Origin of the sequence: Methylobacterium sp. J-026 (assembly GCF_022829585.1) — a bacterium.
Lineage (GTDB): Bacteria > Pseudomonadota > Alphaproteobacteria > Rhizobiales > Beijerinckiaceae > Methylobacterium.
In genome coordinates this window covers 1-44,826 of sequence record NZ_JAKSYC010000322.1, presented here as the reverse complement: position 1 = coordinate 44,826, position 44,826 = coordinate 1, and the positions used below count along the sequence as shown (strand labels likewise).

At 71.3% G+C, this 44,826-nt stretch carries 42 protein-coding genes and 1 riboswitch; of the genes, 24 read left to right on the top strand and 18 right to left on the bottom strand.

The features are described 5' to 3' along the window. A partial coding sequence (locus MKK69_RS27890; RefSeq protein WP_243973413.1) for a transglutaminase-like cysteine peptidase occupies positions 1–430 on the bottom strand: 430 nt, incomplete at its 3' end. Positions 431–681: 251 nt separating this feature from the next. On the opposite strand from MKK69_RS27890, the gene MKK69_RS27885 reads away from it, so the two are divergent. The 5 genes from MKK69_RS27885 to MKK69_RS27865 all read left to right on the top strand — a co-directional run bounded on the left by MKK69_RS27885 (position 682) and on the right by MKK69_RS27865 (position 6,695). Next, positions 682–1,263, top strand: a complete 582-nt coding sequence (locus MKK69_RS27885; RefSeq protein ID WP_243973412.1) for a c-type cytochrome, methanol metabolism-related — start codon at positions 682–684, stop codon at positions 1,261–1,263. Positions 1,264–1,396: 133 nt separating this feature from the next. Further along, positions 1,397–2,620 carry an FIST signal transduction protein gene (locus MKK69_RS27880; protein ID WP_243973411.1) on the top strand — a complete coding sequence of 408 codons (1,224 nt, stop codon included), beginning with the start codon at positions 1,397–1,399 and terminating at the stop codon, positions 2,618–2,620. After that, positions 2,617–3,963 carry a hybrid sensor histidine kinase/response regulator gene (locus tag MKK69_RS27875; RefSeq protein ID WP_243973410.1) on the top strand — a complete coding sequence of 449 codons (1,347 nt, stop codon included), beginning with the start codon at positions 2,617–2,619 and terminating at the stop codon, positions 3,961–3,963. The genes MKK69_RS27880 and MKK69_RS27875 overlap by 4 nt, the downstream gene beginning before the upstream one ends. Before the next feature lie 449 nt (positions 3,964–4,412). Then, positions 4,413–5,828 carry an MFS transporter gene (locus MKK69_RS27870; protein WP_243973409.1) on the top strand — a complete coding sequence of 472 codons (1,416 nt, stop codon included), beginning with the start codon at positions 4,413–4,415 and terminating at the stop codon, positions 5,826–5,828. A gap of 69 nt (positions 5,829–5,897) precedes the next feature. Continuing rightward, a complete protein-coding gene (locus MKK69_RS27865) occupies positions 5,898–6,695 on the top strand; it encodes an SDR family NAD(P)-dependent oxidoreductase (protein ID WP_243973408.1) in 798 nt (265 codons plus the stop codon). A gap of 258 nt (positions 6,696–6,953) precedes the next feature. Here the strand turns inward: MKK69_RS27865 and MKK69_RS27860 are convergent, their stop codons facing one another. Next, on the bottom strand, positions 6,954–7,313 hold the full coding sequence (locus MKK69_RS27860; RefSeq protein WP_243973407.1) for an SWIB/MDM2 domain-containing protein: 360 nt from the start codon (positions 7,311–7,313) through the stop codon (positions 6,954–6,956). Between the two features lie 243 nt (positions 7,314–7,556). On the opposite strand from MKK69_RS27860, the gene MKK69_RS31125 reads away from it, so the two are divergent. The 3 genes from MKK69_RS31125 (at position 7,557) to MKK69_RS27850 (ending at position 8,743) form a co-directional block, all read left to right on the top strand. After that, on the top strand, positions 7,557–7,679 hold the full coding sequence (locus tag MKK69_RS31125; protein ID WP_279598656.1) for a hypothetical protein: 123 nt from the start codon (positions 7,557–7,559) through the stop codon (positions 7,677–7,679). 49 nt (positions 7,680–7,728) lie between these two features. Then, a complete protein-coding gene (locus MKK69_RS27855) occupies positions 7,729–8,214 on the top strand; it encodes a DUF2721 domain-containing protein (protein ID WP_243973406.1) in 486 nt (161 codons plus the stop codon). Positions 8,215–8,308: 94 nt separating this feature from the next. Continuing rightward, positions 8,309–8,743, top strand: coding sequence for a PRC-barrel domain-containing protein (locus MKK69_RS27850; RefSeq protein WP_243973405.1), 435 nt, complete (start codon positions 8,309–8,311; stop codon positions 8,741–8,743). A gap of 46 nt (positions 8,744–8,789) precedes the next feature. Here the strand turns inward: MKK69_RS27850 and MKK69_RS27845 are convergent, their stop codons facing one another. After that, positions 8,790–9,197, bottom strand: a complete 408-nt coding sequence (locus MKK69_RS27845; protein WP_243973404.1) for a hypothetical protein — start codon at positions 9,195–9,197, stop codon at positions 8,790–8,792. 332 nt (positions 9,198–9,529) lie between these two features. Here MKK69_RS27845 and MKK69_RS27840 point away from each other — a divergent pair, with 332 nt between their 5' ends. The 7 genes from MKK69_RS27840 (at position 9,530) to MKK69_RS27810 (ending at position 17,558) form a co-directional block, all read left to right on the top strand. After that, entirely contained in the window at positions 9,530–10,195 is a 666-nt protein-coding gene (locus MKK69_RS27840) for a PRC-barrel domain-containing protein (protein ID WP_243973417.1), read from the top strand. Continuing rightward, positions 10,192–11,559 carry an MFS transporter gene (locus MKK69_RS27835; RefSeq protein WP_243973403.1) on the top strand — a complete coding sequence of 456 codons (1,368 nt, stop codon included), beginning with the start codon at positions 10,192–10,194 and terminating at the stop codon, positions 11,557–11,559. The genes MKK69_RS27840 and MKK69_RS27835 overlap by 4 nt, the downstream gene beginning before the upstream one ends. Before the next feature lie 258 nt (positions 11,560–11,817). Next, on the top strand, positions 11,818–13,581 hold the full coding sequence (locus tag MKK69_RS27830) for an ABC transporter ATP-binding protein (RefSeq protein WP_243973402.1): 1,764 nt from the start codon (positions 11,818–11,820) through the stop codon (positions 13,579–13,581). Positions 13,582–13,701: 120 nt separating this feature from the next. Next, positions 13,702–14,631: a glutaminase gene (locus MKK69_RS27825; protein WP_243973401.1), complete on the top strand. Its 930-nt coding sequence runs from the start codon at positions 13,702–13,704 to the stop codon at positions 14,629–14,631. Positions 14,632–14,915: 284 nt separating this feature from the next. Further along, on the top strand, positions 14,916–16,325 hold the full coding sequence (locus tag MKK69_RS27820; RefSeq protein WP_243973400.1) for an MFS transporter: 1,410 nt from the start codon (positions 14,916–14,918) through the stop codon (positions 16,323–16,325). Continuing rightward, entirely contained in the window at positions 16,325–16,492 is a 168-nt protein-coding gene (locus MKK69_RS27815) for a hypothetical protein (RefSeq protein ID WP_243973399.1), read from the top strand. The genes MKK69_RS27820 and MKK69_RS27815 overlap by 1 nt, the downstream gene beginning before the upstream one ends. Positions 16,493–16,544: 52 nt before the next feature. Continuing rightward, on the top strand, positions 16,545–17,558 hold the full coding sequence (locus tag MKK69_RS27810; RefSeq protein WP_243973398.1) for an adenosine kinase: 1,014 nt from the start codon (positions 16,545–16,547) through the stop codon (positions 17,556–17,558). 4 nt (positions 17,559–17,562) lie between these two features. Here MKK69_RS27810 and MKK69_RS27805 read toward each other — a convergent pair whose 3' ends face one another. Together MKK69_RS27805 and MKK69_RS27800 are read right to left on the bottom strand one after the other, a co-directional pair. Beyond that, positions 17,563–18,534 (bottom strand): NADPH:quinone oxidoreductase family protein, encoded by a 972-nt coding sequence (locus MKK69_RS27805; protein ID WP_243973397.1) that lies wholly within the window; start codon positions 18,532–18,534, stop codon positions 17,563–17,565. Positions 18,535–18,589: 55 nt separating this feature from the next. Next, the gene (locus MKK69_RS27800; RefSeq protein ID WP_243973416.1) at positions 18,590–20,677 is read right to left on the bottom strand and encodes a hybrid sensor histidine kinase/response regulator; all 2,088 of its coding nucleotides are present in this window, start codon (positions 20,675–20,677) and stop codon (positions 18,590–18,592) included. Positions 20,678–21,191: 514 nt separating this feature from the next. Then, positions 21,192–21,390: riboswitch (cobalamin riboswitch) on the top strand. A gap of 241 nt (positions 21,391–21,631) precedes the next feature. Between MKK69_RS27800 and MKK69_RS27795 the strand changes: the two genes are divergently transcribed. Further along, positions 21,632–23,662: a TonB-dependent receptor gene (locus MKK69_RS27795; protein ID WP_243973415.1), complete on the top strand. Its 2,031-nt coding sequence runs from the start codon at positions 21,632–21,634 to the stop codon at positions 23,660–23,662. A gap of 156 nt (positions 23,663–23,818) precedes the next feature. On the opposite strand, the gene polA is transcribed toward MKK69_RS27795, so the two are convergent. The 5 genes from polA to MKK69_RS27770 all read right to left on the bottom strand — a co-directional run bounded on the left by polA (position 23,819) and on the right by MKK69_RS27770 (position 30,506). Next, positions 23,819–26,953 carry a DNA polymerase I gene (gene polA / locus MKK69_RS27790; protein ID WP_243973396.1) on the bottom strand — a complete coding sequence of 1,045 codons (3,135 nt, stop codon included), beginning with the start codon at positions 26,951–26,953 and terminating at the stop codon, positions 23,819–23,821. Positions 26,954–26,975: 22 nt separating this feature from the next. After that, the gene (locus MKK69_RS27785) at positions 26,976–27,335 is read right to left on the bottom strand and encodes a DUF86 domain-containing protein (RefSeq protein ID WP_243973395.1); all 360 of its coding nucleotides are present in this window, start codon (positions 27,333–27,335) and stop codon (positions 26,976–26,978) included. Next, a complete protein-coding gene (locus MKK69_RS27780; RefSeq protein ID WP_243973394.1) occupies positions 27,316–27,612 on the bottom strand; it encodes a nucleotidyltransferase family protein in 297 nt (98 codons plus the stop codon). The genes MKK69_RS27785 and MKK69_RS27780 overlap by 20 nt, the downstream gene beginning before the upstream one ends. A 63-nt stretch (positions 27,613–27,675) precedes the next feature. Further along, on the bottom strand, positions 27,676–29,208 hold the full coding sequence (locus tag MKK69_RS27775; protein ID WP_243973393.1) for a UdgX family uracil-DNA binding protein: 1,533 nt from the start codon (positions 29,206–29,208) through the stop codon (positions 27,676–27,678). An 86-nt stretch (positions 29,209–29,294) separates the two neighbouring features. Beyond that, complete coding sequence (locus tag MKK69_RS27770) at positions 29,295–30,506, bottom strand: putative DNA modification/repair radical SAM protein (protein ID WP_243973392.1); 1,212 nt, start codon at positions 30,504–30,506, stop codon at positions 29,295–29,297. A gap of 192 nt (positions 30,507–30,698) precedes the next feature. Between MKK69_RS27770 and MKK69_RS27765 the strand changes: the two genes are divergently transcribed. After that, entirely contained in the window at positions 30,699–30,986 is a 288-nt protein-coding gene (locus MKK69_RS27765; protein WP_243973391.1) for a BrnT family toxin, read from the top strand. Next, the gene (locus MKK69_RS27760) at positions 30,961–31,353 is read left to right on the top strand and encodes a BrnA antitoxin family protein (RefSeq protein WP_243973389.1); all 393 of its coding nucleotides are present in this window, start codon (positions 30,961–30,963) and stop codon (positions 31,351–31,353) included. The genes MKK69_RS27765 and MKK69_RS27760 overlap by 26 nt, the downstream gene beginning before the upstream one ends. A 57-nt stretch (positions 31,354–31,410) precedes the next feature. Here MKK69_RS27760 and MKK69_RS27755 read toward each other — a convergent pair whose 3' ends face one another. After that, positions 31,411–31,938, bottom strand: a complete 528-nt coding sequence (locus MKK69_RS27755; protein WP_243973387.1) for a regulatory protein RecX — start codon at positions 31,936–31,938, stop codon at positions 31,411–31,413. Between the two features lie 224 nt (positions 31,939–32,162). On the opposite strand from MKK69_RS27755, the gene MKK69_RS27750 reads away from it, so the two are divergent. From MKK69_RS27750 to grpE, 3 genes are all read left to right on the top strand, one after another. Further along, positions 32,163–33,584 carry a TAXI family TRAP transporter solute-binding subunit gene (locus MKK69_RS27750; protein WP_243973385.1) on the top strand — a complete coding sequence of 474 codons (1,422 nt, stop codon included), beginning with the start codon at positions 32,163–32,165 and terminating at the stop codon, positions 33,582–33,584. Between the two features lie 87 nt (positions 33,585–33,671). Next, positions 33,672–36,464 (top strand): [protein-PII] uridylyltransferase, encoded by a 2,793-nt coding sequence (locus MKK69_RS27745; protein WP_243973414.1) that lies wholly within the window; start codon positions 33,672–33,674, stop codon positions 36,462–36,464. A gap of 88 nt (positions 36,465–36,552) precedes the next feature. Then, positions 36,553–37,176, top strand: coding sequence for a nucleotide exchange factor GrpE (gene grpE, locus MKK69_RS27740; protein ID WP_243973384.1), 624 nt, complete (start codon positions 36,553–36,555; stop codon positions 37,174–37,176). An 18-nt stretch (positions 37,177–37,194) separates the two neighbouring features. Here the strand turns inward: grpE and MKK69_RS27735 are convergent, their stop codons facing one another. The 3 genes from MKK69_RS27735 to MKK69_RS27730 all read right to left on the bottom strand — a co-directional run bounded on the left by MKK69_RS27735 (position 37,195) and on the right by MKK69_RS27730 (position 38,484). Continuing rightward, positions 37,195–37,584 (bottom strand): hypothetical protein, encoded by a 390-nt coding sequence (locus tag MKK69_RS27735; RefSeq protein ID WP_243973383.1) that lies wholly within the window; start codon positions 37,582–37,584, stop codon positions 37,195–37,197. A gap of 442 nt (positions 37,585–38,026) precedes the next feature. Then, positions 38,027–38,161 carry a hypothetical protein gene (locus MKK69_RS31120; RefSeq protein WP_279598654.1) on the bottom strand — a complete coding sequence of 45 codons (135 nt, stop codon included), beginning with the start codon at positions 38,159–38,161 and terminating at the stop codon, positions 38,027–38,029. Continuing rightward, the gene (locus MKK69_RS27730) at positions 38,158–38,484 is read right to left on the bottom strand and encodes a hypothetical protein (protein WP_243973382.1); all 327 of its coding nucleotides are present in this window, start codon (positions 38,482–38,484) and stop codon (positions 38,158–38,160) included. Before MKK69_RS27730 ends, MKK69_RS31120 begins: the two co-directional genes overlap by 4 nt. A 151-nt stretch (positions 38,485–38,635) precedes the next feature. Between MKK69_RS27730 and MKK69_RS27725 the strand changes: the two genes are divergently transcribed. Further along, positions 38,636–39,481: a DUF6502 family protein gene (locus MKK69_RS27725; RefSeq protein WP_243973381.1), complete on the top strand. Its 846-nt coding sequence runs from the start codon at positions 38,636–38,638 to the stop codon at positions 39,479–39,481. A gap of 11 nt (positions 39,482–39,492) precedes the next feature. Next, entirely contained in the window at positions 39,493–40,821 is a 1,329-nt protein-coding gene (locus MKK69_RS27720; RefSeq protein WP_243973379.1) for a DUF5666 domain-containing protein, read from the top strand. A gap of 209 nt (positions 40,822–41,030) precedes the next feature. On the opposite strand, the gene MKK69_RS27715 is transcribed toward MKK69_RS27720, so the two are convergent. From MKK69_RS27715 to MKK69_RS27700, 4 genes are read right to left on the bottom strand one after another with little or no spacing between them, the layout of a single operon-like run. Continuing rightward, a complete protein-coding gene (locus MKK69_RS27715) occupies positions 41,031–42,194 on the bottom strand; it encodes an MFS transporter (RefSeq protein ID WP_243973377.1) in 1,164 nt (387 codons plus the stop codon). A 6-nt stretch (positions 42,195–42,200) separates the two neighbouring features. After that, positions 42,201–43,496, bottom strand: coding sequence for an arsenic transporter (locus MKK69_RS27710; RefSeq protein ID WP_243973375.1), 1,296 nt, complete (start codon positions 43,494–43,496; stop codon positions 42,201–42,203). 34 nt (positions 43,497–43,530) lie between these two features. Next, on the bottom strand, positions 43,531–43,968 hold the full coding sequence (arsC, locus tag MKK69_RS27705; RefSeq protein WP_243973373.1) for an arsenate reductase (glutaredoxin): 438 nt from the start codon (positions 43,966–43,968) through the stop codon (positions 43,531–43,533). Continuing rightward, positions 43,961–44,320 carry an ArsR/SmtB family transcription factor gene (locus tag MKK69_RS27700; protein ID WP_243973371.1) on the bottom strand — a complete coding sequence of 120 codons (360 nt, stop codon included), beginning with the start codon at positions 44,318–44,320 and terminating at the stop codon, positions 43,961–43,963. The genes arsC and MKK69_RS27700 overlap by 8 nt, the downstream gene beginning before the upstream one ends. Positions 44,321–44,370: 50 nt before the next feature. Here MKK69_RS27700 and MKK69_RS27695 point away from each other — a divergent pair. Then, positions 44,371–44,826, top strand: a 456-nt coding sequence (locus MKK69_RS27695) for an NAD(P)H-dependent oxidoreductase (protein ID WP_243973369.1), incomplete at its 3' end; no start/stop codon positions are given.

Sequence of the window (44,826 nt, the reverse complement as noted above, 5' to 3'; positions counted from 1 at the left end):
GGCGCTTGAGCAGCTGGAAATCCTCGCAGTCGCCGATGCCGTCCTCGGCCAGGTCCCAGCGGTCGGCCACGTGCAGGTGATCCTGGTCGGTCATCGGCTCGACCGCCTTGTTGACCCGCCGGTTCACCGACACGATCGTCGCCCAGGTCGACGCCGTCAGGCTGATCCGCGCCGGCTCGCTCCGGTCCACCGCGCACTCCGCCCCGTAGCTCTGGCAGAACGTCACCCACGCCGCGATCGGCTTCGCCTCCCCCTGGATCCGCGCGCCCACCTCCGCCGGAAGGCTCGCCAGGGTCTGGGCTTCGGCCGCGACGCCGCCCAGGCCGAGAGACGCCAGGACCAGGACGAACGCCGCGCGGCAGCCGCGGGAGAGCCGACGGGATGCAGAGCGGGAAACCAGTCCCTGCACCTTGGAAACCGCGAACCGCATCGCCGGGACTCAACCGTTAAGCTCTCGTTAACGAAAGCTCTCACGCCGGAGGCCCGGCGGCAATCCGCCGATTAACAAAAGGTTAACGCTGTGCGCAACGCGGATAAGACCGCCACAGCGCCGGGCCCGGGGGCGGCCCGGGCGGCAACGCGAAATCGTGAAGGCGGGACCCTGCGCCCGGCGCGGCCGATCGCCGTTGTCCCCCGACCGTGCCACCGCGAGGACGCAAGTGGGCGGCAGGAGGAATGCCCATGGGGTACGCATCGAACGGGGTTGCCGGGACCATCGTGGCCGGGTTTGCGGCCATGGCCCTCTGGACGGTTCCGGCCGCGGCGGCCCCTCCCGCCGCCGCCCCGGATACCCCCGCGGGTTCGTCCGACCTGAAGAGCGACGGGCCGACGCAGCCCGCCAAGGTGCAGGACGGCCAATACACGGACAAGAACGGCGATCCGACCTATCACGTCACCGACAACGGCAAGAAGGTCGATTGGTACACGATGTCGGGCTACCTCCGGTACAGCGCGAACTGCATCGTATGCCACGGGCCGGACGGCATGGGTTCGACCTACGCGCCCTCCCTGGTCGACGCCCTGAAGGGTATGGACTACGCGCATTTCGCCGGCATCATCGTCGGCGGCAAGAGGGACGTGAACGCCGCCCAGGAACTGGTCATGCCGGCCTTCGGGGATAACCGGAACGTCATGTGCTACATGCCCGACATCTACACCTACCTGCGCGCCCGCGCGGATGGTGCGCTGGGCCGCAACCGCCCCTCCGAGCACGAGCCCAAGCCCGCGGCCTTCGAGAAGGCCGAGGATGCGTGCATGAAGTGAGGCCCGGCGCCGGACACCCGGTATTGGCCGGCGGAACACCCCGTTGCGCCGGTCGATTGCGCGCGACATACTCGGCCCGCGACACGGGAGAGCGGACGACAAGTCCGCCAAGGGGGGCCGCAGGGGGTGAGACGTGGCTCTGGGATCGGGTGTGCGCCGCCATCTGTGCGGCATCTGGACGGCCTGGACGGAGGCGGCCACGGCCACCGACGCGGTCGCGGACATAGCCGGGGCGATCCGTGAGGCCCGTCTGTCGCAGATCGTCGTGTTCTTCTCGGCCGATTACGATGCCGCGATCCTGGCCCTGGAACTCGCGGCCCGGTTCCCCGCGGTGCCGGTCTCCGGCTGCTCGATGTCGGGGGGCATCGCGCCGGCCGGCGGCCTCGACCGCGGCCTCGTCGCCATCGCGTTCCCCGCCGAGCGTTTCCGCATCGTCTCGACCGTGCTCGACGCCATCGACCACCTCGACGTGGAGCGCACCGCCTCCGCGGTGCGCGGGCTGCGCCGTACCCTCGATCCGCTGGACCAGGGCCGCGAGGGCGATCCGACCCCGACCGGCCGCCGCTTCGCCCTGTCGCTGATCGACGGGCTGGCCAACGCGGAGGAGACCGTCGTGTCGGCGATCGCCTGGGCCCTCGACGGCATCCCGATCGTCGGGGGCTCGGCCGGCGACGACCTGCGCTTCCGGGACGCGGTGATGCTGCATGGCGGCCGGATCCACCGCAAGGCCGCGATCCTCGTGCTGGTGGAGACCGACTTCGCCGTCGAGATCTTCAAGAGCGACAATTTCGAGCCGACCCGGACCAAGTTCGTGGTCACCGCCTCGGACGGCGAGCGCCGCACAGTGCACGAACTCAACGCCGAGCCGGCGGCGCGGGAATACGCCATGGCGATCGGCCTGGACCCCGAGGGCCTGTCGCCGATGAGCTTCGCGGCCTATCCGCTCGCCGTGAAGGTCGGCGGCGAGTATTTCTGCCGCTCGATCCGGCGGATGAACGAGGACGGCTCGCTCAGCTTCTTCTGCGCGGTCGACGAGGGGGTGGTGCTGACGCTCGCCGAGCCGCGCGACATCGTCGCCTCGACCCGGGCCGAGCTGTCCCGCCTGGACCGGGTGCTGGGCGGCGTCGACCTGATCATCGGCTTCGAATGCGTCCTGCGCCGCCTGGACGCCGAGAGCCGTCAGGTGCGCCACGGCATCACCGACCTCTACCGCCGCTACAACGTCGTCGGCTTCGAGACCTTCGGCGAGCAGTACCGGGCGATGCACCTGAACCAGACCTTCACGGGCATCGCCATCGGCAGAAACCTCAATGACGAGAGCCTGGCGGCCTCCGGCGAGGCGCCAGCCGCGTCGTGACCACGCATCCGAACGGGCTGGAGACCGACGCCGCCCTGCGCCGGCGGATCGCGAAGCTCGAGCGGATCAACGCGGCGCTAATGTCCCATGTCGAGCGCAGCATGGACCAGCGCGGCAGCGCCTACTCGCTGTTCCAGACCGCGATCATGCTGGAGGGCCGCGTCCGCACCCGCACCGAGGAGCTGACCGGGCTGATGCACCGGCTGGAACGCTCCAACGCGGCCCTGGCCGCCGCCAAGGAGGAGGCCGAGACCGCCAACCGCTCCAAGACCCGCTTCCTGGCGGCGGCGAGCCACGACCTGCTGCAGCCGGTGAACGCCGCCCGCCTGTCGATCTCGGCGCTCGCCGACCTCGACGGTCCGCCGGAGGCGCGCACCATCGCCGGTCAGGTCGAGCGCGGGCTGCAGACCATCGAGGACCTGATCAAGACGCTCCTCGACATCTCCAAGCTCGATGCCGGCATCGTCCGGCCGCAGCCGCAAGCGGTCTTCCTGCCCGGCCTGCTGGCCGAGCTGGCGGAGAGCTTCAAGCCCTTCGCCGAGCGCAAGGGCCTGCGCCTGGCGGTGCGCTGCCCGGACCTGACCGTCACCAGCGACGTGGTGCTGCTGCAGCGCATCCTCCAGAACCTCGTCTCGAACGCGGTCCGGTACACACAGACCGGCGGGATCGTCCTGGCGGCCCGCAGGCGGTCCGGCGGCGTCCGAATCGAGGTCACCGATACCGGCTGCGGCATCGCCCCGGAGGAGCGCGACCTCGTGTTCGACGAGTTCTTCCGCGGCGGCGTCCGCTCGGGCGGCGGGGAGGAGCCGGGCCTGGGCCTCGGCCTGTCGATCGTCCGCCGCATGGCCCAGGCGCTGGACCATCCCCTGACCCTGGCCTCGCGGCCCGGCCACGGCACCTGCGTCAGCCTGGTTTTGCCCCTGAGCGCGGTCCCGGCCGCGGCCGCGCCGCCGGCACCGGTGGCGACCCGCCTCTCGGGGGCCCATGTCCTGGTGGTCGAGAACGACGCCTCCACCGCCGAGGCCCTGGGCCGCCTGCTCGAGAACTGGGACGCCCGGGTCTCGACCTTCCGCGACCTCGCCGGGGTGCGGGCGGCCATCGCCGCCGGGGCGGCGCGCCCGGACATCCTCGTCCTCGACTACCACCTGGACGACGGCGCCTGCGGCCTCGACGTCGCCGCCTATCTGCGGGGCCTGCGCGCCGATCCGCTCCCGGCGATCGTGACCACCGCAGACCATTCCGCCGCGGTGGAGGCGCGGGTGACGGCGGCGGGGGCCGAGCTCGTGCGCAAGCCGGTCAAGCCGGCCCAGCTCCGCGCGCTGCTCACCCACATGCTGGCCTGAGCGGCGCGAGGCTGATCACAGGGCGCGGCGTGCCCCCTCTCCCATGCGGGCTTTGATGGTGAGGCATCGACATTGGCAGAGGCCGGATCCGCGCGTCTCCCTTCCCCTCTGGGGGGGAGGGAAGGCGCAGGGGAAGTCGGGAGAGCCCATTGTAACCGGTGAGCCCGAAGCTGTCGGGGAACGGGCGCGGCGCAGGACGAAGCGCAACACCCTTTCCCAGGCGCACGCCGCGCAAGCAGAATGCCAACGGTGACCCGGCGGAAGGCCAAGCCGCGCAGCGGCGCCGCGAACAAACCCGTCCGCGCCGTGACATAGGACACACGACGCCCCTCGACGGCCGGTCCCCCGCGCGCGACAGGGAGCGGCATCCGCGGCGCGTCCCGCGCCCGGACTTCCCCAGCGATCGACGTCACGGGCCCGTCCGGGACGCCGCAGGAGTGCGCGCGATCATGGTGCAGGTCCCGGCCGGTTCAGGCGCCGCCGCCGCTGGGGGCACGCCCGGCAGCTCCCACGACGGCCTGCCGCCGCGTGCGCGGGTCCTCGCCATGGCGGCGATCGGACTGGCCATGACCATGGCGGTCCTCGACGGGGCCATCGTCAACGTGGCGTTGCCGGTCATGGCCAAGGACCTCGCGGTCAAGCCCGCCGAGGCGATCTTCGTGGTCAACGCCTACCAGATCGCCGTGACCGCGAGCCTCCTGCCCTTCGCGGCCCTGGGCGACATCTTCGGCTTCCGCCGGGTCTACCTGCCGGGCCTGGCGGTCTTCGTCGCCGCCTCGCTCGCCTGCGCGGTGGCACCGAGCCTGCCGCTCCTGATCGCGGGGCGCATCGTCCAGGGGCTCGGGGCCGCGGCGATCATGAGCGTCAATATCGGCTTCGTGCGCTTCATCTATCCGCACCGGATGATCGGCCAGGGCGTCGCCAACGTGGCGCTGGTGGTGGCGGTGGCCTCCGCGGCCGGCCCGACCGTGGCGGCCGCGATCCTCTCGGTGGCGACCTGGCCCTGGCTGTTCCTGGTCAACATCCCGGTGGGCCTCCTGGCGCTGGCGGTGGCCTCCCGGACCCTACCGGTGACGCCGGCGAGCGGCCGCCCCTTCGATCTCGTCAGCGCCGTGCTCAACGCGCTGACCTTCGGCCTGCTGATCATCGGCATCGACGGGCTGGGCGACCCCGGGGGCCAGGGGATCGCGGCCGCGGAGCTCGTGGGCGCGCTGGTGATCGGCGCGGTGTTCGTGCGGCGCCAGATCCGGCTGCCGGCGCCGCTGCTGCCGGTGGACCTGCTGCGCATCCCGGCCTTCGCCCTGTCGATGGCGACCTCGGTCGCCTCGTTCTGCGCCCAGATGGTCTCCTACGTGGCGCTGCCCTTCTACTTCCAGGACGTGCTGCACCTGTCGAGCACGCAGACCGGCTTCCTGCTCACCCCCTGGCCGATCGCCGTGGCGGTGATGGCGCCCGTGTCGGGGCGCCTCGCCGACCGCTACCCGCCCGGGATCCTCGGCGGGATCGGGCTGGCCATGCTGGCGACCGGCCTCGTCTGCATGACGCGCCTGCCCGACGCGCCCGCCACCCTCGACATCGTCTGGCGCCTGACCCTGTGCGGCCTCGGCTTCGGCCTGTTCCAGTCGCCCAACAACAAGGTCATCGTCACCTCCGCGCCGCGGGAGCGGGCCGGCGGCGCGAGCGGGATGCAGTCGACGGCCCGGCTCACCGGCCAGTCCCTCGGCGCCGCCCTCGTGGCGGTGATCTTCGGCCTGACCCACGGTCAGGGACCCGGCCGGGCCGTGACCCTCTCGCTGTCCTGCGCGGCGGCCCTGTCGGTGATCGGCGGTTGCGCCAGCGTCCTGCGGCGGAGTCGGAGCGGCTAGACGGACGCCTCATGCCACGCCCGGCCCGGGCACGCGTTGTCCCCGAATATCCTGTGCTGGAGCCCTCTGATGGATCTCGATCTCACCGGCCGGAAGGCCCTGGTCACCGGCTCGACCGGCGGCATCGGCTACGCCATCGCCAAGGAACTCTGCGATCTCGGCGCCGAGGTCGGCATCAACGGGCGCACCCCCGAACGGGTCGAGGCGGCCCTCGCCAAGCTGCGGGGCGAGGCGAAGGCGGGCCGCGCCTTCGCGGCCGCGGGGACCGTCGCCACCGCGGAGGGCGTCGCCGCCCTGGTGCGCGCCGTGCCGGACGTGGACATCCTGGTCAACAACACCGGCATCTTCGAGCCGAAGCCGTTCTTCGAGATCCCGGACGAAGACTGGCAGCGCTTCTTCGAGGTGAACGTGATGAGCGGCGTGCGCCTGTCGCGGGCCTATACGCCCGGCATGGCCGCGCGCGGCTGGGGACGGGTGATCTTCATCTCCAGCGAGTCCGGCCTCAACACGCCGACCGAGATGGTCCATTACGGGATGACCAAGACCGCGCAGCTCGCGATCTCCCGCGGCCTCGCCCAGACGGTCGCGGGGAGCGGCGTCACCGTCAACAGCGTGCTGCCGGGCCCGACCCTGTCGGAGGGCGTGGCGGACTTCATGATCCAGATGGCCGGAGGCAAGGCCGACGCCGATCTCGACGCCATGGGCCGCGCCTTCGTGGCCGAGCACCGCCCCTCCTCGCTGATCAGGCGCCTCGCGCGGGTCGAGGAGGTGGCGAACCTGGTCGCCTATCTCTGTAGCCCGGCGGCCAGCGCCACGACCGGGGCGGCGCTGCGGGTCGATGGCGGCGTCGTGCAGGGCATCGCCTAAGCGGCGCGGCTTCAGGCGCGTGTTCGCGTCCAGGGTCCGGCGCCGGTCAGCGGGAGGCAGGCCGCGATCCGGACCCGTCGAGGGCACCTCGCGGCGCGGCTCGTCCGGTCGGACCTGCGGGTCTGGATCCCTGGCTGGGACCTGGCTGGGATCTGCGGCGCCCTGCGAAAACCGGGTGCCGGCCCGTCCCTGCGCCGACGCGTGTGCTCCTAGAGCCGAAGGTCCGGGCCTTCGACCGGGCAAGGCTCTAGGGAGCGATCAGGCCTTGAGATGCGCAGCGAGATGCTTGTTCATCTCGAACATCGAGCACTTGTCCTTGCCGAAGACCTTCTTCAGCTTGTCGTCGGCCACGATCTCGCGCTTGTTCTCGGGATTCTGAAGGTTGTGCTTCTTGATGTAGTCCCACACCTTGCTAACCACTTCGCCGCGCGGCAGCGGGCTGGTACCGACGATCGCGCCGAGCTCGGCCGAGGGCTTCAGCGGCTGCTGCAGGGCGTTCGGCTTGGCGCCGGCGGCCTTGGCGGCGACGGGCTTGGCAGCCTTGGCCGGAGCGGCCTTCTCTTCAGTCTTGGTGGTCTTGGCCGCCTTGGGCGCAGCCTTCTCGGTCTTTGTGGCCATCTACTTCCTCCGGTTCTCGGGCCGCAGGCCGGGGCAAGATCACCCCACGGCCGAGCCAGCATAGCAGCAACTAAGCGGTGCCGCTGCTGTTCCAAGGGGAAATCGCCTCCGCGGGCCCCTCATCCACAAGGCAGGCGCGGAAAACCGCACCGGAAGCGCCGGGTCGGCACGCTCACGAAGATTATTCACCGGATCGAGCCGCGCGAAACCTGCTCTTAATAAACTTCCGCCTGAAGTACAGTCATGTTCGCCCCAGCTCTCACACTCGCGCTTCTGCTCGCCGCCGCGCTCGTCACTGGTCTCGGACTCGGCATCCGCGCCGAGCCGGCCGCATCGGGCATGGAACCCGGCCGCGGCCTGATCTGAGCGGCCCGGGATTGCGGGAACGGTCGACCCGGTGCATCTGCCCGGCGTCATGACCGATCCGATCACCCCCGCGAACCTCGAAAGCACGGCCCATGTCGTCCAGGTCGCCCTGAGCCCCGTCTTCCTGCTGTCCGGCATCGCGACGCTGCTCAACGTCTTCGGTGCGCGGCTCGCCCGGGTGGCGGATCAGGCCGAGCACGTCTCCGGCCTGCTCGCCGGCGCCGGGGATGCGGAGCGCGTCCGCCTAGGCGCCCGCCTCGACCGCCTGCACCGGCGCTCGCTGGCCCTGGACGCCGCGGTGTTCCTGGCCGCCCTCGGGGGCGTCGCAACCTGCGGCGCGGTGCTGACGCTGTTCGTCGGAGCCCTGCGCGACGCGACCGTGGCGACGCTGCTGTTCGGCCTGTTCGGCGCGGCGATCCTGTGCACCCTGTGTGCCCTCGTCGCCTTCGGCTTCGAGATGCTCCTCGCCAGCCGCACCGTCCGCGACCGGGTCAGCGAGCGGCGCGCCCGTGCCGGCATCCCGGCCGAGTCCTGACCGCCCGCCGCGCGGAACCCGGCGCCCTCGGCCCGCTTGGTTCGCAGGATCAACGGGATGCGGGCCGTACCGCATCCGGCGAGCGGGAGTGATCATGCCGACGGACCTGCCCAACGAACGCGCCGTGAGGAAGCCCGGAACCCTGGAACTCGACCCCGCCGGCGAGGGGCTCGCCATCGACGAGACCGCCCGGCTCATCGCCTCGAACAAGGTCGAGGGAACGGCCGTCTACGACCATACCGGCCGCCATCTCGGGGCCGTCCACAATTTCATGGTCGACAAGGTCTCCGGGCAGGTCGCCTACGCGGTGCTGGCCTTCGGGGGCTTCCTGGGTCTGGGCGAGGCCCATCATCCCCTGCCGTGGAAGGCTTTGACCTACAGCCCCGACCTCGGGGGCTACGTGGTCGATATCGACCCGGGCGCCCTCGCCGGCGCACCGAGCCACGGGGCGGGCGAGGACGGATTCGCGGACCCGGCCTATCGCGGCCGGATCGAGGATTATTACGGCCTGCGCGCGCCGACGGCGTGACCGGCCGCGCGCCGGTGCCGGAGCGGATTGCTCCGGCGCCGGGGGCTCAGAACTTCCCGCCGAGGCCGACGGAGCCGCCGGGCGCCATCATCGGCCCCATCGAGCCGCTGCTGCCGCTGCCCGCAACCGCGCCGTTGCCGCCGTCGAGATCCTCGCGCCGGATGCGGCGCTCACCCGCATCGGCGGACCGGGTCGCGCCGCCGGCGGTCTTCGGGAGGTCCAGCTGCCGCGTCGGCGCGGTCTGAAGCGGCTGTCCGTCGGCATCCGCCGGGGCGTTGCGCGCCTCGCGGTTGGGCAGGGCACCGCGCATGGAGGGCGGGAGCCCGACATCGGACGCCGGCATCACGCCGCCGCCCCCGCCGAGCGCCTGACAGCCGGCCATGAGGCCGGCCAGGGCGACGCCGAGCGCGAGTCCGCGCACCGTGGCGCAGCGCGACGAGGGGAGGGTCGACATCGTGCAGTCCTCGAAAGGGCCGCGTTGGTCTCCGCGGCTCGCATGGCTTATCGGCCGCTGTCTACGCCGCGGTTGCGGCGAAAACCAGACATCCGCGCTGCCGCCGGTTCCGTGTCTCCCGTCGGGCGCCCCCGCGCGCAGGCCGGCCCGGACCTTGCGGCCCGGCCGCCCGGGTCCATAACTTCGCCCAGGTCCTGCGGCACGACGGCCATCCGCAGGCAGGGTCCTGCCGGCGGCGGGCCCGGACCCGGCCGACATGGTCGCGGTTGCGCCGGCGTACCGGCTCGGCCCGGCCTTTCCTCAGAGGACGACGCGTGTTCAGAACCAACCGGATGATCGCGGCCGTGACGCTCGCCCTCTGGGCGTCGGGAGCCGCGGCGCAGGTCCAGCCCAGCGGGAGCGACGGCGCGTCCGGCCAAGCCCCGCCGCAGGCCCCTGCGGCGAGTCCGGCCCCTCCGGCGAGTCCGGCCCCGGTCGCTCCCGCGGCCCCGGCGCCGACCCCGCCCGTCGCCGCGGGGACGCCGGCGCCGCAGCAGGGCACCCCGGCCACCGTCCTGGACACGCAGGATTACGAGAGCCTGCTCGGCCGCAGCGTGCGCAGCGCCGGGGGCGACGAGCTGGGGCGGGTGATCGACATCATCATCGACAAGGAGGGGCATCCGCGCGCCGCGATCATCGATTTCGGCGGGTTCCTCGGGGTCGGCACCCGGAAGATCGCGGTCGATTGGCGCGCCCTGCGCTTCACGCCGGACGGCGGCAAGGAGCGCAAGCTGTCGGTGGCGCTGACCCGCAACCAGGTCCGCGTCTCGCCCGAGTACAAGGCGGGCGAGCCGATCGTGGTGCTGGGCCCCGCCAGCCCGGCCGCCCCCTCGGTCGAGGGCGATCAGGCCGCCGCGCCGGCGGCCGCCCCGGGGGCACCCGCCGTGGCGCCGACGGTTCCGGCGGCGACGGTCCCGACCCCGCCCGCCGGCGCTCCGGAGAAGGCGCCGGACAAATGACGGTGGCCCGATTGAAGGTACGAACCGTCGTCTCCCATCGCGAGCGCGAGATGCCCAGGCCGGACATCCGCGCGCGTGTCGTGCGCCTGAAGGATCAGACGGCCGAGCCCCCGCGCGCGCCGGCCCAGGCGACCGGGGCCGCCGTGGCCGGGCATGCGGCCTCGCCGGCGAGCCGCCACGGCCTCGACGCCTTCGCGTTCTTCGTGGCCAACCTGCAGACCGGCTTCGGGCCGTTCCTGGCTGTCTACTTCTCGCAGGCCAAGTGGACCCAGTCCGATATCGGCTTCGCCCTCACCGTGGGCAGCCTGGTCGCCCTGCTCGGTCAGGTTCCGGGCGGGGCATTCGTGGACATCGTCCGCTCGAAGCGCTTCGCCGCCGCGGTGGCGGTGATCGGCATCGCCGGCAGCGCCTTCGCCCTGGCGGTCTGGCCGAGCTTCCCGGTGGTGCTTCTGGCGATGGCGATCCATTCGGGGGCGAGCTGCGTGCTGACGCCCGCCATCGCGGCGATCAGCATCGGCCTGGTCGGGCGCGCCCATGCCGGGGAGCGCCTCGGCCGCAACGCGAGCTTCGCGGCCCTGGGCAACGCGCTGGGCGCCGCCGGGATGGGGGCCATCGGCTATTACCTGTCGAACGGCGCGGTCTTCTACCTTACGGCGGCCCTGGGCATCCCGGCGGTGATCGCCCTCGCCCGCATCCGCGCCCGGGATATCGATCCCGCAGTGCTCAAGGAGCCGGCCAGGCCCGAGGCGGCGCGCGCCGCCGGGCCGGACGGGATCCGGGCCCTGCTGACCAACCGCGGGCTCCTGAGCTTCTCGGCCTGCATGGTGCTGTTCTTCCTGGCCAACGCCGCGATGCTGCCCCTCGTGGGCAGCGTCCTGACCCTGCGGGCGAGCGAGACCGCGACCGCGCTGGTCGCGGCCTGCATCATGGTCCCGCAGGCGGTACTGGCGGTCAGCGCCCCCGCGGTCGGGCGGGCGGCCGAGCGGTTCGGCCGCTACCCGGTGCTGCTGTTCGGCTTCGGCGCGCTCCCCGTGCGCGGCCTGATGCTCGCCTACACGACCAACCCCTACGGTCTCGTCGCCGTGCAGGTCCTCGACGGGATCTCGGCCTCCGTCCTCGGGGTGATGGTGCCGCTCATCGTCTCGGACCTCACCCGCGGGACCGGGCGCTTCAACCTCGCGCTGGGCGCGGTCGGCACCGCCATGGGCATCGGCGCCGCCCTCTCGACCTCCCTGGCCGGGATCATGGCCGACCGCCTCGGCAGCCACAGCGCCTTCCTGGGGCTCGCCTGCATGGGCTTCGCGGCCTTCCTGCTGGTGGCGCTGATCATGCCCGAGACCCGTCAGACGGAGACCGCGGCCTGATACCGGACCCTGATGCGCCTGACTCAGCGCGGTCCGCCCGCGCGACCCAGTCTGAAGGCCTGCGGCACCGGATTCGCTTGGGTGTTTCCCGGCCGCTCAAGCGGCGTTCAGGTTTGACGGATAAAAGCGCACGGGAGGTGCGGCCTGGTGCAACATATGGCAACGCTCTCGCGTTGCCGCTGCGGGTTCGACTGCGCCCGCGCTGCACTCCGCCTTGCCCGTAAGCCAAAGCCGCGCGAATACGGAATGGTCACCGCGATGGAAGAGCTGCACCGATACGCCGACAGGCCGTTCGCCTTCGTCGGGCGGTATCTCCGCCGCCGCTGGCTGCCCCACCTGGTGATCCTGGTCTCGGTGCTCGGCGCCGTGGGCTTCTCGGTCTCCACCGATTACGCGCTCAAGGGCGTGGTCGACGCCCTGACCAAGGGGCCGGGCAACACCGTGGTGTGGAGCGCGCTCACGGTCCTGATCGCCTTCATCGCCGCCGACAACATGCTGTGGCGCGTCGCGGCGCTGACCGGCGCCTTCACCTTCGTGGGCGTGACCGGCGACATCCGCCGCGACCTGTTCCGGCACATGACCGGCCATTCCCCGACCTTCTTCTCGGACCGCCAGCCCGGCACCCTGGCGTCGCGCATCACGGCGACCTCGAACGCGATCTTCACGGTCGAGAACATGTTCGTGTTCAACGTGATGCCGCCCACCGTCGCGGCCTTCGGGTCGATCGGCTACATCGCCACGGTCAACACCACGATGGCGGGGATCCTGGCGGGCGTGTTCGGCGCGGTCGTCGTGCTGATGTTCAAGATGGCCTCGGCTGGCAAGCCGCTGCACCACGACTTCGCCGCCAAGGCGGCCTCCGTGGACGGCGAGATGGTCGATCTCGTCGGCAACATGTCGCTGGTGCGCGCCTTCTCGGCCTTCAAGCGCGAGGGCCAGCGCTTCGAGGGCACGATCGGCACCGAGATGCGGGCCCGCCGCTCGTCGCTGCTCTATCTGGAGAAGCTGCGGATCGTGCACGCGGTGCTTACCGTGCTCGCCGTGTTCGGCCTGCTCTACTGGGCGATCCAGATGTGGGAGTCCGGCCAAGCGACCAACGGCCAGGTCGTGCTGGTCTGCACCCTCGGCATCCGCATCCTCGCCGCCACCCGCGACCTCGCGGTCGCCCTGGTGGACGCGACGCAGCACACCGCCCGCCTGGCCGAAGCCCTGCACACGCTGCTCCAGCCCCACGACCTCGTCGACCATCCGGAGGCCGAGCCGCTCACCGGCCAGGGCGCGAGGATCGCGTTCGACCACGTCGCCTTCAATTACCCGGACGGACGCCCGGTCTTCACGGATTTCGATCTCGTCATCGAGCCCGGCGAGAAGGTCGGCCTCGTCGGCAAGTCGGGGGGCGGCAAGTCGACCCTGTTCTCGCTGCTGCAGCGCTTCTACGACGTGCAGAGCGGGGCGATCCGCATCAACGGCCAGAAGATCGAGCGGGTGACGCAGGACTCCCTGCGCGAGGCGATCACGGTGGTGCCCCAGGACGTCTCGATGTTCCACCGCTCCCTGCGCGAGAACATCCGCTACGGCAGGCCCGACGCCACCGACGACGAGGTCTGGCAGGCGGCCGAGGCGGCCCATTGCACGGATTTCATCAAGGCCCTGCCAGAGGGCTTCGACACGATCGTGGGTGACCGCGGTGTCAAGCTCTCGGGCGGCCAGCGCCAGCGCATCGCCATCGCCCGGGCGATCCTCAAGAACTCGCCGATCCTGCTCCTCGACGAGGCGACCTCCGCCCTCGATGCGGAATCCGAGCAGGCGATCCGGCACGCGCTCGCCAACCTGATGACGGGCCGGACGGTCATCGCCATCGCCCACCGTCTCTCGACGCTGCAGGATTTCGACCGGATCGTCGTGCTGGAAGGCGGCCGCATCATCCAGGACGGGTCGCCCGACAAGCTGACCCATCTCGACGGCTTCTTCCGGGAGCTGATGAAGAAGGAATCCATGACCGGAGCGCTCGCGGCCGCCTGAGGGCGGCCGATCCGGGCCCCTCCCCGCGCGACGGCCGGACCGGACCTTGCATCGTCCGAGACGACCGCAAGCCGGCCCGGATCCGCCGCGGCCGTTGCCTCTCGCCGCCCGAGCCCGACCGTGCCCGACCTCGCCCTCGTCATCCGGGACATCTCCGAGGAGATGGCCCAGCGTCCCGACCGGGGCGCGGTCGCCGACTACATCCCCGAACTCGCCGGCATCGACCCGAACCAGTTCGGCATCGCGGTGATCGACGGCGAGGGGCAGGTCTTCACCGGCGGCGACAGCGAGACGCCGTTCTCGATCCAGAGCGTCTCCAAGGTCTTCACCCTGACCCTGGCGCTCGGCATGGTCGGCGACCGGCTGTGGCGGCGGGTCGGGCGGGAGCCGTCGGGCAACCCGTTCAACTCCATCGTCCAGCTGGAGCGGGAGCGCGGGGTGCCGCGCAACCCCTTCATCAACGCCGGCGCCATCGCGGTGACCGACCTGATCCTCTCCGGCCACGAGCCCCGCGAGGCCCTGGGCGAGATCCTGCGCTTCCTGCAGTTCCTGGCCCAGGATCCCACCATCGCCATCGACGAGCGGGTGGCGGCCTCGGAGAAGCGCACCGGCTTCCGCAACACCGCGCTCGCCAACTACATGAAGTCCTTCGGGGTCATCGAGAACCCGGTGGACTACACGCTGGGCGTCTATTTCCACCACTGCGCCATCGCGATGAACTGCCGCCAGCTCGCCACGGCCGGGCGGTTCCTGGCCCATAACGGCCGCAACCCGGCGACCGGCCATTCGGTGGTCTCGGCGGAGCGGGCGCGCCGCATCAACGCGATCATGCTGACCTGCGGCCATTACGACGGCTCGGGGGAGTTCGCCTACCGGGTCGGCCTGCCCGGCAAGAGCGGCGTCGGCGGCGGCATCCTGGCGGTGGCGCCCGGCAAGGCCTCGATCGCCGTCTGGGCCCCGGGCCTCGACACGGCGGGCAATTCCCATCTCGGCCGCGTCGCCCTGGAGCAGCTGACCCAGCGGATGGGCTGGTCGGTGTTCGGGGTCTGAGGGCCGGTTTGACCGGTCTCTCGTTTCGACCGCATCCTGAGGTGGCGTAGCGGAGCGGCGACCTCGATAAGAGGTCTCCCGCCCGCCGCGCGATCCCTGGAGGCCGCCTTCGAGGCGCTGCGCAGCATCTCAGGATGCGGCCGAGACGGGAGACACCTCGGTCAAGACCGGCACGCGATGGCAACCGCGCAGTCAAGCAGGCTCTGAGGCGCAGCTTGCGCCGCGGAGGGTTCCGCGGCACTGCGCCGGGGCGTCGATCCGGCGCCTGAGGGGGACGTGGCACCATGGCGACGATCACGGCGGCACGGGTGTCGGCCAGCGATCTCGATCCCGGCACCCTCCTCGCCCGCCTGGACCGCCTGCCCGCGACGCGGACGATCTGGCGCCTCGTGGCGCTGCTGGGCCTCGGCTTCTTCTTCGAACTCTACGACCTGCTGTTCACCGGCTACGTCGCCCCGGGGCTGGTGAGGGCCGGGATCCTCACGCCGACCACGCCCGGCCTGTTCGGGGCGAGCGGGGTCGCGAGCTTCGTGGCCGCCCTGTTCACCGGGCTGTTCATCGGCACCCTGGCGTGCGGCTGGCTCGCCGACCGGTTCGGGCGCCGGGCGATCTTCACGGGGTCGCTCCTCGCCTACACGGCGGCCAATGTCGCGATGGCCTGCCAGACCGAGGCGTTCGGGCTCAACCTTTGGCGGCTCGTCGCCGGGATCGGCCTCGGCCTGGAGATGGTGACGATCGGCAGCTACCTCTCGGAACTGGTGCCGAAGGCGATCCGCGGCCGCGCCTTCGCCCTGTGTCAGGGCATCGGCTTCACCGCGGTGCCGGTGGTGGCGTTCCTGTCCTACCTGCTGATCCCGACGGCCCCGCTCGGCATCGACGGCTGGCGCTGGGTCGTGCTGATCGGCGCCTCGGCGGCCCTCGTGGTCTGGTGGATGCGCGCGGGCCTTCCGGAGAGTCCGCGCTGGCTCGTGGAGCACGGACGGCTGGCGGAGGCCGAGGCGATCCTGCGGAGGCTGGAGGCGCAGATCGCCGCCGAGACCGGCCGGCCGCTGCCGCCGCCGGCGGCGCCGGACCCGGTCCATCCGCGCGGCGCCTTCCGCGACCTGTGGAGGCCGCCCTACCGGCGCCGGGCGCTGATGATGGCGGGCTTCAACGTCTTCCAGACGGTGGGCTTCTACGGCTTCGCCAACTGGGTGCCGACCCTGCTGGTGGCGCAGGGCATCACGGTGACCTCAAGCCTCGCCTACACGGCGCTGATCGCGCTCGCCGCCCCGATCGGGCCGCTGATCGGCCTCGCCATCGCCGATCGGTTCGAGCGCAAGCACGTCATCGTGGCCGCCGCCCTCGTCTACATCGCCTGCGGGCTGGCCTTCGCGCGGACCCGGGAAGTCGGCGCCATCGTGGCGCTGGGGATCGGGCTGACGCTCGCCTCCAACGTGATGTCGTACAGTTTCCACGCCTATCAGGCCGAACTGTTCCCCACCGGCATCCGCGCCCGGGCGGTGGGCTTCGTCTATTCCTGGAGCCGCTTCTCGGCGATCTTCACGGGGTTCGTCATCGCCTTCGTTCTGCGCGAGGCCGGCACCCCGGGGGTGTTCCTGTTCATCTCCGCGGCGATGCTGGTGGCCGGGCTGCTCGTGGGCCTGCTCGGGCCGCGCACCCGCGACGTGGCGCTGGAGAAGATCGCGGGGTGATGCCGGCCGCCGCGCGATGCCGGATCCATCATCGCCGCGGGCAAGGGCGGGGGGTCGAGACCCATATCGTCTCGGCGGGCATGCTGGACCTGAGGCCGCCCGGCCTGCGCCTGCCCGTCGCCGATCTGTTCGCCGATCTGCCGCCCCCCGCAGATCCCGCGGCTTGATCCCACCCGAGGCGGATGCCACAGCGTCGAGAACGCCAATCAGGACGCCCCGATGACAGCCTCCCTCGATCTCCTCGTGCTCGGCAACGCCATCGTCGACGTGATCGCCCGCGCCGACGACGCCTTCCTGGCCGAACAGGGCGTCACCAAGGGCGCGATGCAGCTCATCGACGAGCCCCGGGCGGAGGCCCTGTTCCAGGCCATGGGACAGGCCACGATCGTGTCGGGCGGCTCGGGGGCGAACACCGCGGTCGGGGCGGCGCTCCTCGGCGCCAGGACCGGCTTCGTCGGCAAGGTCCGGGACGACGCGCTCGGCGGCCTGTTCGGCCATGACCTCAAGGCCACCGGGGTCGACTTCACCGTCCCGGAGGCGAAGGACGGGCCGGCCACGGCCCGCTGCCTCATCCTGGTGACGCCGGACGGCGAGCGCACCATGAGCACCTATCTCGGCGCCTGCCAGGGACTCGGCCCGGACGATGTCGACAAGGCCCTCGTGAGTTCCGCGCGGGTGGTCTATCTCGAAGGCTATCTCTGGGATCCGCCCGCCGCCAAGGAGGCCTTCCGCAAGGCCGCCGAGATCGCCCACCAGGCCGGCAACGCCGTGGCGCTGACCCTGTCGGACGCGTTCTGCGTCGGCCGCTACCGGGACGAGTTCCTGGGCCTCGTGCGCGACGGCAGCGTCGACATCCTGTTCGCCAACATGGGCGAGCTCCAGAGCCTCTACCAGACCGACGATCCCGAGGCCGCTGTGGCGGCGCTGCGCGACGAGCGCAACGCCCGGGGCCGGCACCTGCTCGGCCTCGTCACCCGCTCGGCGGACGGCGCCCTGGTGGTGCAGGGCGGCGAGGTTCGCGCCGTCGAGGCGAGCCCGGTGCACGGGGTGGTGGACACGACCGGGGCCGGCGACCTGTTCGCGGCCGGCTTCCTGGCCGGCCACGCCCGTGGCCTCGACAACGTCGCCAGCGCCCGCCTCGGCGCCCTGGCGGCGGCCGAGGTGATCCAGCATATCGGCGCCCGCCCGCAGGCCGATCTGGTCGGCCTCGCCCGGGAGCGCGGTCTGCTCTGAGGCGTCAGGGCTGCAGCAGCACCTTGCCCACCGCCGCCCGCCGGGTCAGCAGGCCGAAGGCCTCGGGGAACTCCGCCAGGGGGTAGGTGCCATGCACCTGCGCGGTGAGCTTGCCCTCGGCGACCCAGTCGAGGAGCCGGCGCTGGTCGGCCCGGTGCGCCTCCGGCTCGCGATCCAGGAAGGCGCCCCAGTGGACGCCCTGCACGTCGAGCTCCTTCAGGAGCATCAGGTTGAGCGGCAGCCGCGGGATGCCGCCGGCCGCGAAGCCGACCACGAGGTAGCGCCCGCGCCAGCCAAGCGCCCGCAGGGCCGGCTCCGCATAGGCGTCGCCGACGGCGTCGTAGACCACGTCGACCCCGCCCCCGGAGATCCGGCGCAGGTCGTCCTTCAGGGTCGCGGGATCGTAGACCAGGCCCGCCTCGGCCCCGTGGGCCCGGGCGACCGCGAGCTTCTCCTCCGAGGAGGCGCAGGCGATGACCCGGGCGCCCATCAGCCGTCCGAGTTCCACGGCGGCGAGGCCAACGCCCCCGGAGGCGCCGAGCACCGCGAGCCACTCCCCGGGCTGCAGGCACGCCCGGTTGGCCAGCGCATGGAGCGAGGTGCCGTAGGTGATGGTGAGCCCGGCCGCCTGTTCGTCCGGCACCCCGTCCGGCACCGGCGTGAGCCGGCCGGCATCGATCGCGATCCGCTCGGCGCAGCAGCCGTGCCCGGCATGGACGATCACCCGGTCGCCCACGGCGACGCCGGAGGCCCCCTCCCCCAGCGCCTCGACCACGCCGACCCCTTCGCCGCCCGGCGAGAACGGCAGCGGCGGCTTCACCTGGTAGCGCCCGGCCACGATCAGCGTGTCGAAGAAGTTCAGCGCCGCCAGCCGGATCCGCACCAGGGCCTGCCCGGGCCCCGGGACCGGATCGGGCCGCGCGGCGATCTCCAGATGCTCCGGCCCGTCGAGCCTCGTGCACAGCAGCGCCCGCATCGCGTTCTCTCCTCCCCGGCCTTTCGTGCCGATGAGGCCCGATCCGGCCGCGCGGTCAAGCCGTCCCGATCATCTCGCGGATGCGCGCCCCCAGCACCTCGACCACGAACGGCTTGGTGATCACCTGCATGCCGGGGGCGAGCTGGCCGCTGCCGAGCACCGTCGCCTCCGCGTAGCCGGTGATGAACAGCACCTTGAGCCCCGGGCGCTTCTCCCGGCCGGCCTCGGCCATCTGGCGGCCGTTCATGCCGCCGGGCAGCCCGACATCGGTGACCAGCAGGTCGATGCGCACGTCCGATTGCAGGACCTTGAGGCCGGCGCCCCCGTCGGCGGCCTCGATCGCCGTGTAGCCGAGATCCTCCAGCACCTCCGTCACCAGCATCCGGACGGTGGGCTCGTCGTCGACGACCAGGACGGTCTCCCCCGGCGCGGCGCGGGGCGGTGCGCCGATCGCCGCGTGCGCCTCCTCCTCCGGCACCGCGCCGGCGTGGCGGGGCAGGTGGAGGCAGACCGTGGTGCCCCGGCCGACCTCCGAGACGATCCGCACCTGGCCGCCCGATTGCTGCGCGAAGCCGTAGATCATCGACAGGCCGAGGCCGGTGCCCTGCCCCAGCGGCTTGGTGGTGAAGAACGGCTCGAACACCCGGTCGACGATCTCCGGCGCCATGCCGGTGCCGGTATCGGCGACGCAGAGCGAGAGATACGGCCCCGGCGGCATGTCGTGGTGCCGGGCGGCGGGCGCGTCCAGCCGGGCATTGGCGGTCTCGATGGTGATGCGCCCGCCCTCGGGCATCGCGTCCCGGGCGTTGATGCACAGGTTGAGCAGCGCGTTCTCGAGCTGCGGCGGGTCGACCAGGGTCAGCCACAGGCCGGGGGCGGCGATCACCTCAACGACCACCGCCGGTCCCACGGTGCGCCGGATCAGCTCCTCCATGCCGGCGACGAGGCGGTTCACGTCGGTGGGCTTCGGGTCGAGGGTCTGGCGGCGCGAGAAGGCGAGCAGCCGGTGCGTCAGGGCGGCGGCGCGCTTGGACGCGCCCTGGGCCGCGTTGATGTAGCGGTCGACATCCATCATCCGGCCCTGGCTGAGCCGGGTCTGGATCAGCTCCAGCGAGCCGGAGATGCCGGCCAGCAGGTTGTTGAAATCGTGGGCGAGGCCGCCGGTGAGCTGGCCCACCGCCTCCATCTTCTGCGATTGCCGCAGGGCCTCCTCGGCGGCCGCCAGGGCGTCGGCGCGCTCGCGCTCGGCGGTGAAGTCGCGCCCGACCGCGTTGATCACGCCGTCGCCGGGCCGGGCCGCCCAGCTGATCCAGCGGTAGCTGCCGTCCCGGTGGCGGTAGCGGTTGTCGAAGCGCGCGAGGCGCTCGCCCGCCGAGAGCTGCTCCGCCCCCGCGATCGTGCGCGCCAGATCGTCCGGGTGGACGAAGTCGATCAGCTTGGTGCCGACGAGGGCGTCCGCGCCCCAGCCCAGCACCTCGGTCCAGGCCGGGTTCACTGCGGTGATCGTGCCGTCGAACAGGCAGCGGAGCATCATGTCGGAGGAGAGCGTCCACAGGGCGTTGCGGTCGGCGGTCCGCTCCGCGACCTGCTGCGCCAGGGTGGCGTTGAGGCTGCCGAGTTCCGCAAGCGCGGTCTCGAGCTGGGCCCGGCTCTCGGTGAGGGCGGCGTCGGCCAGCACCCGCCCGGTGGTCTCGTTGGTGAGGATGAACAGCCCGGCGACACCGCCCGCGGCATCGAGCACCCGCGAATACGAGAAGGTCCACCACGTCTCCCGGGCACCCCGGTCGGTGTCGAGCTGCCACGGCAGGTCGACGAACCGCTCCGGCCGGCCCTCCAGGGCGGCCGCGATGATCGGCCCGGCCTGCTCCCAGGCATCGGCCCAGACGGCGTCGAACCGCGCCCCCATGGCCCAGGGCAGCCGTGGCCCCAGCAGCGGGAAGTAGGTGTCGTTGAAGAAGAAATGGAGATCGGGCCCCCAGGCCAGGATCATCGATTCCGGCGAGTTGAGCACGAGCGAGAGCGCCGCCCGGAACTCCGCCGGCCAGGTCTCCGGGGGGCCGAGGGGGTGGCCGGTCCAGTCGCGCGCGCGGATCATGCGCGCCGCTTCGCCGCCGCCGGCGAGGAAGGAGAGGGGGTCGGTCACGAGTTCGGAATGCAGCATGTCATGGGCGTACGGCGTATGACTGCCTTTGGCGGCATCTCCAAGATGCCGCTCGCGGTTCGAGGACGTCGTTACAGAACGCCGTCTTTGCGAGCGGAGCGAGGCAACTTAGGGCAGCGGGACCTTCGTGAGCGTGGCGCCGACTGGATGGCTTCGCGCCGCTCGCAAAGACGGTCGGGCCGAGCTTCGATCCAACCAGCTTCCTAAAGCCTGAACCCAATTAGCTTAAGCATGTAATGACTGCTCGCGACCCAACCCAGCCGCCGGGAACGTCGTTTGCGTTTCTCCAAAGCAGTCGTTCGCCGGACCTCAATCAACTTCGGCTCAGGGGGGACAGCGGAAGTTGGCTCGACATCCGGAAGCGGACCCCGGCATGAGCCTGTTCTAGTCCCATCGGCAGCGATCGGCCACTCGCAAAGGCGATTTCCGGAATGCAGCCAAAAGGGCACACACCACAGGAACCCGTCTCGTCGCGTTGACCGAGTGTCGGCCGATCACCTAGCCTGACCGTGACGGTTCCCCTCGGGGATCAAAAGGGAACGCGGTGAGGAGCTTGCTCCGAGGCCGCGGCTGCCCCCGCAACTGTAAGCGGCGAGCCCAGCACCACCGCGTCACTGGATGAGCCTCATCCGGGAAGACGGTGCGAGGGCGACGACCCGCGAGCCAGGAGACCTGCCGTCAGCCGTGGTCACACGCGAAACGCGCCGGGCGGGGTGTCCTGGCGGGTGCCGAGACGCTCGTGCCCGTGCGCGATCGGCGAGGCTTCATTCGCGGTGACGTGCCACTGCCGTCGCCCGAGGTCCCGTGTCTCATCGTCCGACCACCCGAACGCTCGCGACCCTGTCGGGCGTCAGCCTCGCTGTCCTAGCGTCAGCGGCTGTAGCTCAAGACCGATCCATTCCCAGTGCCGCAACCACCGAAACGACGCTGGAGGAGATCTCGGTCACCGCGGAGACCGCGGCAGCGGCGTCACCGCAGGCCGGTCCATCTGCCAGCGCAGGCTACGTCGGGGGGACGACCGGCATCGGCGGGATCAGCACGCCCGTGACCGCCGCCAGTTCCGGCGTCATCACGGGTGCGCAGCTCAACAGCCGCCCCGTGACCCGCCCCGGTGAGGTGCTGGAGGCGGTGCCGGGCCTGATCGTCACCCAGCACTCCGGTGAGGGCAAAGCCAACCAGTTCTTCCTGCGCGGCTTCAACCTCGACCACGGCACCGATATCGCCCTGTTCCTAGACGGCATGCCGCTCAACATGCGCACCCATGCCCACGGCCAGGGCTACGCCGACATCAACTTCCTGATCCCCGAACTCGTCGGCGCCGTGGAGTTCCACAAGGGGCCATACTTCGTGCGCGACGGCGACTTCGCCTCCGCGGGCTCGGTCCGGATCGACTACCTCGATACGACCGCCAAGAACGTCGCGCTGACCTCGATCGGCAGCTTCGGCTACAAGCGCGCCCTGTCGATCACCACCGTGCCGCTGGCCGAGGGCAACCTGCTCCTGGCTGGCGAGGCGCAGGTCTACGATGGGCCGTGGGTCGTCCCGGACGCGCTGCGCAAGATCAACGGGGTCGCCCGCTACAGCCAGGGCACGCCGCTCGACGGCTTCTCGGTCACCAGCATGGCCTATGCGGCCCGCTGGACCGCGACCAACCAGATCCCCGAGCGCGCGGTCACCGAGGGGCTGATCGGCCGCTACGGCACGATCAACCCTACGGACGGCGGCGATACCTCGCGCGTCTCGCTCTCGGGCAAGTTCAGCGCGACGGACGACACCGGCGTGACGCGGGCCTCGGCCTACGTGATCCGCTCACAACTCAACCTGTTCAACGACTTCACCTATTTCCTGAACGACCCGGTCAACGGCGACCAGTTCCACCAGCTCGACCAGCGCATCATCGGCGGCGGCGAGGCGCTGCACATCTTCCAGGGCGATCTGTTCGGGCTGCCGATGGAGAACGAGATCGGCGTGCAGACGCGGACCGACAGCATCCGGGTCGGCCTATTCAACACCACGAACCGGCAATACCGCTCCGGCGTGCTCGATGACCGCGTGCTGGAGACGAGCGGCGCCTTCTACTTCGACAACCGGGTGCGCTGGACCGACTGGTTGCGCACCAGTGTCGGCTTCCGCGCCGATGGCTACTACGCGAGCGTCGTCTCGGACACGCCGGCCAATTCCGGTCGAGCGCGCGACGGTATCGTCAACCCGAAGCTCGGCCTGACCCTCGGACCATGGTTCGACACCGAGCTCTACGTGAATTACGGCGGCGGCTTCCACTCGAACGACGTGCGCGGCGTGACCGCCACGGTCGACCCGACGAGTTCGCTGTTCAACACCACCCGCTCGCCGTTCCTGGTGCCCTCGACCGGCTACGAGATCGGCCTGCGCAACCGCTCGATCGCCGGGCTGGAGACGAGCCTCGCGCTGTTCCGGCTCGATTTCGCCTCGGAGAACCTGTTCCAGGGCGATACCGGCACGACGGAGCCAAGCCGCCCAACCCGGCGCTTCGGCGTGGAATGGACGAACCGCTACGCGGTGACGCCCTGGCTGCAACTGGAGGGCGACCTGACGATCACCAACGCCCGCTTTTCCGACTACGATCCGGCCGGTAACCGGGTGCCGGAGGCGCCCACCACGATCGCGTCGGCGGGCCTCACCTTCGGCGAACCGCTCGGCTGGTTCGGCTCGCTGCGGTTCCGGTATTTCGGACCGCGGCCGCTGATCGAGGACAACTCCATCCGCTCGCGGCCGACCGCGCTGTTCAACGGCCGGGTCGGCTACAACTTCGAGAATGGCATCAGCGTCTCGCTGGACGTGCTGAACCTGACGAACAGCAAGTCTGACCAGATCACCTACGCCTACGTCTCGCGCCTGCCGGGCGAGCCCACGGAGGGGCTGATCGACCGCGTCTTCCACCCGGTGGAGCCCACCGCCGTGCGCCTGACAATCGCGGGTCGGTTCTGATCTCACCCGCCTGCATCCGGACATTCGGAATGCCGCCTTTGGGTCGGGAGCGGGCGCAGCAATGACGTCCGCTCCTTTGCGTTGCCGCCCGAAAGCGGACCGGCGGAAATCCCCCTTCTCGGACATCGCTAAGGCCAAGCTGGTTACATTCCAACTCTAGTGCGCCTCCTGCCAGTTCCCCGCCGCCTTGGCCTCCACCACCAGCGGCACCCGGAGCGTCAGGGCCGGGGCCGGCGCCTCCTCCATCACGCTGGCGATGATCGGGATCGCCCGGTCGACCTCGTCCTCCGCGGTCTCGAAGACCAGCTCGTCGTGGACCTGCAGCAGCATCCGCACGTCGAGTTTGGCCGCCGCCAGCGCCGCCTCCATCCGGGTCATTGCCCGGCGGATGATGTCGGCGGCCGAGCCCTGGATCGGCGCGTTGATCGCCTGCCGCTCGACGCTGGCGCGCTCGGACGGGTTGTTGGAGCGGATCTGCGGATAGTGGCAGACCCGGCCGAACAGGGTCGTGACGTAGCCCTTGTCCCGGCAAATCTTTTTGGTCGTGTCGATGTAGTCGCGGATGCCCGGGAACTGCTCGAAATACTGCTTGATGAACGCCGACGCCTCCTCCCGGCCGATGCCGAGCCGGTCGGCGAGGCCGAAGGCCGAGATGCCGTAGATGATGCCGAAATTGATCGTCTTGGCCCGCCGCCGCAGGTCGGGGGTCATATCCTTGAGCGACACGCCGAACATCGCGCTGGCTGTCGCCGCGTGGATGTCGATCCCGTCCGCGAACGCCTTCCGCAGCTCCGGGATGTCGGCCATGTGGGCGAGCAACCGCAACTCGATCTGCGAGTAATCCGCTGAGATCAGCCGGTTGCCGGGGGCCGCCACGAAGGCCCGGCGGATGCGCCGGCCCTCCTCGGTGCGGATCGGGATGTTCTGGAGGTTCGGCTCGGACGAGGACAGCCGCCCCGTCGTGGTCGCCGCCAGGGAGAACGAGGTGTGGACCCGCGCCGTCTCCCGGTCGGCATGGGTCTGAAGCGAATCCGTGTAGGTGGATTTCAGCTTCGCGAGCTGGCGCCACTCCAGGATCTTTTTGGGGAGTTCGTGCCCGGCCTGGGCCAGTTCCTCCAGCAGGGTCGCGGGCGTCGCCCATTGCCCGGAGGGCGTCTTCTTGGCCCCCGGCAGACCCATTTTTCCGAAAAGAATATCGCCGATCTGCTTCGGCGAGCCGACGGAGAACTTTTCGCCGGCATCGTCCTGGATCTCCTCCTCCAGGCGCACGAGGATCTGCGAGAAATCGCCCGAGAGGCGGCTCAGCATCTCGCGGTCGACCCGGATGCCGCGCTGCTCCATCCGGGCGATCACCGGCAGGAGCGGTCGCTCCAGGGTCTCGTAGACGGCGACCCGGCGCTCGGCGACGAGGCGCGGCTTCATCATCCGCCACAGGCGCAGCGTCACGTCCGCATCCTCGGCCGCGTAGGCGGTGGCCCTGTCGATGGCGACCCGGTCGAAACTCACCTTGTTGCGGCCCGTGCCGGCCACGTCGGAGAAGGTGATCGGCTGGTGGCCGAGATGGCGGCGGGCGAGCTCGTCCATGCCGTGGCCGCCCTTGCCGGCGTCGAGCACGTAGGAGATCAGCATCGTGTCGTCGAACGGCGCGATCTCGATGCCGTAGCGGGCGAGCACGACCCAATCGTATTTCAGGTTCTGGCCGACCTTCAGGACGCCCGGATCCTCCAGGAGCGGCTTCAGCCGGGCGATCGCCGCCTTCAGCGGGATCTGCCCGGGCACCGGCTCGGCCACGTCGGAGGAGGTCGCGCCCTCGCCGAACAGGTCGGTGGCATCGGCCTGGATCTTGGCGGTCTGCACATGCGCCAGCGGGATGTAGCAGGCGCGGCCGGTGGCGGTGGCCAGCGAGACGCCGACGAGCCCGGCCTTGTGGGCGTCGAGAGCGTCGGTCTCGGTGTCGACCGCGATCACCCCGGCCTCCTGGGCCTCGGCAATCCAGGCGTCGAGCTGCTCCAGGCTGGCGACGGTCTCGTAGGCGGCGGTGTCGAACGGCGCCACCGCCTCCGCGGCCCGGGCCGCGACCACGTTGCCGGGGGTCGCCTCGACCGGGGCCCGGGGCTTGGCCGGGGCGTCGGGCAGGTCGAGATCGGCGAACGGGTCGACCTCGCCACCCTCCGGCGGGGCGGCGCCCGGCGGGCGCTCGGCCCCGGCCGCCGCGGTCTCGGGATCGGGCGGCACGGGATCACCGAAGAACGGCACCGCGTCGCCGTTGGCGGGGGGGCGGGCACCGGGCAGGAGCCGCGGATCGGGCTTCACCGCCTCGGGGTCGACATGCAGCATCTGGGCGATGCGGCGGGTGAGCGTGTTGAACTCCATCGCCTTCAGGAAGCCGACGAGTTTTTGCGGGTCGGGCTCGGGCACGCCGAGATCGTCCAGATCGACCGGGACCGGCACGTCCTCCATCAGCGCCACCAGCCTGCGCGAGAGCCGCGCCTGATCGATGCTGGCGAGCAGGGTCTCCCGGCGCTTGGGCTGCTTGATCTCGCCCGCCCGTTCCAGCAGCGCCTCCAGGCTGCCGAATTCCTTGATCAGCGCCGCCGCGGTCTTCAGGCCGATGCCGGGGACGCCCGGGACGTTGTCGGAGGTGTCGCCGATCAGCGCCAGGGCGTCGCCGATCTGGTTCGGCTGCAGCCCCTCCCACTTGGCGATGATCGCCTCGACGTCGAGGTTGCGCTCGGGCCGGTAGCCGGGCTTGCCCTTGGCGCCGGATTCGAAATCGTAGAACCGCACCTGCGGCCCGACGAGCTGCATCAGGTCCTTGTCGGAGGAGACGATGATGACGCCCGCGCCCCGCGCCTCCGCCTGCCGCGTATAGGTGGCGATCAGGTCGTCCGCCTCGTAGCGCTCCAGCTCCACGGCGTGCAGGCCGAAGGCGCGCACCGCGTCGCGCATCAGCGGCATCTGGCGCTTGAGGTCATCGGGGGCGTCGGGGCGGTGGCCCTTGTAGTCGGGAAACATCTCCTTGCGGAACGAGCCCTCGGACTTGTCGAAGACGATGCCGAGATGGGTCGGCATCGTGCCGGCCGCGCCCTCCTGGAGGAACTGCGCGATCTTGGTGCAGAACAGCCGCACGGCCCCGGTGGGCAGGCCGTCCGAGGGCCGGGAATTGTACTTCTGATCCTGGTTGATCGACTGGAAATAGGCCCGGAAGATGAACGACGAGCCGTCGACCAGGATCACCTGATCGCCCGGGCCGACCTTCTTGGGATTGGCGGAGGCGGTCTCGACGGTCATGGGCGCAGGCGTCTCGGGGCGATCAGGGCTCGGGCACGCGGTCGAGTTCGGCACGGCAGGCCGCGACGAGGTCGGCCAAGCGCTCGTGAACGGTCCGCCAGACGTTGTCCAGCATCACCCCGTGATAGCCGTGACGATACACGTTTCCCGCGGCAGCGATGTCGCGCCAGGGCACGTTCGGATGACGGCTGCGCATGTCGTCGGTGAGGCGTCGGCTGGCCTCCGAGATAATCTCCAGGCAGCGGACGACGGCATAGTTGGTGCGCAGATCCGCGACGAACGCCTCGTAGCTCATGCCGGCCACGAAGGTTTCCGCAGATTGAGCATTGGTGATGATGTCCTCGCAGGCGTCGAGCGCCCGCTCAGAAGGCTGGAACGGCATCGTGCTCGGCCCTCTTCCGGACGCTCGCCTTAAGGCTCTGGCGATCCGCCACGTCGACAGGGATCGGGAACAGGTCGCCGATGAAGCGACACAGGCCGACATAGCTGAAGACGTCGCGCACATGCTCCGTGTCGATCTCGATCATCACGTCGAGGTCGCTGTCGGGCCCCGCCTCGCCGCGGGCGACGGAGCCGAACAGGGCGGCGTGCAGCACCCCGCGACGGCGCAGTTCGGCCTCGTTGGCGCGCAGGATGTCGAGGGCGGCGTGCTTGTCCATCGTCGCGATACCGGAGGGGATTCGGCACCGCCCAGCATAGCACAACCGCGCGACCCTAGCGGGTCAAGCCGCGAGTTCGCGCCCGATCTCCGCCACCCGCCGCAGGTCGTCCACGAAGGCCGCGTAGGCCTCCTCTTTCGCCTCGTCGGGCAGGCGCAGCAGGTAAGACGGGTGGACCGTGATGAAACCCTGGACGCGGTCCTCGAACCGGTCGAACCGGAACGGGCCCCGCGCCCGGGTGATCGGGACCGCCTTGCCGGTCAGCGCCAGCACCGCTGTCGCGCCCAGCGCCACCACGAGCTTCGGGGCCACGAAGTCGAGCTCCCGATCGAGCCACCAGCGATAGTGGCTGACCTCGCCGGCCGTCGGCTTCTGGTGGATGCGGCGCTTGCCGCGTTCCTCGAACTTGAAGTGCTTGACGGCATTCGTGAGATAGCTCGCCCCGCGGTCGATCCCGGCCTCCGCCATGGCCCGGGAGAGCAACTGCCCGGCCGGCCCGACGAAGGGGCGGCCCTGCCGGTCCTCCTGGTCGCCGGGTTGCTCGCCCACGAAGGCGATCGTGGCGCCGGACGGCCCCTCGCCGAGCACCGCCTGCGTGGCGCCCGGCACCAGTGGCTCGGTGCGCTTGATGATCGCGTTCAGCGCCTCGAGGGTTTTGGGGTCCTGATCGGCCATGGCGGCGACGGCGCGGGCGGGTTCGCGGCGTGTGGGCAAGGTCGGCTCCCTCTCGATCATCGCATCGGTGCGCCCCGCCGCCGCCCGAACCAGGGCGGGGATCGCGGCGGTCTCGGGCATGTTGTGCCAATATTTCTTGGGCATCTCCGCCCGCATCGCCTTCAGGTTGGTGCGGGCCGGGTTGAACGTGCTCTCGTAATAGGTCTGCCAACCGGCCTCGAAGCCGTCGCCCTCGGGGAGCGACGCCCGGTCCCCGGGCGGCCCGTAGGTCAGGGTCTCGGTATCCCAGTGGGCCGACCCCTCCGGCGTCAGGATCGACCAGCGCATGCCGCGGAACCGCGCGACGAAGAACGGCGCCGCCGCCTCCAGGATGTGATGGTCGGGCTCGAACCACGCCACGAAATGCTCGCCAGCGGCGTCCTCGGCGCGGCGGAAGCGCAGGAACGCGTGCATCTTGTGCAGGTCGCGCCCGATCGCCTTGGCCATCCGGTGCAGGCGGTGGACCAGGGGATCGCTGCCGACCTCCATGAGGTGCCGCTCGCCGTGGCAGACCCGCCAGATCAGGGCGTAGAGCAGCCCGTAACGCTCCGGGTCGCGGTGGGGGATCACCTGCGGGATCAGGGCGGCGACGGGTTTGGGCAGGGCGAGCGGCGCGGCGGGGGCCTGGGCGGTCTCGGTGCCGAACAGGCCGGGGGAATCCGTTACCGCCCACGCCACGGCCTCGGGGGGGATGCCCTCCGCGATGAGCCGGCGCGCGGCGTCGCGGAAGCCGGTGAGATCGGCGCCCGGGCGCAGGAGGATGCTTTGCGGCGCGCGCGCATTCCCTCCCCCCTCTGCGGGGGAGGGTGGCCCCCGGAGGGGGTCGGGAGAGGGGAGCGCCGCTTCCTGATGAGTCGCGACGACCGCGCCATCCTGCATCATCGCGCTGCCCCTCTCCCGACCCGGCCTGACGGCCGGCTCACCCTCCCCCGCAGAGGGGCGAGGGAGCGGCGCGTTTCCGAGCGTCATCAGAACAAACTCAGCTGCGTCGCCGGCTCGACCAGCCGGGCGCGCAGGTCGAGCCGGTCGGTCAGCCCGACCGGGCGGTGGTCGGCGGCGACGAGGAACGGCCGCGCCCGCTTCAGCCCCGAGGTCAGCCGGGCGACGTCGTCGAGGCGCAGGGTCGCGTGGCGGCGCGCCGTGATGATCTTGTCCACCGCCCGGGCGCCGAGGCCCGGCACGCGCAGCAGCCATTCCCGGTCAGCCTTGTTCACGTCGACGGGAAATTTCTCGCGGTGTTTCAGCGCCCAGGCGAGCTTGGGGTCGATGTCGAGGGCGAGCATGCCGCCCTCCGAGGCGTCGGCGACCTCATCGGGGGTGAACTGGTAGTACCGGAGCAGCCAATCGGCCTGGTACAACCGGTGCTCCCGCTGGAGCGGCGGCGGCTTCGGCGGCAGGATCGCCGATCCGTCCGGGATCGGGCTGAAGGCCGAGTAATAGACCCGCTTCAGCCCGACGCTGCCGTAGAGATGCGCGCTCTTGCGGATCAGCGCCTCATCGGTGGTGGCATCGGCTCCGACGATCACCTGGGTCGAATGCCCGGCCGGGGAAAAGCGCCGCTTCTCGGCCTTGGCCTCGACGATGCGCTCGCCGATCTGCGCCATGGCGTTCTGGATCGCGGCCCCGTCCTTCTCGGGGGCGAGCCGTTCCAAGCTGGCCTCGGTGGGCAATTCCACGTTGATCGAGAGCCGGTCGGCGTAGAGGCCCGCCTCCTCGATCAGCCAGGGGCTCGCCTCGGGGATCGACTTGAGGTGAATGTAGCCGGCAAAGCCGTGATCGCGCCGGAGGGACTTCGCCACCCGGGTCAGCAGCTCCATGGTGTGGTCGGGCGACTTGATGATGCCCGACGACAGGAACAGGCCCTCGATGTAGTTGCGCCGGTAGAAGTTCAGGGTGAGGTTGACGACCTCCTCGACGGTGAACTTGGCCCGCCGGACGTTCGAGGACCGCCGGTTGATGCAATAGGCGCAGTCGAACAGGCACCAGTTGGTCAGCAGGATCTTGAGCAGGGAGACGCAGCGCCCGTCCGGCGTGTAGGCGTGGCAGATCCCGGCCCCGGTGGTGGAGCCCAAACCGTCCTTGCCGGCCGCGCGCTTCGGCGCCGCCGAGGACGCGCAGGAGGCGTCGTATTTCGCGGCATCGGCCAGGATGCGCAGCTTCTTGGCGAGGGTTTCGTCCATCGAACAGACAATGAACGACGAGCCCGAAGGTGCAAGGCCAGCCGGCCTTTCGCCCCGGGCCGCGATGCCGCACCCCGGCGAGGATCGAGCGGGATCTCGCCGGCGGCCGCGCTCGCCCTGAACGAACCGAACGCGTCCGTCTGCGCGTTCAAAGGCCTTGCCTCGCAGAATAAACGCCCCTACGATATTTCGATGCCGACGACATGGGACGAGCCGAAGCGTCTGGCGAACCTCGCCAAGCACGGCTTGGACTTCGCCGACTTCGACTCCTGTTTCGACGGCGAGACGGCGCTGATCCACCCGGCCCGGGCGAGCCGCACCGGCCGCGCACGCGACAGGCTGATCGGTGATGGGAATGGCGAGCGCGTCGTCGCCGTCATCGTCTCACCCCTCGGCACGGAAGTGCTGTCTCTCGTCAGCCTCCGCATCGCCGACCCTGACGAAAGGGAAGCCTATGCCCGATACCGCACCGAAGCCTGAAGAGCCCGATCCGGGTTACGCGCAGGAGGACTGGGACGAGGTCTCCGACAACCCGAAGCTGACGGAAGCGGATCTGGCCGCGCTACGTCCCGCCCGGGAGGTGCCGGAGGTGTTCAAGCTGCTGCCGAAGCGCGGACGCGGGCGTCCGAGGCGGGCCGATGCCAAGGTCAACTTCACGATGCGGATCGACCCGGCGCTTCTGGACGCCTATCGGGCGACCGGCGACGGCTGGCAGGTACGCATGCACGAGATCCTGGCCGGCGGGCTCGAGCCATCCGCGGCGCGGAGGGGCGCCGAGACCGCGGACGTGGCGGCGCGGCGCGGCATCGGCCGGCGCGCGCCGAAGGGATCCAAGGCCCACGCCTGAGGCTTTGCTGGCTGCGACGGCCACGATCCGATCGGCGCGCCGTCCCAGGCGCGCCAGTCACATCGGTGGATCCCCGTCCCCGTCGACCACCCGGCGGGCGAGGTCGTAGGAAAAGCCGGCCCGGGCCAGGGCGGCGAGGTCCCGGTCGCGGTGGGCGGCGCGCTGGTCCGGGCGGCGGTGCGGACCGAGGCGCCGGCGCTTGGCGTAGGCCTGCGCGGCCTGAACGTCGATCGCCTCCGCCGCCCCGTCGGGCATGGCGTCGCGTTCCGCCCGCATGGCGGCCTCGACCACCTCCCGCGGAACCCCCTTGGCGGCGAGCTTGGCCGAGACGCCCCGGCTCGACGTGCCGCGGCGGCGCAGCGTCGCCAAGCGGGTGTCGGCGAAGCGTGCATCGTCCACGAGGCCGGCCGAGACCGCCCGGGCCACGGTCGCCGTGACGAGGTCCGCGAAGCCCTCCGAATCCTCGCCCCGGGCCCGGGCCCGCTTCTGGACCCGCCGCGCCAGGGTCCGGCGCAGCATCTCGGTCGAGGCGCTGTAGCGCTCCAGATAGTGGAGCGCCGCGCGTTCGAGCCAGGCCGCGCTCACCGGGCCGGGCGGCCTGATCTCCCGGTCGCGGCGTTCTGGCGCGGATTCTGCAACGAATGGGGGTTTCACCGGTTCTTCACGATCTCGACAGGTTTCCGTTCCATGCAATGGGTATGGAACGCGCGCAACGCGACAGGCTCGGCCATGGCCCGGACCCCCGTTCTCCGCCCGACCGCAGCCGTGGCCCCTGTCGGAGACGCCTCCGCGCCGCGGCGACAGCCCTGATGCGGCGCGAGTGGCTCCTGGTCCTCGTGGCCCTGGGCCTGGCGGCGGTCGCGGCCGCGATCGTCTACCTGTCGCGTCCCAATACCCTCACGGTCGCGGTCGGCCCCCAGGACGGCCCCGAGGCCGCGCTGATCGAGGCTTACGCCCAGGCCCTCGATCGGGCGCGCGAGGATGTACGCCTCAAGGTGGTGCGCTACGACGACGTCCGCGACAGCGCCATGGCCCTCCAGCGGAACCGCGCCGACCTCGCGGTGGTCCGTCCCGACGTGTTCCTCCCCGAGAACGGCCTGACGCTGGCGATCCTGCACGACGAGGCCCTGGTCATCGTGGGTCCGGAGGCGGCCGGGATCGACGACGTGCCCGATCTGGCGCGCAAGCGACTCGGCATCGTCGTGCGGCACAGCGCCGATCTGCCCTTCCTGACGAACCTGCTCTCGTTCTACGACCTCGCGCCGGACAATCGGGGCGAGGCGGCCCCCGAGAACGGCCCCGGCGCCGAGGAGGCGGAGGCCGGCCACGTCGTCGTGGTGCCCCTGAAGGTCGGGGAAGTCACGGCCGCCCTCACCGACAAGCGCGTCGACGCGGTCGCGGTGATCGCGAGTCCCGCCTCGAAGACCGCGGCCGCGGTGGTGCGCGCCGTGGAACTCGGATCGCCGGAGCACAAGGTCGGCTTCGTCTCGATCCCCGACGGCGACGCGATCCTGCAGCGCTTCCCGGAGCTGCAATCGGTGACCATCCCGGCCGGGACCTTCGGCGGCCGTCCGAAGCGCCCCGACGAGGAGGTCCGCACCGTCGGCGCCTCCTACCGCCTGATGGCGCGCGGCACGGTCAGCCGGGTCGCGGTCGCCTCGGCCACGCAGCACCTGTTCGAGTGGCGCTCGCGGCTCGCCGCGGCGGCCCCGGCAGCCAAGCTGATGAAGGCCCCGGACTTCGACACGACGGTGGCGGCGACCTCGGCGCGGCTGCCGAATCACCCGGGGGCGGTCGATTATTTCGAGCGCGAGCAGCAGACCTTCCTCGACCGGTACGAGGACTACATCTACCTGTTCGCGTTCTTCGGCGGCACCATCGGCTCCGGCTTCGCCTGGATCGGGCAGCGCCTCGCCCGCAAGCGCCGGGAGCGGGTCGACTACGTCCTCGACCGCCTGCTCGACATCCTGCGCGAGGTGCGCGCCTCGACGAACACCGCCGAACTCGACGCCATCGCGATCGAGACCGACGGCCTCGTGGCCGACGTGGTCTGCTACGCCCGGGAGCGCAGCATCGACGCCCGCACGGTGAGCGCGCTGATCCTGGCGGTGGACGGGGTGCACGCCGCCATCGCCGATGCGCGGCGGCAGGCCGGGCAGACCGAGCCGTCGGCGGCCACCCGCAACCGGACGGCGCGGCTCCTGGCCCTCGACCTGCCGGTGGCGGAGTAGTGACCGGCTTCGGCGCCCCGCGGCCTCGGAACGCCGCGGCTGTCGCCGCGTGGCTGGCGGCGTAGGGATATCATGCTAACGGGAGCCATGTTCGATCCCGCCGCAGCCCTTGAAACGGTCCTTGAAGGCCTCGACCGCGAGGCCCGGGAGCCCACCAAGCTCCGGGCCGCGCTCGTCCCGCATCTGCGCCGGGTGATCGAGGAGGGCCACCGCACCGCCGAGGCCCAGCTCCTCGAGGATCGCAACGGCCTGCGCTGCGCCCAGGCGCTCTCGAATCTCACGGACGCCGTGGTCCGGGCCATCCACGACGCCGTGGTCTGGCGGCTCTACCCCAACGACAACCCCTCCACCGGCGAGCAGCTCGCCGTGGTCGCCACCGGCGGCTACGGGCGGGGTACGATGGCGCCGGGCTCGGACATCGATCTGCTGTTCCTGCTGCCCTATAAGCAGACCGCGTGGTCGGAGAGCGTCGTCGAGGCGATGCTCTACGTCCTCTGGGACCTGAAGCTGAAGGTCGGCCACGCCACCCGGTCCGTAGAGGAATGCCTGCGCGAGGCGCGGGCCGACATGACGATCCGGACCGCCCTCCTGGAGGCCCGGTTCCTGTTCGGAACCCGGATCCTGTACGAGGAGCTGGTGACGCGCTTCGACGCCGAGCTGGTGGTCGGCTCCGCGGCCGAGTTCGTGGACGCCAAGCTGCGCGAGCGCGACCTGCGCGTCTCGAAGGCCGGCTCGTCACGCTACCTCGTGGAGCCCAACGTCAAGGACGGCAAGGGCGGCCTGCGCGATCTCAACACGCTGTTCTGGATCGCCAAGTACACCTACCGGGTGCGCGACCAGATCGAGCTGATCAGCGCCGGCCTGTTCACCCCCGAGGAATACGCGCTGTTCGAGCGCTGCGAGGAGTTCCTGTGGCGGGTGCGCTGCCACATGCATTTCGTGACCAAGCGGTCGGAGGAGCGGCTGTCCTTCGGCCTGCAGCCGCGGATCGCCGAGCGCTTCGGCTACGAGGCCCGCGGCGGCCTGTCGGGCGTCGAGCGCTTCATGAAGGCCTATTTCCGCTTCGCCAAGGATGTCGGCGACCTCACCGCCATCGTCTGCGCGGAGCTGGAGGCGCGCCACGCCAAGCGCACGCCGGTGCTCGACCGCTGGATCGGCCGGTTCCGCGACCGCTTCCGCGCCACCGCCATGGAGGCGGAGGATTTCTGGATCGACCACGGCCGGGTGAACCTGCGCGCGGAGGACGCCTTCGAGCGCGACCCGGTGAACCTGATCCGCCTGTTCTGGCTCGCCGACCGGCACAACCTCGCGATCCACCCGGACGCCAAGCGGCTGGCGAGCCGCTCCCTGCGCCTCGTCAACCCGACGCTGCGGGTCGACGTCGAGGCGAACCGCCTGTTCCTCGACATCCTCACCTCCCGGAACGCCCCGGAGGAGGCCCTGCGCGAGATGAACGAGGCGGGGGTGCTCGGCCGGTTCATCCCGGATTTCGGGCGCATCGTCGCGATGATGCAGTTCAACATGTACCACCACTTCACGGTGGACGAGCACCTGCTGCGCACGGTCGGCGTGCTGGCCGACATCGAATCGGGCCGCAGCCAGGAGACCTACCCGCTGGTCTCCCGCCTCGTGCACACGATCCACAACCGCACGGCGCTCTACGTGGCGATCCTGCTCCACGACATCGCCAAGGGCCGGCCGGAGGATCACTCGATCGCGGGCGCGGCCATCGCCGAGAAGCTCTGCCCGCGCTTCGGCCTGAACCAGGCCGAGACCGAGACCGTGCGCTGGCTGGTGGAGCACCACCTGCTCATGTCGATGACCGCGCAGAGCCGCGACCTCTCGGACGCCAAGACGATCGAGCGCTTCGCCGCCCGGGTGCAGACCCTGGAGCGGCTGAAGCTCCTGACCATCCTGACGGTGGCCGACATCACGGCGGTCGGCCCCGGGGTCTGGACCGCCTGGAAGGGCACCCTGATCCGGACGCTCTACGACGAGACCGAGGTGTTCCTCTCCGGCGGCCATTCCGAGATCGCCCGGACCGACCGGGTCCGCCTCGTCCAGATGGGCCTGCGCGAGCAGCTGCCCGGCTGGACCTCGGAGGAGTTCGACGCCTACGCGGCCCGGCACGGGCAGGCCTACTGGCTCAAGGTCGACGGCACGCGCCAGTTCAAGAACGCGATGTTCCTGCGCGCGGCCCTCGCCGACGGCCGCACCAGCGCGACCGACGTGGCCCTCGACCCCGTGCGCGGCGTCACCGAGATCACGATCTACTCGCCGGACCATCCGCGCCTGCTCGCCATCATCACCGGCGCCTGCGCGGCGGCGGGCAGCAACATCGTCGACGCGCAGATCTTCACCTCCACGGACGGCTTCGCCCTCGACACGATCTTCATCTCGCGGGCCTTCGAGCGGGACGAGGACGAGCTGCGCCGGACCCGGCGCATCACGGCATCGATCGAGCGTGCCCTGAAGGGCGAGATCCGCATCGCCGACCTCGTGGCCGACAAGCACCCGCCGTCGAGCGCCCGCGCCAAAACCTTCCCGGTGCCGCCGGACGTCACCCTCGACAACGCCCTGTCGAGCCGGGAAACCGTGGTGGAGGTCACGGGCCTCGACCGGCCGGGCCTGCTCTACGAGCTGACCACGGCGTTCGGCCGGCTGTCGCTGAACATCACCTCGGCGCATGTGGCGACCTTCGGCGAGCGGGCCGTGGACGTCTTCTACGTCACCGACCTCACGGGCACGCGGGTGACGCAGCCCGACCGGCAGGCCGCGATCCGCAGCGCCGTGATGGACGTGTTCGCGGGGGATGTCGCCGCCCTGAAGGCCGAGGGGCTCGAGGCCCTGGTCGCGGCGCCGCCGCCGCGGGAGGCATGAGCCCCGGGTTGATTTCGCCGGCCCCTCGCCAGATATCAGCGCCGGTTCCGATTGCCCGAGCCGCCCTCCGCCGGACGACTGAAAGACGATGACGAGCAACGACATGCCCCAGGACGACCAGCGTCAGACCACGGTCGAAGCCGGTGCCGGCGCGGCCCAGGACAATGCGGCCGCGGGTTCGCGCGCCGAGGGTTCGGTCGATCCCGTCGCGGAGGCCTTGGCCCTGCTCACCGCCGAGCGGGACGAATTGAAGGACCGGATGCTGCGCACGCTCGCCGAGATGGAGAACCTGCGCCGCCGGACCGAGCGCGAGGTGGCCGATGCCCGCGCCTACGCGGTGACGAACTTCGCCCGGGATGTCCTCAACGTCGCCGACAACATCCGGCGCGCCCTCGACAGCGTCCCGGCGGACGCGAAGGCCGGGACCGACGGTGCCCTGAAGGGCCTGATCGACGGGATCGAGCTCACCGAGCGGGATCTCGGCAAGACCCTGGAGCGCCACGGGGTGAAGATCGTCGAGCCGCAGGGCCAGAAGTTCGACCCGAACCGCCACCAGGCCATGTTCGAGGTGCCGAACCCGGAGGTCCCGGCCGGCACCGTCGTGCAGGTGGTGCAGTCCGGCTACGTCATCGGCGACCGCGTGCTCCGGCCGGCCCTGGTCGGCGTGGCCAAGGGCGGGCCCAAGGCGGCGAACCCGGCCGACGCCGCCTGATCGGCGCGCGGCGCGGCCCTACTGGCAGGGCAGCGCCGTCGCGAAGTCGGCGATGAACTGGGCCGTCTCGCGGGTCTGCGCCGGCGCCCGCCTGTCGCGGGCGACCGCGCCCGCTTCGGCCTCGAGGCGGCGGTTGCAGGCGCAATGGGTCAGGGTTCCCGACAGGGGATCGGCCGAGCAGGCATCGTGGTGCGCGCAGGCCCGGTCGAGGGCGTCGATGGGCTTGTAGCCGGGACCGCGGTTACCCGGTCCGCAGAAGTTGCCGTAGATCAGGACCGCGCCCCGGCCGGAGGGCCCGGGCGGGATGATCTCCTGGGCCCACGCCGTTGCGGCGCAGGCCACCAATCCGAGGACGAGAAGCGCCGCTGCGGCGGCGTGCGGGCGGTGCGTGTGTCTGGGCGTGGTCACGGCCGATCCTGTCGGAGATGCCCCCGTCACCGCACGGTGACGCCCGCGCGGCATCCGGCATCGACGATCCCGAACCGGTCATGGCCAAGCGCGACCGGCTGACGACGGCCCGAAGCCGAACGCCGTGCATAGCGACTCAGACCGGCCGATCCGTCAAGATCCGCCGCGATCAATATTGATTAGAAACCAGAGTTCATCCCCGCCCTGAGAAGGACGGACCGGGAATCCTGTTTGCCGGCATCATAATACGCCGGGGCACCGACGTTGTAGTGTGCCGTTCCGACGAAAGCTCGGCGACGATGGCGATACAGGGCCTCGACCCGGGCCGACAGCTTATCGTTGCAGGCATACGCGATGCCGCCGCCCGCGGCGCAACCGGTCCGAGGGACGAGGAGCGCGGTTGAACGCCTGCCGTCTTGGGGGTCTCGTCCGCGGGGCGGGGTCAGAGGGCCAGGAGGAGAAGGCCGACGACGGTCACCGCGAGGATCAGGCAGAGCGCGAGGTCGAGCACCGGGGCGCCGCCGCAATCGGGAGCCGGCGCCGGATCGGCGCGGCCGGGCTCGGACAGGGCGATCACGACCGCACCTCCCCGGTCCCGGTGGCGTTCGCGGTCCTGACGGCTCTCAAGGCCCGAACCGGCGTGCCGGCACCCTGGGGTGCCGCCGCCCCGTCTGAGGGGATGACGGGAGCGGCGGCCTGCGACGCCCTCGGTTCGCCGGCGCGGTGGACCATATCCGCGACAGCGATGCCGAAGGCGGGCAGCGCGAGGGCGGCCAGGACGCAGAGGATGCGTCCGAGCCGCGGCATGGGATCACCCTGCCGGATCCGGCGGGCGGCGGCGGGCGGGATCGTGAGGGGCGGCAACGCTTGCGGGACGAGAAGGCGCGTCTCGACCGTCATGATCCAGGCTCCGCGGTTCGTGTGGGAAATTTGACCACGCATTTCGTTTACGTGTGCAAAAATCCCACGTCAATTCGGAAATCGTGTGTCCATGTGCGACCGCGCACGCTGTGGGATTGTCTCCCACGCCACATGCGATAACGATGCGGCCATGTCCGAGACTGCCGATACACCGCGAGACGGCGCGAGCCTGCACGCGCCGCTGGCGCGGCTCCTGCGCCCGCTGGTGCGCCTGTTGGTGGCCCGCGGGATCACCTTCCCGGCCCTCACAGACCTGCTGCGCGAGCTCTACGTGAACGTGGCCGAGTACGATTTCGCGCTGTCCGGCAAGGAGCAGACCGACAGCCGCGTCTCCCTGCTCACCGGCATCCACCGCAAGGAGGTCCGGCGCCTGCGCGGGGCCGGTGCGCCGGTGAGCGCGGTGCCCGCCGTGGTCTCGCGCACGAGCCGGATCATCGCCCGCTGGATCGCCGATCCGGCCTTCACCGATGCGCAGGGCCATCCCCTGCCGCTGCCGCGGACCGCCGAGGGCGACGCCGCCTCCTTTGAGAGCCTCGTCGCCGGCGTCACCCGCGACCTGCGGCCCCGGGCGGTCCTGGACGAGTGGCTCGACCGGGGCCTGGCCTTCACGGACGCGCAGGACCGGATCGTGCTGGCGGAGGCCGCCTACGTGCCCAAGGGTGACGGCGCCGAGGGGCCGCAGCTCTACTATTTCGGCCGCAACCTGCACGACCACATCGCGGCCGCCGTGGCCAACATCGTCGGCGACACGCCGCGGTTCCTGGAACGGGCCGTCCACTACGACGGGCTCTCGAAGGACCTCGCGGTGAAGCTCGAGGCGCGGGCGCGCGAGATCGCCATGGCGGCGCTGCAGCAGGCCAACCGCGAGGCGCACGCCGCCTGCCAGACCGATCCGGGCGGCGATCACCGCTGGAATTTCGGTCTCTACGTCTACGCGGAAGCCGCCCCGCCCGCGCGCCCCACGGACGAGCGCTGAGAGGCCGGCCGGTGCGATCCCCGCCAAACCGCCGGTTCGTCCTGCGCCTCCTCGCGGGGGCAGCGATGCTGCGGCCGGGTTCCCTCCGCCCGCAGGAGGCGCCGCGCGATCAGGGCATCGGCGGCACCGGCATGATGCGGACCGATGCGCCGCGCAACGATCCCCTCGGCGAGGGCGACCGCGGCATCGGCGGCACCGGCGTGATCGGCACGATCCGCCGGTTCGGCTCGATCATCGTCAACGACCTGCGCATCGCCTATCCGCCGGAGGTGGCGGTGCGCATCGACGGCGCGGCCGCGCAGGCGACCGACCTGAAGATCGGGCACGTCGTCCACGTGATCGCCCGGCCGGAGGGCGGCGGCCTCGCCACGCGCCGGATCGACGTGACCAGCGAGGTGGTCGGGCCGGTAGATTCGGTCGCGCCGGGCCGGATGATCGTGCTCGGGCAGCGGGTCTCGACCGCGGGCCTGTCCGGCGATTGGACACCGGGGACGCGGGTCGCCGTCAGTGGCCTGCGCCGGCCGGACGGGGTGATCGTGGCGAGCCTCGTCGAGCCGCGCGCGGCCGGACCGGACCGCGTCGCCGGGCCCGTCCGGCGCGGGGAGAACGGCGCCCTGATGATCGGCGGCCTGCGCCTGACGGGGGCCGACGCCCTGCCGCCGGGCCGGCGCGCCCTGGTGACCGGGACGGGGGCCGACGGCACCCTCACCGCGACCAACGCCGCGGAACTCGGCCTGCCGTTCCCGCCGGGGCTGAAGCAGGTCTCCATCGAGGCCTATATCGGCCGCGCGGGCACCGGCCTGGATATCGGCTCCGGCTACCGGGCCACGGGCCGGCCGGGCCCGAAGGTTCCGCGGCAGGGGAGCGTCCGGGCCGTGCTGACCGCCGCCATCGCGCCGGACGGCAACCTGACGGTGGACCGGCTGCGGATCGAGGAGCGCATCGCCCCCGAGCCGCCGCAGCCGGACGCCCCGCGCTTCGAGCGGGAACGCGACCGCCTGGACCTGCGCAACCTGCCCGACGAGCTGCCGGGACGCTTCGGCGCCGAGCCCGGCGGGCGGGCGGACGGCCTCGGCGGGATGGGCGAACCGCGCGGGCCCGGCATCGACACCCGCTCGGGATCCGGCCCGATCCCCGGCGCCGTGGGACAAGGCGGGTTCGGAGCCCCGCGAAGCGGCTTCGGCGGAGCACCGCCCGGCACCTTCCCGGTCGGCCCCGGCGCTCCCCCGGCCGGCCCCGGCGGCTTCGGCGGGCCACCCGGTGGGCCGGGCGGCGGCGGTCCGGGCGGGTTCGGCGGGTTCGGCGGCGGACCCGCAGGGCCGCCGGGGGGCCGGCGCTAGAGGCGCGTGCCGCAAGGCGGCCACCGGCGTTTGGGACGAGACGATGCGGGATCGGAGATCACCCGCATCGCTCCGGTTCCCGGCCCGGGACGCGGCGCCGGGATCGGCGTGGCCCGGCATAGGTCTGGTATGGCTGGGGGCGGGCGTTCGGTGAACAGGGGCGGAGGGTCCGGATCAGGGGCGGGAGCGGACGATGCATTGCGATCGCGCTACCGCGTCCGCCAGAGCGCTCCGACGAGGCCGAGGTTGGCGAGGCTCAGGGCGAGCAGGAGCCCCCACAGGGCATCCGGGCCGGCCTGGGTCAGCACGAACGCGCCGGCCGGTGGGGCAAGCGCCTGCGCGACCAGCCCCGGCCGGGCCAGGCGGCCGACCATCAAGGGGTAGCGGACGGAGCCGAACAGGGCCAAGGGCACCGTGCCCCGCGCAATCGAATAGATCCCGTTGCCGCCGCCGTAGAGCACCAGCCAGACCCCAACGCCGGGCGGGCCGTAGGCGAGCAGCGCGAGGCCGAGGGCGACCAGCCCCAGGGCAGCGGTCAGGGTCCAGAGCGGATGATGCCGGCCCTGGAACGACATCTCCACGATGCGGGCGCCGACCTGCGCCGGGCCGATCAAGGCCCCGTAGGAGATGGCCGCGGCCAGGGCCACGCCCCGCGCCTGCAAGAGCGTCAAGAGATGGACCGACACCAGCGACAGGATCGCGCCGCCGAGGATCAGCACCCCGGCGAACAGCAGGAACGCCCGGCGCTCCTGAACCGACAGCGGACCGGTGTTCGCCCTGTGGCGCTCCGCCGCCGCCGGCAGCGTCGGGGGGTTCGGGATCAGCAGCAGCACCAGCGGCAGGGTTACCCCGAGGTGCAGGCCGGCATAGGCCAGGCAGGCGCCGCGCCAGCCGACATGGGCGACCAGGAACGCCGACAGCGGCCAGCACACGGTGCTCGCGAACCCGCCCCACAGGGTCAGGGTGGTGATCGCCGGCCGCGCCTCCGCGCCGTAGAGCCGGCCGAGGGTGGCGAACGCCGGGTCGTACAATCCGCACCCCATGCCGAGGCCGAGCAGCAGCCAGCCGGCGAGGTAGACCGGCAAGACCGGCGCGAGCGCCAGCGTGGTCAGACCGGCCGCCAGCAGCAGCGCCGCCAGTGCCAGGACCGGGCGGCCGCCGTGGCGGTGGATCGCCGCCCCGACATGCGGCGAGGCGACGGCGGCGACCAGCAGACCGACGGACAGGCCGCCGACCACCCAGGACAACGGCCAGCCGGCGCTTTCGGCAACCGGACCGGCGAGCACCGCCGGCAGGTAGAACGAGGACCCCCAGGCGAGGATTTCGACCACGCCGAGGGCGGAGATCACCGGCCAGCGCCGGGCCTCGGACACGGACGGCTACCGGGCGCCGAGCAGCGGCAGCCATGCCGCCAGCGCCAGCAGCGTGACCAGCAGCACGGGCGGGGTGATGACCAGGCCGACCCTCATGTACTGGCCCCAGGTGATCCTCTGGCCCTTGCCGGCGAGGACGTGCAGCCAGAGCAGCGTGGCGAGGCTGCCGATCGGCGTGAACTTCGGCCCGAGGTCGCAGCCGATCACGTTGGCATAGATCATCAGTTCGCGGATCAGCGGCGGCAGGTCCGGGGCCTGCTGGATCGCGAGCGCCCCGGTCAGCACGCTCGGCATGTTGTTCATCACCGACGACAGGAGCGCGGCGGCAAAGCCGGTGCCGATGCTGGCGACCCACGGGCCATGCCCGGCCAGCCAGACCAGCCCCTTCGCCAGCTCGTCGGTCAGGCCGGCGTTTCGGAGGCCGTAGACCACGAGGTACATGCCGAGGCTGAACAGCACGATCTGCCAGGGGGCGCCGGTCAGGACCTTGCGGATCGGGATGATTCCGCCCCGGTTGGCGAGCAGCAGGAGCACCGCCGCGCCGGCACAGGTGACGGCCGATACCGGCACGCCGAAGGGCGCGGTGACGAAGTAGGCGAGCAGGAGCACGCCGAGCAACGGGAACGCCGCCCGGAACACCAGCGGATCGCGGATCGCGCCAGCCGGACGCGCCAGCGCGTCCATCGGGTAGGCCGCCGGCACGTCGCGCCGGAAGTAGGTCCACAGAACCACAAGCGTCGCCGCCAAGGACACCAGGTTCACCGGCACCATCACGGCGGCGTACCGGCCGAAGGTCACGTCGAAGACGTTGGCGGAGACGATGTTGACCAGGTTGGAGATCACCAGCGGCAGCGAGGTGCTGTCCGCCACGAACCCGCAGGCGACGATGAACGCCAGCGCGGCCTCCGGCTTGAAGTCGAGCCGGAGCAGGATCGCCAGCACGATCGGGGTCAGCAGCAGGGCGGCGCCGTCATTGGCGAATATGGCCGCGATGGCCGCACCCAGGAGCACGACCAGCGGAAACAGCCGCCGGCCTTGCCCACCCCCCCAGCGGACGATGTGCAGGGCCGCCCAGTGAAAGAACCCGGCCTCGTCGAGCAGCAGGGAGATGAGGATGAGCGCCACGAAGGTGAAGGTGGCGTCCCAGACGATATGCCAGACCACCGGGATGTCGCCCGGATGGATCACGCCCGTGGCGAGGGCGATACCCGCGCCGGCCAGGGCGCTCCACCCGATCCCGAGGCCCGCGGGCTGCCAGATGACCAACACGAGGGTGGCAAGGAAAAGGGCGAGCGCGAGCATCCGGGCGTTTTCGTCTCATGGGTTGGTGCGGGGCTCAGGCGGTGGCGACGCGGCGGCCGTGCTCGTCAACGACCTGCTCGCCGTCTTCCTTGACGAACGCGCCCTGCTGCACCGGCAGGAGATCGAGCACGGCTTCCGACGGTCGGCACAGGCGGACCCCCTTGGGCGTGACGACCAGCGGGCGGTTGAGGAGGATCGGGTGCGCCTCGATGGCGTCCAGGAGCTGCGCATCCGTCAGCGCCGGATCGCCGAGGTTCAGCGCCGCGAACGGCGCGCCTTTCTCCCGCACGACGTCCCGCACCGACAGGCCGGCGCGGGCGAGGAGCTGCATCAGCAGCGCCCGAGCGGGCGGGGTTTTGAGGTACTCGATCACGTGCGGCTCGACGCCGGCATTGCGGATCATCGCCAGGGTGTTGCGGGACGTGCCGCAGTCCGGGTTGTGGTAGATCACGATGTCGAACGGCTCAGCCACGGGCGGTTTCTCCGGTGGCGGGGCAACAGGTCGCCAGCACGGCCATCGCCGGGGTGCAGACCTCCGGGTGGCCCTGGCAGCAGTCGCGCATCAGGAAGGCGATCAGGTCGGACAGAGCCGGGTAGGCGGCGCTGTAGATGATCGAGCGGCCCTCGCGCCGGGAGGCGACAAGGCCCGCGTGGCTCAGTTCCTTGAGGTGATGGGACACGGCGGCGGCGGAGATGCCCATCGCCTCGGCCAGCACGCCCGAGGCCAAGCCGTCCGGGCCGGCGGTGACGAGCGCCCGCACCAAGCGGAGACGGTGTTCCTGTGCGAGGGCCGCGAACGCGGCGAGGGCTTGCGGTTCGTCCATTTTCGTTACAATCTTCAAAATATCGTTTGAAGATACGAGAAAGCCGATCCTTGGACAAGCCCGCACAGCCCTTCACCGATGGCCTGCCGAACCTGAGCGCGGCGCACTTCGTGGTGCCGACCCGCGAGAGCGTGCAGGCCGCGGCGCCGTTCACGCACGCACCCCGGTTCCTGATCCTCTACGGCTCCCTGCGCGAGCGCTCGTTCAGCCGCTTCCTCGCCTACGAGGCCGCCCGGCTCCTGGAGGCGATGGGCGGCGCGGTGCGGATCTACGACGCCCACGGCCTGCCCCTGCCCGACGACACGACCGCCGATCACCCGAAGGTGCAGGAACTGCGCAACCTCTCGATCTGGTCCGAGGGCCAAGTGTGGGTTTCACCGGAGCGGCACGGCACCCTCACCGGCGTGATGAAAAGCCAGATCGACTGGCTGCCGCTCTCCGAGGGCAGCGTGCGGCCGACCCAAGGGCGCACCCTCGCCGTGATGCAGGTGTCCGGCGGCTCGCAG

Excerpts from the sequence above, each read along its gene's own strand:
- MKK69_RS27750 (WP_243973385.1), top strand. The coding sequence starts at position 32,163 with ATGCGGCGCGAGTGGCTCCTGGTCCTCGTGGCCCTGGGCCTGGCGGCG.
- MKK69_RS31125 (WP_279598656.1), top strand. The coding sequence starts at position 7,557 with ATGTTCGCCCCAGCTCTCACACTCGCGCTTCTGCTCGCCGCCGCGCTC.
- MKK69_RS27845 (WP_243973404.1), bottom strand. The coding sequence starts at position 9,197 with ATGTCGACCCTCCCCTCGTCGCGCTGCGCCACGGTGCGCGGACTCGCG.
- MKK69_RS27865 (WP_243973408.1), top strand. The coding sequence starts at position 5,898 with ATGGATCTCGATCTCACCGGCCGGAAGGCCCTGGTCACCGGCTCGACC.
- MKK69_RS27700 (WP_243973371.1), bottom strand. The coding sequence starts at position 44,320 with ATGGACGAACCGCAAGCCCTCGCCGCGTTCGCGGCCCTCGCACAGGAA.
- MKK69_RS27855 (WP_243973406.1), top strand. The coding sequence starts at position 7,729 with ATGACCGATCCGATCACCCCCGCGAACCTCGAAAGCACGGCCCATGTC.
- MKK69_RS27830 (WP_243973402.1), top strand. The coding sequence starts at position 11,818 with ATGGAAGAGCTGCACCGATACGCCGACAGGCCGTTCGCCTTCGTCGGG.
- MKK69_RS27760 (WP_243973389.1), top strand. The coding sequence starts at position 30,961 with ATGCCCGATACCGCACCGAAGCCTGAAGAGCCCGATCCGGGTTACGCG.
- grpE (WP_243973384.1), top strand. The coding sequence starts at position 36,553 with ATGACGAGCAACGACATGCCCCAGGACGACCAGCGTCAGACCACGGTC.
- MKK69_RS27775 (WP_243973393.1), bottom strand. The coding sequence starts at position 29,208 with ATGATGCAGGATGGCGCGGTCGTCGCGACTCATCAGGAAGCGGCGCTC.
- polA (WP_243973396.1), bottom strand. The coding sequence starts at position 26,953 with ATGACCGTCGAGACCGCCTCCGCCAATCCCAAGAAGGTCGGCCCGGGC.
- MKK69_RS27765 (WP_243973391.1), top strand. The coding sequence starts at position 30,699 with ATGCCGACGACATGGGACGAGCCGAAGCGTCTGGCGAACCTCGCCAAG.
- MKK69_RS27780 (WP_243973394.1), bottom strand. The coding sequence starts at position 27,612 with ATGGACAAGCACGCCGCCCTCGACATCCTGCGCGCCAACGAGGCCGAA.
- MKK69_RS27745 (WP_243973414.1), top strand. The coding sequence starts at position 33,672 with ATGTTCGATCCCGCCGCAGCCCTTGAAACGGTCCTTGAAGGCCTCGAC.
- MKK69_RS27885 (WP_243973412.1), top strand. The coding sequence starts at position 682 with ATGGGGTACGCATCGAACGGGGTTGCCGGGACCATCGTGGCCGGGTTT.
- MKK69_RS27785 (WP_243973395.1), bottom strand. The coding sequence starts at position 27,335 with ATGCCGTTCCAGCCTTCTGAGCGGGCGCTCGACGCCTGCGAGGACATC.
- MKK69_RS27840 (WP_243973417.1), top strand. The coding sequence starts at position 9,530 with ATGATCGCGGCCGTGACGCTCGCCCTCTGGGCGTCGGGAGCCGCGGCG.
- MKK69_RS27770 (WP_243973392.1), bottom strand. The coding sequence starts at position 30,506 with ATGGACGAAACCCTCGCCAAGAAGCTGCGCATCCTGGCCGATGCCGCG.
- MKK69_RS27810 (WP_243973398.1), top strand. The coding sequence starts at position 16,545 with ATGACAGCCTCCCTCGATCTCCTCGTGCTCGGCAACGCCATCGTCGAC.
- MKK69_RS27850 (WP_243973405.1), top strand. The coding sequence starts at position 8,309 with ATGCCGACGGACCTGCCCAACGAACGCGCCGTGAGGAAGCCCGGAACC.
- MKK69_RS27860 (WP_243973407.1), bottom strand. The coding sequence starts at position 7,313 with ATGGCCACAAAGACCGAGAAGGCTGCGCCCAAGGCGGCCAAGACCACC.
- MKK69_RS27835 (WP_243973403.1), top strand. The coding sequence starts at position 10,192 with ATGACGGTGGCCCGATTGAAGGTACGAACCGTCGTCTCCCATCGCGAG.
- MKK69_RS27725 (WP_243973381.1), top strand. The coding sequence starts at position 38,636 with ATGTCCGAGACTGCCGATACACCGCGAGACGGCGCGAGCCTGCACGCG.
- MKK69_RS27815 (WP_243973399.1), top strand. The coding sequence starts at position 16,325 with ATGCCGGCCGCCGCGCGATGCCGGATCCATCATCGCCGCGGGCAAGGG.
- MKK69_RS27820 (WP_243973400.1), top strand. The coding sequence starts at position 14,916 with ATGGCGACGATCACGGCGGCACGGGTGTCGGCCAGCGATCTCGATCCC.
- MKK69_RS27730 (WP_243973382.1), bottom strand. The coding sequence starts at position 38,484 with ATGACGGTCGAGACGCGCCTTCTCGTCCCGCAAGCGTTGCCGCCCCTC.
- MKK69_RS27710 (WP_243973375.1), bottom strand. The coding sequence starts at position 43,496 with ATGCTCGCGCTCGCCCTTTTCCTTGCCACCCTCGTGTTGGTCATCTGG.
- MKK69_RS27870 (WP_243973409.1), top strand. The coding sequence starts at position 4,413 with ATGGTGCAGGTCCCGGCCGGTTCAGGCGCCGCCGCCGCTGGGGGCACG.
- MKK69_RS27805 (WP_243973397.1), bottom strand. The coding sequence starts at position 18,534 with ATGCGGGCGCTGCTGTGCACGAGGCTCGACGGGCCGGAGCATCTGGAG.